Annotated in this window: 48 protein-coding genes (2 of these 48 cut by a window edge); 14 read left to right on the top strand and 34 right to left on the bottom strand. The window is 71.2% G+C overall.

Annotated features, from left to right (window positions below):
• Together pruA and KVT44_RS23525 are read right to left on the bottom strand one after the other, a co-directional pair.
• Positions 1-160, bottom strand: the start of a protein-coding gene (gene pruA / locus KVT44_RS23530; RefSeq protein WP_054234565.1) for an L-glutamate gamma-semialdehyde dehydrogenase. It extends 1,481 nt beyond the left edge of the window; 160 of the gene's 1,641 nt are visible here — the first part of the coding sequence; its start codon is at positions 158-160; the stop codon falls past the left edge of the window.
• A 37-nt stretch (positions 161-197) separates the two neighbouring features.
• On the bottom strand, positions 198-1,124 hold the full coding sequence (locus KVT44_RS23525) for a proline dehydrogenase family protein (protein ID WP_054234566.1): 927 nt from the start codon (positions 1,122-1,124) through the stop codon (positions 198-200).
• Between the two features lie 268 nt (positions 1,125-1,392).
• Here KVT44_RS23525 and KVT44_RS23520 point away from each other — a divergent pair, with 268 nt between their 5' ends.
• Entirely contained in the window at positions 1,393-2,613 is a 1,221-nt protein-coding gene (locus KVT44_RS23520; protein ID WP_254649788.1) for a CdaR family transcriptional regulator, read from the top strand.
• A gap of 96 nt (positions 2,614-2,709) precedes the next feature.
• Complete coding sequence (locus KVT44_RS23515) at positions 2,710-3,954, top strand: winged helix-turn-helix domain-containing protein (RefSeq protein ID WP_217568390.1); 1,245 nt, start codon at positions 2,710-2,712, stop codon at positions 3,952-3,954.
• On the opposite strand, the gene KVT44_RS23510 is transcribed toward KVT44_RS23515, so the two are convergent.
• Entirely contained in the window at positions 3,951-5,363 is a 1,413-nt protein-coding gene (locus KVT44_RS23510) for a PLP-dependent aminotransferase family protein (RefSeq protein ID WP_217568389.1), read from the bottom strand. The two genes, KVT44_RS23515 and KVT44_RS23510, sit on opposite strands and share 4 nt — an antisense overlap.
• 47 nt (positions 5,364-5,410) lie before the next feature.
• On the opposite strand from KVT44_RS23510, the gene KVT44_RS23505 reads away from it, so the two are divergent.
• Positions 5,411-6,607, top strand: coding sequence for an MFS transporter (locus tag KVT44_RS23505; protein WP_217568388.1), 1,197 nt, complete (start codon positions 5,411-5,413; stop codon positions 6,605-6,607).
• 4 nt (positions 6,608-6,611) lie between these two features.
• Here KVT44_RS23505 and KVT44_RS23500 read toward each other — a convergent pair whose 3' ends face one another.
• Positions 6,612-7,199: a TetR/AcrR family transcriptional regulator gene (locus KVT44_RS23500; protein ID WP_217568387.1), complete on the bottom strand. Its 588-nt coding sequence runs from the start codon at positions 7,197-7,199 to the stop codon at positions 6,612-6,614.
• A 97-nt stretch (positions 7,200-7,296) separates the two neighbouring features.
• Here KVT44_RS23500 and KVT44_RS23495 point away from each other — a divergent pair, with 97 nt between their 5' ends.
• Positions 7,297-8,862 carry an MFS transporter gene (locus tag KVT44_RS23495; RefSeq protein ID WP_217568386.1) on the top strand — a complete coding sequence of 522 codons (1,566 nt, stop codon included), beginning with the start codon at positions 7,297-7,299 and terminating at the stop codon, positions 8,860-8,862.
• A 774-nt stretch (positions 8,863-9,636) separates the two neighbouring features.
• Positions 9,637-12,612, top strand: a complete 2,976-nt coding sequence (locus KVT44_RS23490; protein ID WP_217568385.1) for a helix-turn-helix transcriptional regulator — start codon at positions 9,637-9,639, stop codon at positions 12,610-12,612.
• A 65-nt stretch (positions 12,613-12,677) separates the two neighbouring features.
• Here the strand turns inward: KVT44_RS23490 and serA are convergent, their stop codons facing one another.
• The 6 genes from serA to KVT44_RS23460 all read right to left on the bottom strand — a co-directional run bounded on the left by serA (position 12,678) and on the right by KVT44_RS23460 (position 22,754).
• Positions 12,678-14,267 (bottom strand): phosphoglycerate dehydrogenase, encoded by a 1,590-nt coding sequence (gene serA, locus KVT44_RS23485; protein ID WP_217568384.1) that lies wholly within the window; start codon positions 14,265-14,267, stop codon positions 12,678-12,680.
• Positions 14,268-14,593: 326 nt separating this feature from the next.
• Positions 14,594-15,592, bottom strand: coding sequence for a ketol-acid reductoisomerase (ilvC, locus tag KVT44_RS23480; protein ID WP_054234574.1), 999 nt, complete (start codon positions 15,590-15,592; stop codon positions 14,594-14,596).
• A gap of 115 nt (positions 15,593-15,707) precedes the next feature.
• Positions 15,708-16,238 carry an acetolactate synthase small subunit gene (ilvN, locus tag KVT44_RS23475; RefSeq protein WP_054234575.1) on the bottom strand — a complete coding sequence of 177 codons (531 nt, stop codon included), beginning with the start codon at positions 16,236-16,238 and terminating at the stop codon, positions 15,708-15,710.
• A gap of 27 nt (positions 16,239-16,265) precedes the next feature.
• Positions 16,266-18,122 carry an acetolactate synthase large subunit gene (locus KVT44_RS23470; RefSeq protein ID WP_075031604.1) on the bottom strand — a complete coding sequence of 619 codons (1,857 nt, stop codon included), beginning with the start codon at positions 18,120-18,122 and terminating at the stop codon, positions 16,266-16,268.
• A gap of 226 nt (positions 18,123-18,348) precedes the next feature.
• Positions 18,349-21,432: a bifunctional diguanylate cyclase/phosphodiesterase gene (locus KVT44_RS23465; protein WP_217568383.1), complete on the bottom strand. Its 3,084-nt coding sequence runs from the start codon at positions 21,430-21,432 to the stop codon at positions 18,349-18,351.
• A 380-nt stretch (positions 21,433-21,812) separates the two neighbouring features.
• The gene (locus KVT44_RS23460) at positions 21,813-22,754 is read right to left on the bottom strand and encodes a 2-hydroxyacid dehydrogenase (RefSeq protein ID WP_217568382.1); all 942 of its coding nucleotides are present in this window, start codon (positions 22,752-22,754) and stop codon (positions 21,813-21,815) included.
• 302 nt (positions 22,755-23,056) lie between these two features.
• Between KVT44_RS23460 and KVT44_RS23455 the strand changes: the two genes are divergently transcribed.
• On the top strand, positions 23,057-24,064 hold the full coding sequence (locus KVT44_RS23455; RefSeq protein ID WP_099920525.1) for an aldo/keto reductase: 1,008 nt from the start codon (positions 23,057-23,059) through the stop codon (positions 24,062-24,064).
• Between the two features lie 117 nt (positions 24,065-24,181).
• Positions 24,182-25,333, top strand: a complete 1,152-nt coding sequence (locus KVT44_RS23450; protein ID WP_217568381.1) for a sorbosone dehydrogenase family protein — start codon at positions 24,182-24,184, stop codon at positions 25,331-25,333.
• A 10-nt stretch (positions 25,334-25,343) separates the two neighbouring features.
• Here the strand turns inward: KVT44_RS23450 and KVT44_RS23445 are convergent, their stop codons facing one another.
• The 15 genes from KVT44_RS23445 to KVT44_RS23375 form a co-directional block, all read right to left on the bottom strand.
• Complete coding sequence (locus KVT44_RS23445; protein WP_099920527.1) at positions 25,344-25,580, bottom strand: DUF6191 domain-containing protein; 237 nt, start codon at positions 25,578-25,580, stop codon at positions 25,344-25,346.
• 38 nt (positions 25,581-25,618) lie between these two features.
• A complete protein-coding gene (locus KVT44_RS23440; protein WP_217568380.1) occupies positions 25,619-28,702 on the bottom strand; it encodes a helix-turn-helix transcriptional regulator in 3,084 nt (1,027 codons plus the stop codon).
• A gap of 104 nt (positions 28,703-28,806) precedes the next feature.
• Positions 28,807-29,004 (bottom strand): hypothetical protein, encoded by a 198-nt coding sequence (locus tag KVT44_RS23435; protein ID WP_095852469.1) that lies wholly within the window; start codon positions 29,002-29,004, stop codon positions 28,807-28,809.
• A gap of 186 nt (positions 29,005-29,190) precedes the next feature.
• Complete coding sequence (locus KVT44_RS23430) at positions 29,191-29,796, bottom strand: hypothetical protein (RefSeq protein WP_217568379.1); 606 nt, start codon at positions 29,794-29,796, stop codon at positions 29,191-29,193.
• A 64-nt stretch (positions 29,797-29,860) separates the two neighbouring features.
• Positions 29,861-30,427, bottom strand: coding sequence for a GNAT family N-acetyltransferase (locus tag KVT44_RS23425; protein ID WP_054234584.1), 567 nt, complete (start codon positions 30,425-30,427; stop codon positions 29,861-29,863).
• Positions 30,405-32,660 (bottom strand): MMPL family transporter, encoded by a 2,256-nt coding sequence (locus KVT44_RS23420; protein WP_217568378.1) that lies wholly within the window; start codon positions 32,658-32,660, stop codon positions 30,405-30,407. Before KVT44_RS23420 ends, KVT44_RS23425 begins: the two co-directional genes overlap by 23 nt.
• A gap of 245 nt (positions 32,661-32,905) precedes the next feature.
• The gene (gene gatB / locus KVT44_RS23415; RefSeq protein WP_060901245.1) at positions 32,906-34,423 is read right to left on the bottom strand and encodes an Asp-tRNA(Asn)/Glu-tRNA(Gln) amidotransferase subunit GatB; all 1,518 of its coding nucleotides are present in this window, start codon (positions 34,421-34,423) and stop codon (positions 32,906-32,908) included.
• Between the two features lie 16 nt (positions 34,424-34,439).
• Positions 34,440-34,682 carry a hypothetical protein gene (locus tag KVT44_RS23410; RefSeq protein WP_054234587.1) on the bottom strand — a complete coding sequence of 81 codons (243 nt, stop codon included), beginning with the start codon at positions 34,680-34,682 and terminating at the stop codon, positions 34,440-34,442.
• Positions 34,679-36,184, bottom strand: a complete 1,506-nt coding sequence (gene gatA, locus KVT44_RS23405; protein WP_099920531.1) for an Asp-tRNA(Asn)/Glu-tRNA(Gln) amidotransferase subunit GatA — start codon at positions 36,182-36,184, stop codon at positions 34,679-34,681. Before gatA ends, KVT44_RS23410 begins: the two co-directional genes overlap by 4 nt.
• A gap of 5 nt (positions 36,185-36,189) precedes the next feature.
• On the bottom strand, positions 36,190-36,486 hold the full coding sequence (gene gatC, locus KVT44_RS23400) for an Asp-tRNA(Asn)/Glu-tRNA(Gln) amidotransferase subunit GatC (protein ID WP_010984178.1): 297 nt from the start codon (positions 36,484-36,486) through the stop codon (positions 36,190-36,192).
• Between the two features lie 193 nt (positions 36,487-36,679).
• Positions 36,680-38,926, bottom strand: coding sequence for a bifunctional diguanylate cyclase/phosphodiesterase (locus KVT44_RS23395; protein WP_190173247.1), 2,247 nt, complete (start codon positions 38,924-38,926; stop codon positions 36,680-36,682).
• Positions 38,927-39,186: 260 nt separating this feature from the next.
• Positions 39,187-41,382: an NAD-dependent DNA ligase LigA gene (gene ligA, locus KVT44_RS23390; protein ID WP_217568377.1), complete on the bottom strand. Its 2,196-nt coding sequence runs from the start codon at positions 41,380-41,382 to the stop codon at positions 39,187-39,189.
• 15 nt (positions 41,383-41,397) lie between these two features.
• A complete protein-coding gene (locus KVT44_RS23385) occupies positions 41,398-42,393 on the bottom strand; it encodes a methionine synthase (RefSeq protein ID WP_217568376.1) in 996 nt (331 codons plus the stop codon).
• A complete protein-coding gene (locus tag KVT44_RS23380; protein WP_075031589.1) occupies positions 42,390-43,088 on the bottom strand; it encodes an SDR family oxidoreductase in 699 nt (232 codons plus the stop codon). The genes KVT44_RS23385 and KVT44_RS23380 overlap by 4 nt, the downstream gene beginning before the upstream one ends.
• Before the next feature lie 7 nt (positions 43,089-43,095).
• Positions 43,096-43,635, bottom strand: a complete 540-nt coding sequence (locus KVT44_RS23375; protein WP_217568375.1) for a TIGR00730 family Rossman fold protein — start codon at positions 43,633-43,635, stop codon at positions 43,096-43,098.
• 50 nt (positions 43,636-43,685) lie between these two features.
• Between KVT44_RS23375 and KVT44_RS23370 the strand changes: the two genes are divergently transcribed.
• The gene (locus KVT44_RS23370; RefSeq protein WP_060901251.1) at positions 43,686-44,009 is read left to right on the top strand and encodes a DUF427 domain-containing protein; all 324 of its coding nucleotides are present in this window, start codon (positions 43,686-43,688) and stop codon (positions 44,007-44,009) included.
• Between the two features lie 89 nt (positions 44,010-44,098).
• On the opposite strand, the gene mnmA is transcribed toward KVT44_RS23370, so the two are convergent.
• The gene (mnmA, locus tag KVT44_RS23365) at positions 44,099-45,226 is read right to left on the bottom strand and encodes a tRNA 2-thiouridine(34) synthase MnmA (protein WP_099920537.1); all 1,128 of its coding nucleotides are present in this window, start codon (positions 45,224-45,226) and stop codon (positions 44,099-44,101) included.
• 111 nt (positions 45,227-45,337) lie between these two features.
• Here mnmA and KVT44_RS23360 point away from each other — a divergent pair, with 111 nt between their 5' ends.
• Together KVT44_RS23360 and KVT44_RS23355 are read left to right on the top strand one after the other, a co-directional pair.
• Positions 45,338-46,126, top strand: a complete 789-nt coding sequence (locus KVT44_RS23360) for an N-acetylmuramoyl-L-alanine amidase (protein WP_254649763.1) — start codon at positions 45,338-45,340, stop codon at positions 46,124-46,126.
• Positions 46,127-46,387: 261 nt separating this feature from the next.
• The gene (locus KVT44_RS23355; RefSeq protein ID WP_229889421.1) at positions 46,388-47,881 is read left to right on the top strand and encodes a multicopper oxidase family protein; all 1,494 of its coding nucleotides are present in this window, start codon (positions 46,388-46,390) and stop codon (positions 47,879-47,881) included.
• 37 nt (positions 47,882-47,918) lie between these two features.
• Here the strand turns inward: KVT44_RS23355 and KVT44_RS23350 are convergent, their stop codons facing one another.
• From KVT44_RS23350 to KVT44_RS23340, 3 genes are all read right to left on the bottom strand, one after another.
• Positions 47,919-49,088: a cysteine desulfurase family protein gene (locus tag KVT44_RS23350; protein WP_217568374.1), complete on the bottom strand. Its 1,170-nt coding sequence runs from the start codon at positions 49,086-49,088 to the stop codon at positions 47,919-47,921.
• Between the two features lie 109 nt (positions 49,089-49,197).
• Positions 49,198-49,527: a DUF4190 domain-containing protein gene (locus tag KVT44_RS58205; protein ID WP_254649762.1), complete on the bottom strand. Its 330-nt coding sequence runs from the start codon at positions 49,525-49,527 to the stop codon at positions 49,198-49,200.
• A gap of 22 nt (positions 49,528-49,549) precedes the next feature.
• Positions 49,550-49,717, bottom strand: coding sequence for a hypothetical protein (locus KVT44_RS23340; protein WP_097286339.1), 168 nt, complete (start codon positions 49,715-49,717; stop codon positions 49,550-49,552).
• A gap of 144 nt (positions 49,718-49,861) precedes the next feature.
• On the opposite strand from KVT44_RS23340, the gene KVT44_RS23335 reads away from it, so the two are divergent.
• Entirely contained in the window at positions 49,862-50,488 is a 627-nt protein-coding gene (locus KVT44_RS23335; protein WP_054234597.1) for a TetR family transcriptional regulator, read from the top strand.
• 103 nt (positions 50,489-50,591) lie between these two features.
• Here KVT44_RS23335 and KVT44_RS60075 read toward each other — a convergent pair whose 3' ends face one another.
• Both KVT44_RS60075 and KVT44_RS23325 read right to left on the bottom strand, forming a co-directional pair.
• Positions 50,592-50,966, bottom strand: a complete 375-nt coding sequence (locus KVT44_RS60075; RefSeq protein ID WP_217568373.1) for a hypothetical protein — start codon at positions 50,964-50,966, stop codon at positions 50,592-50,594.
• Positions 50,967-51,091: 125 nt separating this feature from the next.
• Positions 51,092-52,075 carry a YafY family protein gene (locus KVT44_RS23325; protein ID WP_190173240.1) on the bottom strand — a complete coding sequence of 328 codons (984 nt, stop codon included), beginning with the start codon at positions 52,073-52,075 and terminating at the stop codon, positions 51,092-51,094.
• Positions 52,076-52,278: 203 nt separating this feature from the next.
• On the opposite strand from KVT44_RS23325, the gene KVT44_RS23320 reads away from it, so the two are divergent.
• Positions 52,279-52,860 carry a TIGR03086 family metal-binding protein gene (locus tag KVT44_RS23320; protein WP_190173239.1) on the top strand — a complete coding sequence of 194 codons (582 nt, stop codon included), beginning with the start codon at positions 52,279-52,281 and terminating at the stop codon, positions 52,858-52,860.
• Here KVT44_RS23320 and KVT44_RS23315 read toward each other — a convergent pair.
• The gene (locus KVT44_RS23315) at positions 52,853-53,713 is read right to left on the bottom strand and encodes a thioesterase family protein (RefSeq protein WP_054234599.1); all 861 of its coding nucleotides are present in this window, start codon (positions 53,711-53,713) and stop codon (positions 52,853-52,855) included. The genes KVT44_RS23320 and KVT44_RS23315 overlap by 8 nt on opposite strands.
• A gap of 215 nt (positions 53,714-53,928) precedes the next feature.
• Here KVT44_RS23315 and KVT44_RS23310 point away from each other — a divergent pair, with 215 nt between their 5' ends.
• Positions 53,929-55,158: an esterase family protein gene (locus KVT44_RS23310; RefSeq protein ID WP_099920542.1), complete on the top strand. Its 1,230-nt coding sequence runs from the start codon at positions 53,929-53,931 to the stop codon at positions 55,156-55,158.
• Here the strand turns inward: KVT44_RS23310 and KVT44_RS23305 are convergent.
• Together KVT44_RS23305 and KVT44_RS23300 are read right to left on the bottom strand one after the other, a co-directional pair.
• Positions 55,058-55,723, bottom strand: coding sequence for a trimeric intracellular cation channel family protein (locus KVT44_RS23305; RefSeq protein WP_082417539.1), 666 nt, complete (start codon positions 55,721-55,723; stop codon positions 55,058-55,060). The two genes, KVT44_RS23310 and KVT44_RS23305, sit on opposite strands and share 101 nt — an antisense overlap.
• A 47-nt stretch (positions 55,724-55,770) precedes the next feature.
• The gene (locus tag KVT44_RS23300) at positions 55,771-57,162 is read right to left on the bottom strand and encodes a M1 family metallopeptidase (protein ID WP_217568372.1); all 1,392 of its coding nucleotides are present in this window, start codon (positions 57,160-57,162) and stop codon (positions 55,771-55,773) included.
• 347 nt (positions 57,163-57,509) lie between these two features.
• On the opposite strand from KVT44_RS23300, the gene KVT44_RS23295 reads away from it, so the two are divergent.
• On the top strand, positions 57,510-57,671 hold the start of the coding sequence (locus tag KVT44_RS23295) for a hypothetical protein (protein ID WP_217568371.1). It continues 360 nt past the right edge of the window; only the first 162 of its 522 coding nucleotides appear in the window; it begins with the start codon at positions 57,510-57,512; its stop codon lies off the right edge, out of view.

The raw sequence follows: 57,671 nt of genomic DNA, 5'->3' as shown, positions 1-57,671 counted from the left end.
CGCCGAGCCGCTTCTCGCCGCCGATGGTCATCGGCAGCTCGATCGGGTTCTCCGCCAGCTCCTTGAGCTTGGCCTCCAGGCGGGCGCGCTCGGGCGAACCGGGGGCGTAGCCGTGCACCGGCTCGTTGACGGGGGTGGGGACCTGGGTCACAGCGTCCATGGGTTCCGTAACTCCTTAGTGAGCGGGTGGTTCGGGCTCAGCCCTTGGTGAGGATCGAGCGTGCGAAGAAGAGGAGGTTGGCCGGCTTCTCGGCCAGGCGGCGCATGAAGTAGCCGTACCAGTCGGTGCCGTACGCGGTGTACACCCGCATGCGGTGGCCCTCGGCGGCGAGCCGCAGGTGCTCCTCGCTCCGGATGCCGTACAGCATCTGGAACTCGTACTCGTCCAGCTTGCGCCCGGCCTTGCGCGCCAGCTCCTGCGCGATGGAGATGAGGCGCGGGTCGTGGGACCCGATCATCGGGTACCCCTCGCCCTCCATCAGGACACGCAGGACGCGGACGTACGCCTTGTCGGTCTCGGCCTTGTCCTGGTAGGCGACCTCGGCGGGCTCCTTGTAGGCGCCCTTCACCAGGCGGACGCGGCTGCCGCTCGCGGCGAGGCGGCGGGCGTCGGCCTCGGTGCGGTACAGGTAGGCCTGGATGACGCAGCCGGTCCGGGGGAAGTCCTTCCGCAGCTCCTCGTGGATGGCGAACATCGAGTCGAGGGTGGTGTGGTCCTCGGCGTCCAGGGTCACGGTGGTGCCGATGGCGGCGGCGGCCTCGACGACGGGGCGCACGTTGGCGAGGGCCAGCTCGTGGCCGCCCTCCAGCGCCTGTCCGAACATCGACAGCTTGATCGACATCTCGGCCTTGGTGCCGAGGTCCAGCTCCTTCAGGTGCTCGATGAGCTCCAGGTACGCGTCCCGGGCGGCGAAGGCCTGCTCGCGGGTGGTGATGTCCTCGCCGACGACGTCGAGGGTGACTTCCAGGCCCTTGGCGACGGCGTCCTGGACGACCGGAACGACCTGGTCGACGCTCTCACCGGCGATGAAGCGGGCGACCACCTGCTTGGTGCCGGGGGCGGCCGACACGAAGCGGCGCATCCGGTCGCTGCGCGACGCGGCGAGAATCACGGGACCCAGCACGGGGCACCTCCACAACAAGGCGAGCAGAAGGCCGTATCCCGACCATTCGGGTACGGCACGGAGAACCACCGTGAAACCTAAGGATCCCTCCGATCCTGAGCCATCGACAGCTGTCACGCATCCGTGCCCTGGATCTCAGACAGATGTATGAAGGGCTGCGGAATTGCGGGAGAATGCCCGGGTGAGCGACGAACCCAGGGATCACAGAGAGCACCGGGATCACAGGGAGCACCGAGATCACCGTGGCGACCACGGCGGCTATCAGGAGCTGGTCGACGAGATCTCGGCGCTCCTCGGCGTGCCCGCCACGCTGGAGAACCGGGACTTCGAGCTGATCGCCTTCGGCGCCTACGACAGCGAGGGCGAGCTCGACCCGTCGGCCCTGGACCCCGTGCGGACCCGCTCGATCCTCACCCGTCGCTCCACGGCGGCGGTCCGTACCTGGTTCGAGGGCTTCGGCATCACACGCGCGACGGCCCCCGTGCACATCCCGCCCACCCCGGAGGCGGGCGTGTACCGGGGCCGGATCTGTCTGCCGGTACGCCATCGGGGTGTCGTCCTCGGCTATGTCTGGCTGCTGGAGGACGACCCCGGACCGTCCGAGGCACAGCTCTCCGCGGCGATGGAGGTCGCCGCCCGCATCGGCGACCTGCTCGCGGACGAGGCACAGGCGGGCGCGGACCTCACCCGCGAGCTGCGGGCGGTCCTCACCGCCGAGCGCGGCTGGCAGCGGGACATGGCGGTGGCCGAGCTGCGCACCGCCCTCGGCCCGCGCGGCGACGGCCTGCACGCGGTGGTGTGCGTCGCCCCCTGGCCCTCCGCCGACCCGGACGACGCCCCTTCGGTCCGTACGGTGCCGGGCGCGACCGCGCTGTGCACGGTGCCGTGGGGGACCACCGGCCAGAGCCTGGCCCTTCTCGTACGGCTGCGCTCGGCGGACGTACTGACTCCGGCACTCACGGCGGCGACACGCTTCGTACGGGAGGCGGACGGGGAGCGCGGGGGCGGGCAGGGAACGGCGGCGCCCCGGCCTTCATCGGCTTCCGGGACTTCCGGAACGGCGAAGGGTGCCGGGACGGCCGTGGCCGCCGGAGTCGCCGGTGCCCGGGTGGGCCTCGCCGAGCTGGGGGCGGCCTGGCAAGAGGCGTCCGCCGCCGCCCGCGCGGTCCTCGCGGAGCCCCGCCTCGGCCCGGTCGCCGAGTGGGCCTCCATCGGCCCGTTCCGCCTCCTCACGGCCCTCCCCCCGGAGGCGGCCCACGACCCCGCCGTCCGCACCCTCCTCTCCCCCGCGCACCGCGAACTCGCCCGCACCGCCGAGGTGTTCCTCGACTGCGCGGGCCAGGCGGGGCGTACGGCGGCGGAGTTGGGCATCCACCGGCAGACCCTCTACTACCGCCTGTCCCGCGTCGAGCAGCTGACCGGCCTCGACCTGGACGACGGCGAGGACCGCCTGCTGCTGCACATGGCGTTGAAGGGGGCGCGACTGTGATGCCCGCGCGCGACGATCAGCCGTAGGGTGTGCCGTCGAAACGCGCGCCGCGGGCTCGGGCGACGGTGCGCCGCGCAGGGAGTAGGGGGACCCGGAATGCCCACGTCTCAGCAGAAGTTGACCATCAGCCAGGTGGAGGCGCGTCGGCTCGCGCTGACGCGGCAGTGGCTCGGCGGGGTGCGTCCGCCGGGTGACGGGGAGGGGCTGCGGGCCGTTCTGCGGTCGTTGCGCTATCTGCAGTTGGACCCCATCAGCGTCGTGGCGCCGAGTCATGAGCTCGTGGTGTGGAGCCGCCTCGGGGCGGGGGCCGGTTCGCATCTCGGCGCGTTGTGGTGGGAGGAGCGGTGGCTGTTCGAGTACTGGGCCCACGCCGCGGCCCTGGTGCTCACCGAGGACTATCCGATCCACCGGGTGTCGATGGACGCCTATCCCCCGAAGAACCTGTCGTTGACCAAGGTCTGGATGGACGCCAACGAAGGGCTCCTGGAGCACATCCTCACCCGGCTCACCGAAGGCACCCCGCTGCCCACCGACGCCTTCGAGGACCGCTCGGTCATGGAGTGGCCCTCCAGCGGCTGGACCGCGGGCCGCAACGTCGAGCGGATGCTGACGTTCCTGTGGCTTCAGGGCCGGATCATGGTCGCGGGGCGCGAGGCGGGCCGGCGGTTGTGGGGCCTCCCGGACGCCTGTCTGCCGCCCGGCGCCGACCGGGTCGCGGTGTCGGCGCGCGAGATGGTGACCACGGCCGCGGAGCACACCCTGCGCGCCCTCGGCGTCGCCCGTCCCCTGGACATCAAGCAGTACTTCCTGCGGGGCAAGTACGACGGCCTGGCCGAGGTGCTGCGTACTCTCACGAAGGAGGGTCGCGTCATACCCGTACGGGTGGAGGGGGCGACCTCGGCCACCGAGACGTGGTACGTGCACGTCGACGCCATGGCCGAGCTGGAGGCGATCCGCGCCGGTGACTGGCACGGGCGCACCGCGCTGCTCTCCCCCTTCGACAACCTCGTGGGCGACCGGCGCCTGACCGAACGCCTGTGGGGCTTCGCCTTCCGCAACGAGATGTACGTGCCCAAGGCCAAACGGGAGTACGGCTACTACCTGCTGCCGATCCTGCACGAGGACCGCCTGGTCGGCCGTATCTCGCCCCGTCGCGACCGGAACCGGGGCACCCTGCTGGTCGAGGGCCTCTACCTGGAGCCCGACGTCAGACCGACGGTGGCCCTGCGCAAGGCCGTCACCGGGCAACTCGCCGACCTGGCGACCCTCGTGGGAGCCACCGACGTCGAGTACGGCGAGACGGTACCCGAACCCTGGCGCGCGGCCCTGCGCCGGTCCTAGCCCGCCACGAGCAGGTCGCCGATCGTCGCGATGCCCTCCGTGATCGCGCGTTCCCCCACGTCACCGAAGCCCAGGACGAGTTGGGGCGGCGCCGTCGCCCGGTTCGAGCGACAGGCGCTCATCCCGTACAGGCCGACGGACCGTGCGCGCGCCCCGTCGATGACGGCCCGTTCGGCGGCCGCGTCCGTGCCGGGCAGGTGCGCGACGGCGTGGAACCCGGCCGCCAGACCCGTCAGCCGGACCTCCGGAGCGTGTGCGGCGAGGGCCGTGACCAGGGCCGTACGCCGGGCCGCATAGGTCGTGCGCATGCGCCGCAGATGGCGGTCGTAGCGGCCGGACTCGACGAGGCGGGCGAGGGCGAGCTGGTCGAGGGTCGGGGAGCCGCGGTCGGTGCGCAGCTTGGTCGCCGTGATCGGGGCCGCGAGCGCGGGCGGGCAGAGCAGCCAGCCGATGCGCAGCGCCGGGGCGAGGGACTTGCTGACGGTGCCGATGGAGACGACCCGGTCGGCGGCCAGTCCGTGCAGGGCTCCGACGGGTTCACGGTCGTAGCGGAACTCCGCGTCGTAGTCGTCCTCGACGACGTACGCGTCCCGCCGCGTCGCCCACTCGATCAGCTTGAGCCGGCGTTCGGGCGCGAGGACGACACCGGTGGGCCACTGGTGGGCGGGGGTGACGACGACGGCCCGTGCCCCGGTCGCCTCCAGCGCCCGTACGTCGATGCCCTGCTCGTCGACCGGGACGGGCACCGCCATGAGACCCGCCGCGGCCGCGGCCGCCGTCACCGTGGCGGGAGCGCCCGGGTCCTCGTACGCCACGACACGCACCCCCGCCCCGGCCAGGCTCTCCAGCGTGAGGCCGAGGCCCTGCGCGTAGCCGGAGCAGACGACGATCCGTTCGGGGTCGGCCGCGGCGGCACGCACCCGGCGCAGATATCCGGCGACGACCTCGCGCAGCACGCAACTCCCGCGCGGATCCCCGTAGTCGAGGTCCGCGGTCGGCAGGGTGCGGCCCGCCTCGCGCAGCGCCCAGAGCCAGTCGGAGAGCGGGAAGCCGGTCAGGTCCGGCACGCCGTGCCGGAAGTCGGCGATCAGCCGCTCGGGCGCGCTCCGGTTCGGTGCGGGCGCGGGCGGTACGTGGGCGCACGCCGCGACCCGGGTGGCCGAGCCGACGCGTGTCACGAGGTAGCCCTCGGACTGGAGTTGGGCGTAGCAGTCCTGGACGAGGCCCCTGGACAGCCCCATCTCGCGGGCGAGTTCACGCGAGGAGGGCAGCCGCTCGCCGGCGCCGAGGCGGCCCGTGCGGATCGCGTCCCGCAGCTGCCGTTCGAGCTGGGTGCGCAGCTGCTCGCCGCTCTCCCGGTCGACGGACAGGAGCAGTTCGGGTGACAGACCGGCCCACTGCAACGGCATGGAATTGGAGCTTACCGGGGGGCCGGCAGCTGCCTAGCGTCGTTCCCATGACAACGACCGCGCCCCGCGTCCCGGCGGCAGCTTCGAGGCCCCCTCTCCTCACCCGCCCCCTGCTGCTCCGTTTCGTGAGCATGGTCGGCGCCTCGGCGAGCTTCTTCCTGCTCCTGTCGGTCGTGCCCCGCTACGCCACGGCGTCGGGCGCGGGCCTGGCCACCGGCGCCCTGATGCTCTCCACGGTCCTGGGCGAACTGGCCGCTCCCCGCCTGGTCGCCCGCTACGGCTACCGGGTCGCGCTGATCACCGGGCTCACCCTGCTCGGCGCTCCCGCGCTGGTCCTGACCGCCTCCGACGGCATGGCGTGGATCGTGACGGTCTGTCTCGTCCGCGGCCTCGGCTTCGCGCTCACGCTCGTCGCGGGCGGCGCGCTCACCGCGACGCTCATTCCGGCCGAGCGGCGCGGGGAGGGCCTCGCGCTGGTGGGCGTGGTCTCAGGAGTGCCGTCGCTGATCGCGCTGCCGCTCGGCGTGTGGCTCGCCGCGCACGCCGGGTACGGGCCGGTCGCCGTGGCCGCGGGTGTGGCGGCGCTGGCCGCGATCGTCGCCGTACCGGGCCTGCCGGACCGGGAGCCGACGTCCGGGAAACCGGTGGGGGTGCTGGCCGGGCTGCGCACCGGTGGTCTGATGCGGCCCGGGGCCGTCTTCGCGACCACCGCCCTCGCCGCCGGGATCGTCGTCACGTTCCTGCCGCTGGCGGTCCCGGCCGCGTACGGCACGGTCGTCGCCGTGGCCCTCTTCGTGCAGCCGGCCGCGTCGACCGCGGCCCGTTGGGCGGCGGGGCGGTACGGCGACCGGCACGGGCCCGCGCGACTCCTGGTGCCCGGCCTGGTCCTCTCGGCCGGGGGCCTGTCGATCACGGCGGTGACCGGCAGTCCCGTCGCGGTCCTCGTCGGGGTCGCGGTCTTCGGCACCGGCTTCGGCATCGCCCAGAACGCCACGCTGACCCTGATGTACGCGCGCGTCCCGGCCTCCGGATACGGCACCGTCACCGCGCTGTGGAACATCGCGTACGACGGTGGCATGGGCGTCGGCGCGGCGGGTTTCGGCGTGCTGGCCGGGGTGACGGGGTATCCGTCGGCCTTCGCCGTCACCGCCGTAATGATGCTGGTGGCGCTGATCCCGGCGTACCGCGATGCGCGAGCCGATCGCGGGTCCGGCGCCACGCCGACCGGAGTCGTGGCCGGGTGACGCCTCAGTTCCGCGGCTCGGTCGCCCCCTCGATCACCCGTCGCAGCCCCTCCGTGAGGTCGTCCGCCGTGGAGGCGCTCGCCGGGTCGAAGAGCCACTGCACCATCAGACCGTTGAGCAGCGCCTGGTAGAAGCCGCCGAGGGACTGGACGGTGCGCTCGTCGAGCGTCTCCTCGTCCAGGCCCGTGAGCATCGCGACGAGCCCGGACCGTCCCTCGATCTGCGCCTTCGCCATCAGATTCCGCAGCTCCGGAACCCGCTCCCCCTGCGTCACGATCTCCATGCTGGCGGCCCAGACGGGCCGGAACTCCTCGAAGGACTCCAGCATCCGCGCCCACACGCTGTGGAACCGCTCCACGGAACCCCCGGGCGTGGCCTCGTGCTCCTGGTGAGGGGCGAACTTCTCGCCCCAGTCCTGCACCAGCTCCACGAAGGCCTGCGTCAGCAGCGCGTCCTTCGACCCGTAGTGGTAGCCGATGGACGCCAGGTTCGTCCCGGACTCCTTCACGATGTCGCGCGCCGTCGTGCGCACGAACCCCTTCTCCAGCAGGCAGCGCTTGGCGCCTTCGAGCAGATCCTCACGGTGTCCCATGCCGATCAGCGTACCCCCGATACAGACAACCGTCCCAGACGCTCGTTTTAAACAAGCGTACTAGACAAGCGTTTAAGACGTCCGTACAGTCCCTGTCATGACGCACTCGAAGCACTCGACGAGCACCACCCCCGCACCCGGCGGAGGCCTCGCCGGCCGCCGCGAATGGACCGCCCTCGGCGTCCTGATGCTTCCGCTGCTCCTGGTCTCGATGGACGTCTCGGTCCTCTACTTCGCGATCCCCGCGATCAGCGCGGACCTGGAGCCGAGCGGCACCCAGCAGCTGTGGATCTTCGACATCTACGCGTTCGTGCTCGCCGGACTGCTGATGACGATGGGCTCGCTCGGCGACCGCATAGGCCGCCGCAAGCTCCTCCTCCTCGGCGCCGCCGCCTTCGGCACCGCCTCGGTCATGGCCGCCTACGCCGACAGCGCCGAGATGCTGATCGCGGCCCGCGCGGTCCTCGGCATCGGTGGCGCCACCCTCATGCCGTCGACGATGGCGATCATCCGCACGATGTTCACCGACCCCGGGCAGCGCGCGAAGGCGATCGGTCTGTGGTCCGGCGTCATGACCGGCGGTATCGCGCTCGGTTCGGTGATGAGCGGTGTCCTCGTCGAGTACTTCTGGTGGGGCTCGGTCTTCCTCGTCAACCTGCCCGCGATGGTGCTGCTGCTGGTCCTCGGCCCGATCCTGCTCCCCGAGTCCAAGAACCCGGAACCGGGCCGTTTCGACCTGCTCAGCGTGCCGCTGTCGATGGCCGCCGTGCTGCCCGTCATCTACGGCGTGAAGGAAATCCCGTCCGAGGGCTGGAAGTTCGAGTACGGCGCCTCGATCGTCGTCGGTCTCGTCTTCGCCGCGCTCTTCGTCCAGCGGCAGCGCACCGCCAAGTCCCCGCTGATCTCACCCGAGTTGTTCCGGGGCCGGGGCTTCGCGCCCGCCGTCGTGCTCAACCTGGTCTCCGCGTTCGGGATGATGGGGTCGGCGTACTTCACCACGCAGTACCTGCAGTCGGTCCTCGGCAAGAGCTCCATGGAGGCCGCGCTGTGGTCACTGCTGCCGACGGTCCTGGTCGGGGTCGCCGCGCCGGTCGCCGCGCAGCTGGTGCAGAAGGGTGTCCACCGCGCCCACGTCGTCTCCGGCGGCTTCGTCCTCGCCGCGTGCGGCTACGGTCTGCTGGCCTTCACCGGGACCGACTCGATGTGGCTGGTCCTCGCCGGGGCCGGAGTCCTCGCCTCGGGGATCGTCACCGTGATGTCCCAGATGATGGATCTGGCGCTGGGTACCGCCCCCGTCGGCAACGCGGGCGCCGCGTCCTCGCTGCTGGAGACGGGTGCCGAGTTCGGCGGGGCGCTCGGTATGGCGGTCCTCGGGTCCATCGGTATGGCCGTCTACCGCCACGAGATTCCGTCCGGCGCCCCGGCGCCGGCCCGGGAGACCCTCGGCGGCGCGCTGGCGGTCGCCCACCGGTTGCCGGGCGGCGCGGGCGATGCGCTGGTGCGGGCCGCGCGGGAGGCGTTCACCAGTGGGATGCAGGCGGCGGCGATCGCGGGGGCGGTGTTGTTGCTCGGGGCGGCGGGGGTGGCGTCTGCGACGTTGCGGCGCGTACGGGTACGGGAGGTCAGGGCCGAGGCCCCCCACTCCGAACAGGCTCCCGCCTGACACCCCTTCACCAGGGCTACGCCCTTGGAACCCCGGCTGTGCGCTCCGACTACGGGGGGCGGGGTCCGATCGCGCAGTTCCCCGCGCCCCTCGGGCCGGGCTGCGCCCCGGACCCCCGCCCTCCCAAAGTGCTTTGCCTGCAGGCCGGTCGGGGCCGATCGCGCAGTTCCCCGCGCCCCTCGGGCGGGGCTACGCCCCGGACCCCCAGCCTCCCGAAGTGCCTTGCCTGCAGGCCGGTGGGGGCCGATCGCGCAGTTCCCCGCGCCCCTCAGGCCGGGGCTACGCCCCGGATCCCCTGCCTCCCTGAATGTTTCGTCTGCGGGCGGTGGGGGCCAGTCGCGCAGTTCCCCGCGCCCCTGAAAGCCCCGGCCCTGGCCCACGCCATCCAGCCGGTCCGGCGCTTGAGGACGAGGCCGAAGGCCGATACCCCACCCACCCCGCTCAACCCACCCACCCCGAGCCCACACCACCCAGCCCGTCCGGCGCCTGAGGACAAGGCCGAAGGCCGATACCCCACCCACCCCGCTCAACCCACCCACCCCGAGCCCACACCACCCAGCCCGTCCGGCGCCTGAGGACAAGGCCGAAGGCCGATACCCCACCCACCCCGCTCAACCCACCCACCCCGAGCCCACACCACCCAGCCCGTCCGGCGGTTGAGGACGAGGCCGTTCAGGGCGGTGAGGGGGCTGGGGGCGGAGCCCCGGGGATGGGACGGGTAGGGGCGGCGGGGGCGAGAACGGGAGCGGTGCGTTGTCGGTGGGGCGTGTCAGGATGGGCGGCGTGGCACAGACATCCGGTACGCCGTTCATCGGCCGGGACGACGAACTCGCCCGGCTCACCGGCGTGCTGGACCGCGCCCGCGCAGGCACCCCCCGCGCCGTCGTCCTCTCCGGAGACGCCGGCGTCGGCAAGACCCGCGTCCTGACGGAGGCCGCCGCACACGCCACGCGCACCGGCATGACGGTGCTCACCGGCCACTGCGTGGACCTAGGCGACGTGGGCCTGCCCTATCTGCCGTTCACGGAGATCCTCGGCGTGCTCGGCGGAGACGAGCGGTTCGCCGCCGCCCTCGCGGCACACCCGGCGGTCGACCGCCTGCTGGGCTCCGGCAGCGGGACGGACACGGACACCGTCAGCCGACTGCGGCTCTTCGAGGGCGTGGCCGGCCTGCTGGCGGACGCCGCCGACATCACCCCCCTCCTCCTCGTCCTCGAAGACCTCCACTGGGCGGACCAGTCATCGAGGGACCTCCTGCGCTTCCTCCTCAGCCGAGGCGTCCTGCAGAACCCGACCCCCGGCTCCCCCACCCACCACCTCGCCCTCTTCGCCTCGTACCGCTCGGACGACCTGCACCGCCGCCACCCCCTGCGCCCCCTGCTCGCCGAACTGGCCCGGCTCCCCTCCGTGGACCGGCTCGAACTGCGCCCCATGGCCGACGCCGAAGTGGCCCGCCTGGTGCGCGCCCTGCGGACGGACGCGCTCTCCGACACCACCGTCCGCCGCATCGTCGACCGCGCCGAGGGCAACGCCTTCTACGCGGAGGAGTTGCTCGCCGCGCTGCCTGGCGACCTCGACCCGGCGGCGCCCGCCATGCCGAGCGGCCTCGCCGACCTCCTCCTCATCCGGATCGAGCAACTCTCCGACACCGCCCAGCAGGTGCTGCGCACGGCCGCGGTCGCCGGGCGGCGCGTCGAGCACGACCTGCTGCGTGACGCCGTACAACTGCCCGAGGACAAGCTGGAGTCGGCGTTGCGGGAGGCCGTGGGACGGCAGCTGCTGGTCCCCGGCGACGACGCCACGTACTCCTTCCGGCACGCCCTCACCCGTGAGGCCGTCTACGCCGATCTGCTGCCCGGCGAGCGGGTCCGGCTGCACGGCGCGTTCGCCAAACTCCTCGCCGGTCCCGGTCACACGGCGGAGAGCGCGGCCGAGCGCGCCCATCACTCGCGGGAGAGCCACGATCTCGCGGACGCGCTGACCGCCTCGCTGGAAGCCGCCGACCACGCCCAGCGGGTCGGCGCGCCCGCCGAGGAGCTGCACCACGTGGAGGCCGCGCTCGAACTGTGGCCCGCCGTGGACCCCGGCGCCCGCCCCCGCAACGGCGACCCGGTCACGCTCACCCTGCGCGCCTCCGCCGCCGCCGCGCACGCCGGGGAGACCCACCGGGCGGTCTCCCTCACCCGCGCCGCACTCGCCAGGGCGGGGTCGGACGCGGACTCGGAGCTCGCCGCCCGCGTCCGCTACACCCTCGCGGGCAATCTGATGCGCGTCGACAGTCTGAAGGCCGCCTTCACCTACAGCAGCGAGGCACTGGCCATGATCCCGGCCGAGCCCCCGTCGCACACCTGGGTGTGGGCGGCGGCCACCCATGCCATGGCCGCGCGGTACATGGGCCACGACGAGGACGCCGAGCGCGTCGCCCGGCAGGCGCTGCGCACCGCCGAGGAGCTCCGACTCACCGACGCCCAGGCCGACTTGATCATCTCCCTGGTCGGTCTGGAGGACCACAACCGGCGTACGGCCGAGGGCCGGGAGCGGCTTCGGCAGGCCCGTGACCTGGCCCGGCGCGCCGGCAATGTATCCGTCGAGATGCGCGCGCTGTTCAACCTCGCCATCGGGGCCTACGAGTCCGGGGCCCTGGACGAGTGCCTGACCTGGCTCGCCGAGGGACTCGAGCGGGCGAACCGCTCCGGCCTCGTCTCCTCCCCGTACGCGCTGGAGCTGCGCTACCTCCAGTCCCTGATCCTCTACACCCTGGGCCGCTGGGACGAGTGCGCGCGGGCCGCCGCCGTCGATGCCGAACGGCTGCCACCGGCGGGCGGCTTCGCCGTCGGGCCCGCGTTGTACGTCGCCCTGGCGCGCGGCGAGGAAGGGGCCGCCGAGCGGGCCCGCGCGCTGCTCGCCGGACCGTTCGACTGGATGGCCACACTCGTCGCGGGCATCGTGCTGACCGACGCCGCCGCCCTGCGCGGCGACCCCGAGGGCGCCGTCGCCTCCGTACGTGCGACGCTCGCATCGCTCAGCGACGGCTCCGGCAGCGAGCGGCCCGACATCGGTGTGCGGCTCGCGGCGCTGGCTCTGTCGGCGGTCGCGGACGCCGCCGTCGAGCTGCGTCTGACCGGCGACGAGGCGGGCGCCCGGCGCTGGGCGGACCTAGCGACCGAGCTGGTGGAGGTGGCCCGGAGCACGGCCGCTAAGGGGGAGGACGGCTCGCGGCAGGGCCCGGAGGGGCTGGCCTGGCTCGCCCGCGCCGAGGCGGAGTGGCTGCGCGCGCGCTCGGGTCCCGAGGTGGCCGCCTGGGAGCAGGCGGTCGCCGCGTTCGACTACGGCGATCCCTATGAACTGGCCCGCTGCGAAAGACGGTTGGCCGAGGCGCTGCTCGTGGCGGACCGTCGGGAGGAGGCCGTCGAGCGGGCCCGCGCGGCGCGCGACACCGCCGTCCGGCTCGGCGCCGTACCGCTGCGCGAGGAGCTGGACACCCTGATCCGGCGCGGTCGGCTCGCCGACTCACCGTCCGCCGCGGACCGTGTCCCGGCGCTGACCGCCCGCGAGAGCGATGTCCTGAGGCTGCTGGCGCGCGGCCGTACCAACCGTCAGATCGGCGAGGAACTGTTCATCACGGGGAAGACGGCGAGCGTGCACGTCTCCAACATCCTCGCCAAGCTGGGCGCCTCGGGCCGCACCGAGGCCGTGGCCATCGCCTACCGGGAGGGGCTGGTCGAGCCGCCCCACGGCCCCCGCGCATGACCGGGGCCCGGTCACCTGAGGTGACCGGGCCCCGGCCCGCGTACTGCGCCCGCGTACTGCGAAGGTCAGACGAGGTTCACCGAGCGCGCCGAGGTGGCGCCGATCTCCTCGGCCACCTCGCTCAGTACGTTCTGCGGGACCGTGTCGTCGACGGTGAGGACCGCGAGGGCCTCGCCGCCCGCGGTGGAACGCGCGACCTGCATGCCGGCGATGTTGATGCCCGCCTCGCCGAGGATGCGGCCGACGGTGCCGACGACACCGGGACGGTCCTCGTAGCTCAGCACGACCATGTGCGCGGCGAGCGCGAGGTCCACGTCGTACTCACCGACGGCGACGATCTTCTGCAGGTGCTTGGGGCCGGCCAGCGTGCCGGAGACCGAGACCTCCTGGCCGTCGCCGAGCGTGCCGCGCACGGTGACCACGTTGCGGTGGTCGGGGGACTCCGAGCTCGTGGTCAGACGGACCTCGACGCCGCGCTCCTGCGCGAACAGCGGGGCGTTGACGTACGACACCGTCTCGTCGACGACGTCCTCGAACACGCCCTTGAGCGCGGAGAGTTCGAGCACCTTGACGTCGTGCTGGGTGATCTCGCCGTACACCTCGACGTCGAGGCGGACCGCGACCTCGCCCGCGAGGGCGGTGAAGATGCGGCCGAGCTTCTCGGCGAGCGGCAGACCGGGCTTGACGTCCTCGGCGATGACACCGCCCTGCACGTTCACCGCGTCCGGGACGAGCTCACCGGCGAGGGCGAGGCGCACCGAGCGGGCGACGGAGACACCGGCCTTCTCCTGCGCCTCGTCCGTGGAGGCTCCGAGGTGCGGGGTGCAGACGACCTGGTCGAGCTCGAAGAGCGGGGAGTCCGTGCAGGGCTCCTTCGCGTACACGTCGAGGCCGGCGCCGGCGACGCGGCCCTCCTTGAGCGCCGAGAACAGCGCCTCCTCGTCGACGATCCCGCCGCGCGCGGCGTTGACGATCCGCACCGACGGCTTGACCTTGTGCAGCGCCTCGTCGCCGATGAGACCGACCGTCTCGGGGGTCTTCGGCAGGTGCACGGTGATGAAGTCCGAGACCTCGAGCAGCTCGTCGAGGGAGAGGACCTTGACGCCCATCTGCGCGGCCCGGGCAGGCTGGACGTAGGGGTCGTAGGCGACGACCTTCATGCCGAACGCGGACATGCGCTGGGCGACCAGCGCGCCGATGCGGCCGAGGCCGACGACACCGAGGGTCTTCTCGGCGAGCTCGACGCCGGTGTACTTCGAGCGCTTCCACTCGCCGTTCTTCAGCGCCGAGTTGGCCTGCGGGATGTGGCGCGCGGTGGCGAGGAGGAGGCCGCAGGCCAGCTCGGCCGCGGTCACGATGTTCGAGGTGGGGGCGTTGACGACCATCACGCCGGCCTTGGTGGCGGCGGAGACGTCGACGTTGTCCAGGCCGACGCCGGCTCGTGCGACGACCTTGAGCTTCTTCGCGGCGGCGACGGCCTCCGCGTCGACCTTGGTGGCCGAACGGATCAGGATCGCGTCGACGTCGGCGATCGCGGGCAGCAGCTCGGCGCGGTCCGCGCCGTTGCAGTGCCGGATCTCGAAGTCCGGGCCCAGGGCGTCAACAGTCGCGGGCGACAGCTCTTCAGCGATGAGTACGACAGGTTTCGAGCTCACGTGAGTCCTCACAGGTCCAATGCGGACGGCCGTCCCGACGGCCGCAGGCGGTGGAGGGTTGTCGCGGCCTCGGGGAAGTTCCGGGCGGCGTGGGGCGTGCCTTCACTTCTTCGGGGTCGCTTGAGCCGCGTGGAAGACGCACGACGCTGTGGGCCTGACGCGTATGTTGTGCAGCAGTGTAGTGCCGCTACGGGGGCCTTCTTGCGCCTCCGTGGAAGGATCACCCGTCCGTGGCTGGACGGGGTGGACAACGTCGCGCTCACGGGCGTTACCCAGGGTTGGCCGAAGGGGCCGGAGCGGATGCTCCGGCCCCTCGGCCGTACGGCTTACGCCTCGTCGTTGACCCACGACATGAGCTTGCGGAGCTCCTTGCCGGTGGTCTCCAGGAGGCTGTTCTCGTCCTGCGTCTTGTACTCGTTGTACTTCTTCAGGCCGGAGTGGTACTCCTCCATCCAGTTCTTGGCGAAGGTGCCGTCCTGGATCTCCGCGAGGACCTTCTTCATCTCGGCCTTGGTGGCGTCCGTGATGATCCGCGGGCCGGTGACGTAGTCGCCCCACTCGGCGGTCTCGGAGACCGACCAGCGCATCTTCTCCAGGCCGCCCTCGTACATGAGGTCGACGATGAGCTTCAGCTCGTGGAGGCACTCGAAGTACGCGATCTCCGGCTGGTAGCCGGCCTCGGTCAGCGTCTCGAAGCCCGCCTTGACCAGCGCCGCGGTGCCACCGCAGAGAACGGCCTGCTCACCGAACAGGTCGGTCTCGGTCTCCTCCGTGAAGGTCGTCTTGATGACGCCCGCGCGGGTGCCGCCGATGCCCTTGGCATAGGACAGGGCGAGCGGGAAGGCGCTGCCCGTGGAGTCCTGCTCGACGGCCGCGATGCAGGGAACGCCGCGACCCTCCTCGTACTGGCGGCGCACCAGGTGGCCCGGGCCCTTGGGGGCGACCATGCACACGTCGATGCCGGCCGGGGGCTTGATGAAGCCGAAGCGGATGTTCAGACCGTGGCCGAAGAACAGCGCGTCGCCGTCCTTCAGGTTGTCCTTGATGGACTCCTCGTAGACCTGGGCCTGGATCGGGTCCGGCACCAGGATCATGATGACGTCGGCCTCGGCCGCGGCCTCCGACGGCGTCACCACGCGCAGGCCCTGCTCCTCGGCCTTGGCCTTGGACTTGGAGCCCTCGTGCAGACCGACGCGGACGTCGACACCCGAGTCGCGCAGCGACAGCGCGTGGGCGTGGCCCTGGCTGCCGTAGCCGATGACCGCGACCTTGCGGCCCTGGATGATGGACAGGTCGGCGTCGTCGTCGTAGAACAGCTCGGCCACTGGGGTTCTCCTTGGTGTGCGGTGTTGCGTCCCACCGTACGGCGGGCGGGGGAAGGGAAGTTTTCGGGTCTCGGTATACGGGCGGTCGGTGATCGCCGACCGCCCCTACCAAGGATCAGGCTGATCGGTCGAGCGCGCGAAGCGAGCGGTCCGTGATCGAACGCGCCCCGCGTCCGATCGCGATCGTGCCGGACTGGACGAGCTCCTTGATGCCGAACGGCTCCAGCATCTTGAGCATGGCCTCCAGCTTGTCGCTGCCGCCGGTGGCCTCGATGGTGACGGCCTCCGGTGAGACGTCCACGGTCTTGGCGCGGAACAGCTGGACGATCTCGACGATCTGGGAGCGCGTCTCGTTGTCGGCGCGCACCTTCACCAGAACGAGTTCGCGCTGCACCGCCGAGCCGGGTTCCAGTTCGACGATCTTCAGCACGTTGACGAGCTTGTTGAGCTGCTTGGTGACCTGTTCGAGCGGCAGCGCCTCGATCACGTTCACCACGATGGTGATGCGCGAGATGTCGGGATGCTCGGTGACACCGACGGCGAGCGAGTCGATGTTGAAGCCGCGGCGGGAGAACAGGGCGGTGATCCGGGCGAGGACACCCGGCTTGTTCTCGACGAGGACGGAGAGGGTGTGCTTGGTGCTCATGGTGGTGGACTCGGCTCTCTCTCGGTCTCAGTCGTCTTCGTTGTCGCCGAAGTCGGGGCGGACGTCCCGGGCGGCCATGATCTCGTCGTTCGAGGTGCCGGCGGCGACCATCGGCCACACCATGGCGTCCTCGTGCACGATGAAGTCGACCACGACGGGGCGGTCGTTGATCGAGTTCGCCTCCGCGATGACCTTGTCGAGGTCCTCGGGGGACTCGCAGCGGATCGCGTGGCAGCCCATGGCCTCCGACAGCTTCACGAAGTCGGGGACGCGGGTGCCGGCGCTCGGCTGCTTGCCGTCCGCGTCCGGGCCGGAGTGCAGCACGGTGTTGGAGTAGCGCTGGTTGTAGAAGAGGGTCTGCCACTGGCGGACCATCCCGAGGGCGCCGTTGTTGATGATGGCGACCTTGATCGGGATGTTGTTCAGGGCGCAGGTGGTGAGCTCCTGATTGGTCATCTGGAAGCAGCCGTCACCGTCGATCGCCCAGACCGTCCTGCCCGGCTGACCGGCCTTGGCGCCCATCGCGGCCGGGACCGCGTAGCCCATCGTTCCGGCGCCGCCGGAGTTCAGCCAGGTCGCGGGCTGCTCGTACTGGACGTAGTGCGCGGCCCACATCTGGTGCTGGCCGACGCCCGCCGCGAAGATGGTGCCCTCGGGGGCGAGCTGTCCGATGCGCTCGATGACCTGCTGCGGGGACAGGGAGCCGTTGTCCGGCTGCTCGTAGCCCAGCGGGTAGGTCTCGCGCCAGCGGTTGAGGTCCTTCCACCAGGCGGCGTAGTCGCCGGCGTGGCCCTCGCTGTGCTCCTTCTGCACGGCCTGGACCAGGTCGGCGATGACCTCGCGGGCGTCACCGACGATCGGCACGTCCGCGGCGCGGTTCTTGCCGATCTCGGCCGGGTCGATGTCGGCGTGGACGATCTTGGCGTACGGGGCGAAGCTGTCCAGCTTGCCGGTGACGCGGTCGTCGAAGCGGGCTCCGAGGGCGACGATCAGGTCGGCCTTCTGCAGCGCGGTGACGGCGGTGACCGCACCGTGCATGCCCGGCATTCCCACGTGCAGCGGGTGGCTGTCGGGGAATGCGCCGAGCGCCATCAGGGTGGTGGTGACGGGCGCTCCGGTGAGTTCTGCGAGGACCTTCAGCTCGGCGGTGGCCTTGGCCTTGAGGACGCCGCCGCCGACGTAGAGGACGGGCCGCTTGGCCTGGGTGATCAGCTTGGCGGCCTCGCGGATCTGCTTGGCGTGCGGCTTGGTCACCGGGCGGTAGCCGGGCAGGTCCTGGGTGGGCGGCCACTGGAAGGTGGTCTGCGCCTGGAGGGCGTCCTTGGCGATGTCGACGAGGACGGGGCCCGGGCGTCCGGTGGAGGCGATGTGGAAGGCCTCCGCGATCGTCCTCGGGATGTCCTCGGCCTTGGTCACCAGGAAGTTGTGCTTGGTGATCGGCATGGTGATGCCGACGATGTCCGCCTCCTGGAAGGCGTCCGTGCCGATCGCCTTGGACGCGACCTGCCCGGTGATCGCCACGAGCGGCACCGAGTCCATGTGCGCGTCCGCGATCGGCGTCACCAGGTTGGTGGCACCCGGGCCGCTGGTCGCCATGCAGACGCCGACCTTGCCGGTGGCCTGCGCGTAACCGGTGGCCGCGTGACCCGCGCCCTGCTCGTGCCGCACGAGCACGTGCCGCACACGCGTGGAGTCCATCAGCGGGTCGTACGCCGGAAGGATCGCGCCGCCGGGAATGCCGAATACCGTCTCGGCCCCGACCTCCTCAAGCGAGCGGATGAGGGACTGCGCTCCCGTGACGTGCTCGGGGGCGGACTGCTGTCCTCCGGAACGGGGCCGCGGCTGCGGGTGATGGGCCCCGGTGGCCTGCTCGGTCATCGGCATTCTCTTCTCGATGCTGAGGGTTTTTGCGAGTTTTGTGCGATGTACGACTGGTGCCTGTGCAACAAAAAACCCCTCGTGCCGTGAGGCAAGCGAGGGGAGCGCGCCGGGTGCGGTCGCTGGGTGTTCCGGGTCCGTCCGGTGGTCACCAGCTTCAGCCGACGCGCTTTCCAAGTACGAGAATTCGGGTGCGCATGGCATTGACCCTCCCCCCGGCACGCACTGACTGTCAAGTGGGTGGGACGGGAGTCTCATTATGTGAGCGGAGGGCCGTACCGCCCCCGAAGACTGCGGGCACACCACTCGTATACACCCCCGCGCCGCCGCCCGCGAACGCGGGCTCGGCCGGGCCGTGCGGCACCGGGTAGTGGCCGCAGGACAGCGCTCTGCGCAGCCGGTACTCGTCGAGCGGGCCGGAGAAGGCCATGCCCTGTCCGTGCGTGCAGCCCATCGCGCGCAGGGCGACGACCTGCTCGGGCAGGTCCACACCGTCGGCCACGGACTGCAGCCCGAGGTCGGTGGCGATCCTCAGCAGCCCGCTGGTGATCTTGTGCAGCCGGGCGGACTCGACGACACCCTCCACGAGGCCCCGGTCGAGCTTCAGTACGTCGACGGGCAGCCTTCTGAGCGTCGTGATGGCCGCGTAGCCACTGCCGAATCCGTCCAGGGCGATCCGGACGCCGAGCCGCCGCAGCGCGTTCAGTCGCCGCTCCAGCTCGTCCAGGGAGACCCTGGGGTCGGTGTCGGCCAGCTCGACGATCAGGGAGCCGGAGGCGAGCCCGTGCCGGGTCAGCAGGGCCTCCACGGAGCCGAGAGGCATCGAGCGGTCCAGCAGACGCCGGGCGCTCATCCGCACGGCGACGGGCACCGCGACACCCGCGACGGCCCGCTCGGCGGCCTGCTCGACCGCCTCCTCGAGCATCCATCGGCCCAGCTCGGCGGTCTTGTCGCTGTCCTCGGCGACGCGCAGGAACTCCGCCGGAGTGAAGAGCACCCCTTGGGAGGAACGCCAGCGGGCCTGGGCGGTGACCGTCACGATCCGGCCGTTCCCGAGGCAGACCACGGGCTGGTGGAGCAGTGCGAACTCGCCGTCCTGGAGTGCGGAGCGCAGCCGGGTGGCCAGCTCCGCTTTCCGTACGACGTCCTGCTGCATCTGGGGCGCGTACAGCTCGACGCGGCCCTTTCCGGCCGCCTTGGCCCGGTACATGGCGAGGTCGGCGTTGCGCAGCAACTCGCCCGCTCCCAGGCCCGGTTCGGCGAAGCCGACGCCGATGGACGCGGCGACGCGGACATCGTTGCCGCCGATGGCGTACGGCTGGGAGAGCTTGATCCGCAGCCGGTCGGCGAGCTCCAGGATCTGCTGTTCGCGCGCGCCCCGGTCGCGGCTGCCGTCGCCGACGATGAGCGCCGCGAACTCGTCGCCGCCGAGGCGGGCGGCGGTGTCGCCCTGCCGCACCGAGTCCTGGAGTCTGCGGGCGGCCTGGACGAGGAGCTCGTCGCCGGCCTGGTGCCCGATCGTGTCGTTGACGGCCTTGAAACCGTCGAGGTCGATGAAGAGGACGGCCGTGCCGCGCAGGGCGGCGCCGCGGTCGGTGGAGCGGCGGCCGGACAGGGCCTGCTGAACACGCCGGGTGAACAGCGCGCGGTTAGGCAGGTCGGTGAGCGGATCGTGTTCGGCGTTGTGCTGGAGCTGCGCCTGGAGCCGGACCCGCTCGGTCACGTCACGGCTGTTGAAGATGAGGCCGCCGTGGTGTCGGTTGACGGTGGACTCCACATTGAGCCAGCCGCCGTCGCCGGACTTGAAGCGGCACTCGATGCGGGTGGTGGGCTCCTCCAGGTGGCTGGCGGCCAGGAAGCGGCGCACCTCGTGCACCACGCAGCCGAGGTCCTCGGGGTGGATGAGGGAGGCGAGCTCGGAGCCGACGAGCTCCTCGGCGTTGCGGCCGTAGACCCCGGCGGCGGCCGGGCTGACGTACCGCAGGATGCCGTTCGGTGCGGCGATCATGATGACGTCGCTGGAGCCCTGCACCAGGGAGCGGAAGTGGTTCTCCTGCTGGGCCAGCTCCTGGGTGAGGGTGATGTTGTCGAGCAGCATGATGCCCTGGCGCACCACGAGGGCGAGTACGACGAGGCCGGCCGTGATGAGCACGACGCGGTCGACGCTGCGGCCGTTCAGGACGTTGTAGAGAATGCCCAGCGTGCACACGGCGGCGGCCAGGTAGGGCGTGAGTGCGGCCAGTGATCCGGCGATCGGACGGGTGGTCGGGTACCGGTTGTGGCCACCGTCCTGAGACCCCTGTGATCCCTGTGATCCCTGTGATCCCTGTGATCCCTGTGATCCCTGTGATCCCTGTGATCCCTGTGATCCCTGATGCCCTTGAGATCCCTGAGAATCCTGAGATCCCTGGGTGATCCCTGGTCCGCCCTGGCGGGGCCCCGGGATGTGCTCGTGCACCACGCGCGCGTGCCCGTCCCTACGGGGCTCCTCCGTGCCGTGACCGTCGGCGGCCGGCTGTCCGAGCCGGGGACCGACCCACGGCGCGTACGCGAGGAGCAGTGACCCGGCGAACCAGCCCGCGTCGAGGAGCTGCCCGGAGTGGTAGGTGTTGTGCAGGAGGGGCGAGGTGAACAGGGCGTCGCACATCACGGTCAGGGCGAGCGCGCCGATCGCGGTGTTCACCGCCGAGCGGTTCACCGACGAGCGCCTGAAGTGCAGCGCGAGCACCATGCTGACCAGGGCGATGTCCAGCAGCGGGTACGCCAGCGAGAGCGCGGTGTGCGCGACGCTCGGCCCGTCGAACTTCGCCGCCTGGGCGAGCGCGAGGCTCCAGGACAGCGTGAGCAGGGAACCGCCGATCAGCCAGGAGTCGAGCGCCAGGCAGACCCAACCCGCCTTGGTCACGGGCCTCTTGGCTAGCACGAGCAGTCCTACGATGGCGGGCGGAGCGAAACAGAGGAAGAAGAGATCGGCGTAGCTGGGACTCGGGACCTGGCGGTCGAGGACGACCTCGTACCACCCCCAGACTCCGTTGCCCAGCGAGGCCATGGTGGAGGAGAGCGCGAACAGCAGCCACGCGGGTCGAAAGCGGCTGCGGCGGCTGCGGGCGTAGAGGAAGCAGGAGACCGCGGCGGTGCCCGCGGCGGCGCTCAGCCCGAAGTCGCCCATGAACAGCGCGAGGCTCGCGGAGCCCCAGCCGAGCGCGGAACCGAAGGCGTAGCCCGCGCACACCAGGGCCAGCACGAGTTGCGGAATCAGGCCCGTCCCACCGCCGTACAACGGCCGCCGGGACAGCAGCGCCCCGGGGGAGCTCACCGGGCCCACCCGGTCCACGCGGGGTCCCGCTGGCCCGTGTGCGCTGGGTGCGCATGCCTTCTGCGGCCGCTGTGCCCGCGGTGGTGATGGCCACCGTGACCACCATGGCCGCCGTGGCCGCGTCTGCGCGTGGCCGCGCGCCAGGGTCGTCGGCGGTCCCGCCGCGTCGGATCGTTGGTCCATAGGCCGTGCATCGCCCGTCGCCCCCCTCGCAGTCCGAATGTCCATCCCCGGCGCCGAACGGTGCGCGGCGCAGCCCCTGTCGGGACGATACACCAGTCTCGTCACTCAGGGACATAGTGCCTCTACGCTCCGTGACGATCAGCGGCGGCGCGGACACCGCCCGCATTCGCCGGACTGCGGAGGGTGTCCGAAGCTGGCTACGCGCCCGTCGTAAGGACCACGTTGCCCAGGGGTTCCCGGTTCACGAAACGATTCAACTGCGCGGTCAGAAGCCGCTTGGCGCGCGGCAGGAACGCGGAGGTGGGGCCGCCGACATGGGGGCTGATGAGTACGCCGGGCGTCTGCCACAAGGGATGTCCCTGGGGCAGCGGCTCCGGATCGGTGACGTCGAGGGCCGCGGTGAGGCGCCCGCTGTCCAGCTCGGCGAGCAGCGCCTTGGTGTCGACGACGGGCCCGCGGGCGACGTTCACCAGCAGTGCGCCGTCCTTCATCCGGGCCAGGAACTCGGCGTTCACCAGGCCCCGTGTGCTGTCGGTGAGGGGCGTGGCGAGCACCACGATGTCGGCCTCGGGGAGCAGTGCGGGCAGTTCCGTGAGTGGGTGCACCGGACCGCGCGCCGAGGTGCGCTCGGAGCGCGCGACGCGCGCCACCCGCGCTACTTCGAAGGGTGTGAGCCGGTCTTCGATCGCGGATCCGATCGAGCCGTAGCCCACGATCAGTACGGACTTGTCGGCCAGCGCCGGGTGGAATCCGGAGTGCCACTCCCCCTTGTCCTGCGCCCGTACGAAGTCGGGGACGCCCCGCAGCGAGGCGAGGATCAGCGTGAGCGCGAGCTCGGCGGTGCTCGCCTCGTGCACTCCGCGTGCGTTGCACAACTGCACGCCCGGGGGCAGGGACTGCACGCCCTGCAAGACGTGGTCGACCCCGGCGGAGAGCGTCTGCACGACCCGCACGGAGGTCATTTCGGGCAGCGGCCGCTGCCCGACGCCGGGCGCCTTCATATAGGGGACGACGTAGAACTCGCAGTCCGCGGGATCCGCGGGAAACTCCTGGTCGCCGTCCCAGAAGCGGTAGCTCAGGCCCTCGGGGAGGCCCTCGATCTCGTCGGCGTGAAAGGGAAGCCACACATCGGAAGTCATGGTCAGGAGGCTATGCCAGGCGCCCGGTCGCGCAGAGGTTAGGGCCTGTCCGGCGGATCAGGCCGCAGGAAACGAGCGGTGCCTCATCGACGCTGGCGAGCGGGGCTTGGTGCGTGCAGCTGCAAGGCGGAGGAGGGCGTCGACGCGATGGGGGTCCCCCCTGCTCGAGCGAAGCCGAGAGCTTGGGGGAGTCGGCTGTCGACGACAACGCCGCAGATGTGCGTGCCAAGCCCCGCGTCTGCGGCATGATCCACCGGACAGGCCCTAGGTTGGGGTGCCGGAAGAAGGAGGGTCAGGGCCAGGTGGAGCGCAGGACGATCGGCGCGGCAACGCTCGATGTGGGGGCGATCGGGCTCGGGTGCATGCCGATGAGCTGGGCGTACACCTGTTCGCGACAGCGCGGTGAGGAGTCGCTGCGCGCGGTGCACGCGGCGCTCGACCGGGGGTCGACGCTGCTCGACACGGCCGACATGTACGGGCCCTTCACCAACGAGCTGTTGGTGGGGCGGGTGTTGAAGGAGCGGCGCTCCGAGGCCTTCGTGTCGACGAAGGTGGGGCTGCTGGTGGGCGAGCAGCACATCGTGGCCAATGGGCGCCCCGGCTATGTGCGGCGGGCGTGCGACGCTTCGCTGCGCCGCCTCCAGACCGATGTGATCGACCTGTACCAACTGCACCGCGCGGACCCGGAGGTTCCGGTCGAGGAGACGTGGGGCGCGATGGCCGACCTGGTGTCGGCCGGAAAGGTGCGCTCGCTCGGGCTGTGCGCGGTGGGCGCCAGGTCCGCCCGTCGTGCGGGGGCGCGGCTGCACGACGGAACGATTCGGCAACTGGAGCGGGTACAGCAGGTCTTCCCGGTGAGCGCGGTGGAGGCGGAGCTGTCGGTGTGGTCGACGGAGGCGCTGGACGCGCTGCTGCCGTGGTGCGCGGCGCGCGGGGTGGGCTTCCTGGCGGCGATGCCCCTGGGCAACGGCTTCCTGTCCGGCACGCTCACCCCCGGCGAGGGGTTCGAACCCGATGACCTGCGTGCCCGCCACCCCCGCTTCACGGCCGAGATGATGGCCGCGAACCAGCCCATCGTCGTCGGGCTGCGGCGCATCGCCCGGCGCCACGGCCTGCTCGGGAACACGGTCACGCCGGCCCAGGTGGCGCTGGCCTGGGTGCTGGCCCAGGGGCCGCACGTGGTCCCGGTACCGGGGGCCAAGCGGGAGCGGTGGGTCACGGAGAACGCCGGAGCGGCGGGGCTGCGGCTGACGGCGGAGGACCTGGCGGAGGTGGCGGCGCTGCCGGGGGCACGGGGATCCTGGGACTGAGGCCGCCCCGCCCCGGAGGGACCGGGTGTTCCGGTTCGGGAACCCCCGGGACTCGCGCGGTGTATGAACAGTAGGACCGCCGCGTCGAAGGGACCTCTGATCGTGCAACGTCGAGTGATGAAGGCCGTGTTGGCCGCGGCAGCGCTGGTGGTGACGGCCGGCTGTTCCTCCGGCGGTGGAGGAGGGGCGCCGATCGGCGGCCTGAGCCCGTCGTCGAGCGGTACGGGGACGGGGGCGTCGTCCGCCCCGCGGGCCACCGAGACGGCCGCGCCCGCCAAGGGCTCGGTGAACGTGGTGCGCACCGTCACCGAGGACCTCAAGTCGCCCTGGGGCCTGGCGCCGTTGCCGGAGGGTGGCCTGCTGGTGTCCTCGCGGGACGAGGGGACGATCACACGGGTCGACGAGAAGACCGGCAAGAAGACCGAACTGGGCCAGGTGCCCGGCGTGGCCCCCGCCGGCGAGGGCGGCCTCCTCGGCATCGCGCTCTCCCCCGCGTACGCCTCCGACCACATGATCTACGCGTACTTCACGACGGCCTCGGACAACCGCATCGTCCGCATGCTGTACGACGGGAAGAAGCCGTCCGGGGAGCAGCTCGGGGCGCCGGACACGATCTTCAAGGGCATCCCCAAGGGGATGATCCACAACGGTGGGCGGATCGCCTTCGGTCCCGACCGGATGCTGTACGCGGGGGCGGGCGAGACGGGTGACCGGGGGCAGGCCCAGGACACGAAGGCGCTCGGCGGCAAGATCCTGCGGATGACGCCGGACGGCGATCCGGCGCCCGGCAACCCCTTCGACAACTCGGTGGTCTACTCGTACGGCCATCGCAATGTGCAGGGCCTCGCCTGGGACGACAAGCAGCGGTTGTGGGCGTCCGAGTTCGGTCAGGACACCTGGGACGAGCTGAACCAGATCAAGCCGGGCGACAACTACGGCTGGCCGGTGGTCGAGGGCAGGAGCGACGACCCGAAGTACCACAACCCGGTCGCCCAGTGGCACACCGACCAGGCCTCCCCGAGCGGTATCGCCTACGCCGAGGGCTCCATCTGGATGGCGGGGCTGCGCGGCCAACGGCTGTGGCGCATCCCGTTGAAGGGCACGGAGGCCGCCGCCGCCCCGCAGGCCTTCTTGAAGGGCGAGTACGGCCGGCTGCGCACGGTGGTCGCGGCGGGCGGCGACAAGCTCTGGCTCGTGACGAGCGAGACGGACGGCCGCGGCAGCCCCGGCAAGGGCGACGACAGGATTCTGGAGCTGGAGGTGAAGTAGGCGTCCGGCCTCAGGACTCGTCCGGCTCCGACACGGAGTCCTCCCCCGTGTCGCCCTGCCCGCCCTCCCGCTCCTGGTCTCGCTCCCGCTTGGGCAGCCGTACGACCACCTTGCCGGAGGTCAGGTCTATGGGGCCGCGGCCCGGGTCACCGTCGTTCAGGTCCACGCGGCTCAGTTCGAGCCGCTTGCGTTCGTCGTCGGTGTGCTTGCGGCCTGGTGCGAAGAGCTCCTCGAACATGTTGAACACGGCGCCTCCCTCGGCCCGGGTCCCTGCCAGCGTATGCCTCAGCCCGCCGTCCGGGCAGTGGGGGCCTCCTGGGGGAACAACCGCAGTCGGTGCGCCAGCGCCGCCGCCTCCCCCCGGCCCGAGACGTCCAGCTTGGCCAGGATGTTCGAGACATGGACGCTGGCGGTCTTCGGGGAGATGAAGAGTTCCTCGGCGATCTGACGGTTGCTGCGTCCGGCGGCGACCAGGCGCAGGACGTCGCGCTCACGGCTGGTGAGGCCGAGGGCCTCGGCCGGGTCGGCGGGAGCCGGGGCCGACGGCTCGGGGGCGCGGCCCAGGGCGAGGCGGGCCCGCTGGGCGAGGAGCGCGACGGTGTCGGCGAGCGGGCGGGCGCCGAGGTGGCCGGCCGCCGCCCCGGCCAGCCGCAGAAGCTCCGTGGCGCGGGCTCGGTCGTCCTCGTCGGCGCCCGCGATCAGCAGGGACTCGGCGAGACGGTGCCGGACACGGGCGAGGTCGTAGGGGCGCTCCAGCGGTTCGAAGGCGGTGACCGCCTCGGACCACTCGTGCGGGTCGGCCGTGCCCTCGGCGCGGCGGAGCTCGGCGCGTACCCACTGTTCGTGGGCGAGCCAGACGGGTGCTCCGGTGGCCAGGGACTTGGCGGCCTTGCGCAGCCGCTCCAGGGTCCCGGCGCGGCCCGCCTCGGCGACGGGCAGTCCGCGGGCGTCGGCCTCCGCGGTGGCGGCGGCGAGCAGCAGCGGCCAGCCGTAGCGCTGGGTGCCGGGCGGGAAGCCCGCGTCGAGAGCGTCCTCCAGGGCGGCGCGGGCGTCGAGGAGGCGTCCCTCTCCGGCGGCGATGCCGATCGCGGTGCGGACCAGGGGCAGCGAGTGCTGCGGCATGGGGTCGTGGGTGCCGAAGTGGGCGCGGGCGGCGGTGAGTTGACGTGCCGCTTCGGCGAGGTCGCCGCGGGCGAGCGCGAGATCCGCGAGGCGCATGGCACCGCTGCCGGACGGTTTGCCGCTGAGCCCGACACCCAGCGCGTTGCGCGCGGCCTCGACGGCCTCGTCCCACTGGCCGAGCGCGTAGAGCGACTCCGAGAGGTTGCCCCACACCCAGGCCTCGGTGTCCAACAGACCGGATTTACGGGCGAGTTCGATGCCCTCGCGCAGGACCGTCACCGCTTCCCGGGACCGGCCCACGGACTCCAGGGCGGACGGCAGGTTGATGTGCACGCGCCCCGTGACCATGGACGTGGTGTGCCGGAGCACCCGCTCCTTGACCTCGCACATCTCCGCGATGCCCGTCTCCACGTCGCCCGCGTCGACCATGAGGCCGCCGAGCGTGAGCCGGGCGTTCAGCTCGATGTCCCGGGCGCCCACCATGCGCGCGTACTCCACGGCGCGCTCGGCGGCCGAGAGGGCGCCGGGACCCGGTTCGTGCAGCATGCACCAGGCGGCGACCATGGAGAGCACCTCGGCGTGCACCTCCGACGGCGGCAGGCCGCGCACCAGGTCCTGGGCGGTGGCGAGCTCCGTCCAGCCGTCCCCGCGGGCCTGTGCCTGCACCAGGCGGGAACGCTGGATCCAGAACCAGGCGGCACGGAGGGGGTCGTCCTCGTCCTCCAGGACGCGCAGCGCCCGCTTGGTGATCTTCAGGGCGCGCTCGCGCTCCCCGCACAGCCGGCCCGCGACGGCGGCCTCGGCCATCAGGTCGAGGTAGCGCAGGGGGGTGGTGGCCGGGTCGCAGCCACAGGGTGGGAAGACCTCCACGTAGTCGATGGGGCGCAGCTCGTCCCGTACGGCTTCGGGGGTGGCCTCCCACAGCTCCATCGCACGCTCCAGGAGCCTGAGTTGCTCGGAGTGGGCGTGCCGGCGGCGGGCCTCGACGGAGGCGTCGAGGACGGCGGGGAGGGCCTTGGCCGCGTCGTGCGCGTGGTACCAGTAACTGGCCAGGCGGGTGGCGCGCTCGTCGGCCGGGACGAGCGTGGGGTCGGCCTCCAGGGCTTCGGCGTAGCGGCGGTTGAAACGGGAGCGCTCACCGGGGAGCAGGTCGTCGCTGACGGCCTCGCGGACCAGGGAGTGGCGGAAGCGGTAGCCGTCGCCGCCGGGTGAGACGTGCAGGATGTTAGCGCCGACGGCGACGCGCAGCGCCTCGATGAGGTCGTCCTCGGCGAGCCGGGCGACGGCGGCGAGCAGCGGGTACTCGACGGTGGAGCCGCCCTCGGCGACGATCCGGGCGATGCGCTGGGCGCTCTCGGGGAGGCCTTCGACGCGGACGAGGAGCAGGTCGCGCAGGGAGTCGGTGAGCCCGGTGCGGCAGCCCTGGTGGGCGGCGACGGCGAGCTCCTCGACGAAGAACGCGTTGCCGTCGGAGCGTTCGAAGATGTCGTCGACCTGGGCGGGGTCGGGTTCGTGGGCGAGGATGCCGGCGATCTGACGGCCGACCTCGGCGCGGCTGAAGCGGCCGAGTTCGATACGGCGGACCGTGCGGAGGCGGTCGAGTTCGGCCAGGAGGGGGCGCAGGGGGTGGCGGCGGTGGATGTCGTCGGCGCGGTAGGTGGCGATGACGACGAGGCGGCCGCTGCGCAGGGTGCGGAAGAGGTAGGCCAGCAGGTGGCGGGTGGAGGCGTCGGCCCAGTGCAGGTCTTCGAGCGCGACGACGACGGTACGGTCGGCGGCGACGCGCTCCAGGAGGCGGGCGGTGAGCTCGAAGAGGCGGGCCATGCCCTCCTCGTCGGGCCGGCCGCCGCGGCCGGCCTCGCCCAGCTCGGGCAGCAGCCGGGCCAGCTCGTCCTCCTGTCCGGCGGCCGCGGCGGCGAGCTCGTCGGGGAGCAGTCGGCGCAGGGCGCGCAGGGCGGTGGAGAACGGGGCGAAGGGCAGTCCGTCGGCGCCGATCTCCACACAGCCGCCGCTCACGAAGACGGCGCCCTCGCGGACGGCCGCGGTGGCGAACTCCTCGAGCAGGCGGGTCTTTCCGACCCCGGCCTCACCGCCGAGCAGCAACGCCTGCGGCTCTCCCCCAGTGCTCAACGCCTGGGAGGTACCCCCAGTGACAGTACGGGCGAGCGCGTCGTGCAGGACGCCGAGTTCGTCGGTGCGACCGACGAACACCGGGCTGACGGACCGGGTTTCCACAGGCCCGAGCATCGCACAGGGGTCTGACAGTGCGGCACTGATTATCGAGCGGGCGACCGCCGCCCCGCTCGCTGGGAGGCGGCCGACCCCCGTACGGCCGCCCCCCGCCCCCGCGCTCATGCGGCGCGGGCGAACCGGTGCCGGCGGGGACGCGGGCTATGCGCCTGCCCCTCCGGGTCGTTCTGCCCGGACTCGCGCGCGGCGGCGCGGCGGGCTGCGCGACGGCCACGGAGGGCTTCCTGCGCCTGGCGGTGGTTCTGTGCCTCGCGGATCAGCTCGTTGGATCGCATCTGCTGGAGCTCGTACTCGAACATGTCGTGTCCCTCGTGAGGAGTCGGTTTCGTCATCGCTTTCCGCGATGCCTCAACCTTCGTCTCCCAGGGGGGTGCGTCACATCGGGAGAGTTCCGCATCTTGGGCACGCGAAGGGCCTTAGGGCGGCCGTAAGTGACTTACGGCGGCCCTAAGGCCCCTCAGAGGTACGGAGATCCAGCCGTGGTTTCAGCTGGTGGACGGCAGTCCGAGAATGATGTCGGAGTACTTGGCGACGGCGAGGACCAGGCCGATCACGCCGAGCGAGACGCCCGCCCAGGCGACCGACTTGATCCAGGCGGCCTGCGGCTTGCCGGGGGCCCCGAAGGCGGGCCGGACCAGGACCACGACGCCGACGATCAACGCGGCCAGCGCGAAGAGGCCGCCGACCAGCGCGGTGGTCGCCCACGCGTCGCCGTAGACCTCCTTGACCTGCTTGGCGACACTCGCGGTCGAGGAGGTCCCCAGCTGACCGACGAGGGTCTCGCGGGCGGCGGCCACGGTGGCGACCCAGCTGCCGGTGAGGGACACGACGCCAAGGCCGGCGGAGACGACGGCGGCGGCGCCCTGGCCGACGCCGGGGGTGCCCTTCTCGGCGTCGGGGGTGTCCTCCCCCTCCAGGGCCTCGGCGTCGAGGTCGTCCTGGTCCTCGGCGTCCTCGGCCTCGGTGTCGCCGGTCTCCTCGACCTCGGCGTCCGGCGCCTCGTCGGTCTTGGTGGCGTTCACGGTCTCCTCGTCGCTCTTTGCCTCGGTGCCGTTCGCGTCCACGGCTTCGTCAACTGTCTTGGTTCCCATGACCCGCACCGTACGGACGGAGTCTGAGAAGTTTCTTAATGATCGTTGTGAGCGGCGGCCAAGATCATCGTTGCTCACGCGCGCGTGCCGCCCGCCATTCGGGCGCGAGTACCGACCAGACCTCCATGTCGAGGCGCACACCCCGGTGGGGGTAGCTCTCCCGCAGCACCGCGTCCCGGGTCATCCCGAGCCGCCGGGCGCCGTTCACACTCGGCACGTTCGCGGAGGCGGCGATCCACTCCACACGATGGATCCCGCGCTCCTCGACCGCCCAGTCGATGAGGATCCGCATCGCCCGGGTGACCAGACCGCGTCCGGTGCCGGCCGGTTCCAGCCAGCAGCCGACCTCGCAGTTGCCGTGCTCGGCGTCGAAGTTCAGGAAGAGCACCCCGCCGACGAGCTTTCCCTCCAGCCACAGGCCGTGCAGGGATCCGGTGTCGGCGGCGCGCATGTCGGCGTACCGCTGGAGTGTCTCCCGCGCGGAGGGCACGTCCGTGGCCTTGGACCCGAAGGGGATGTACTGCCCGATGAACTCCCTCCCCCGGTCCAGGTGCGCGAGGAACTCCTCCGCGTGCCAGGGCTCCAGGGGCCGCAGTTCCGCGCCGTCGTCACCCAGGGATATCGCGTACATCCCGTTGCCGCTCCTTCTCCAGCTCGTCCTCCAGTACGTCCGCCACCTCGGCGTCCGTCGCAGCGGCCAGCCTCTCATGGGCGGCGCGGCACTCGGGCGGTTCGACGCTGATGCGCGGCAGCCACCGGTCGAGCCGGCGGGGCAGCCACCAGTTGGCGCCGCCGAGCAGATGCATGAGGGCGGGGACCAGGAGGGTGCGCAGGACGAAGGCGTCCAGAGCGACGGCGGAGGCGAGGGCGATGCCGAACATCGCGATCACGCGGTCGCCGCTGAGCACGAAGGCGAGGAAGACCGAGATCATGATGACGGCGGCGGAGTTGATCACCCTGCTGGTCTCGGCGAGCCCGACCCGGACGGCACGCCGGTTGTCCCCGGTTTCCAGCCACTCCTCGTACATCCGGCTGACCAGGAAGACCTGGTAGTCCATGGAAAGCCCGAAGAGGACCGACACCATGATCACGGGAAGGAAGGGCTCGATCGGACCCGCCCGGCCGAGGCCCAGCAGCTCGCTCCCCCAGCCCCACTGGAAGATCGCGACGACCACCCCGAACGCGGCGGCCACGGCGGCGATGTTCATCACGGCGGCCTTCAGCGGGATGCCGAGCGAACGGAAGGCGAGCAGGAGCAGGGCACAGCCGAGACCGATCACGACGCCCACGAAGAGGGGCAGTCTGCCGACGATGACGGCGGCGAAGTCGTCGTAGCTCGCCGTCACCCCGCCGACGCGCACGTCGAGCCCGCTGCCCGTCTCGACGCGTGGCAGCACCTCGGTGCGCAGCCGGTCCACGAGGTCGCTGGTCTTCTGGGACTGCGGCGCGGAGTCCGGGACGACGGTGAGGTACGCGGTGTCGCCCCCGGTGTCGTACGTCACCGGGGTCACCGAGGCGATCCCGGCGGTCGCCCGGAGCGTGCTGTCCAGGCTGTCGAGGGCGAGCCTGTCCTCGGCGCCGCCGACGTGGGTGACCAGGGTCAGCGGCCCGTTCACGCCCGGCCCGAAGCCCTTGGCGAGGAGGTCGTACGCCTGCCGGGTGGTCGCCGACCTCGGGTTGTTGCCCTGGTCGGAGGTGCCGAGGTGGAGGGAGAGCGTGGGCAGCGCGAGCAGCGCCATGACGACCACGGCGACCGCGCCGAGCAGCTTGGGGTGGCGCTCCACGAACACCGACCAGCGGGCGGCGAGTCCGGTGGGGAGCTCCGGCTGGGGCCCGTGCTCGTACAGCCTGCGCCGCTCGCGTCGGCTGAGGGCGCGCGGGCCGATGAAGGACAGGAGGGCGGGCAGCAGGGTCACGGAGGCCGCGACGGTGAGGACCACGGTCAAGGAGGCCGCGATCGCGACACCGTTCAGGAAGCTGAGCCGCAGGATGAGCATGCCGAGCAGGGCGATACAGACGGTGGCGCCCGCGAAGACGACCGCGCGGCCGGTGGTGGCGACGGCGTTGCGGGCCGCCTCGGCCACGGCAAGCCCGCGTTTCAGCCCGCGCCGGTGCCGGGTCACGATGAACAGCGCGTAGTCGATGCCGACGCCGAGGCCGATCAGCATGCCCAGCATGGGCGCGAAGTCGGCGACCGTCATCGCGTGCCCCAGGAGCACGATCGAGGCGTACGCCGTCCCGACACCGACCAGGGCGGTGGCGATGGGCAGCAGGGAGGCGGCGAGCGAGCCGAAGGCGAGGAAGAGCACCACGGCGGCCACGACCACGCCGACGACCTCGGCGAGGTGCCCGCCGGAGGACTCCGTGAGTCCGATGGCGCTGCCGCCCAACTCCACCTGGAGCCCGTCGGTCTCGGCGGCCTTGGCGGCGTCGACGACGGCCTGTGCCTCGCTCCTGGAGAGGTTGTCGGCCTGGTCGTCGAAGGTGACGGTGGCGTACGCCGTACGTCCGTCGCCGCTGATCCGGCCCGTGCCCTGCCCTTCGTAGGGGCTGACGACGGAGGCCACGCCGGGCAGCGCGGCGATCTCGTCGAGGGCGCGGGTCATGGTCTGTTCGACGGCGGCGGAGCGGACGGTGCCGGGGCCGGTGCGCCAGACGACGGTGTCGCTGTCGCCGCCGAGACCGGGGAAGCCCTGCTGCAGAAGCCGGTCGGCGCGGCCCGATTCGGTGCCGGGCGCCTCGTAGTTGTTCGAGTACGCGGAGCCCGCGACGGCCGCGGCGGCGCTCACCCCGCCGAGGGCGAGCAGCCACAGCAGAACGGTGACGAGGCGGTGCCGTACACACCAGCGGGCAAGGGCTGCCAACGGACAAGCTCCCTGAGTGATTTATGGATCTTTACCGGGAGTTGCCCGCAAAGAACGCATGACGAATACGTCATCACTCTTGCAGCCAGAAGCGACCGTTCATCTCATTCGTGGGTCTGCTCACGAGAGTGCGAGTTAGTTCACACGACAATCCGATGAACTCTGTCGCGCCAAGGGGCCCCGGGCACGCCTGGGGGGATGCATCGAAGCCGATGCATCCCCCCAGGTGGGTACTTGACGGGTACTCAGCCCTCGCTGACGCCCAGCTTCTCCAGGATGAGTTCCTTGACGCGGGCCGCGTCGGCCTGGCCACGGGTGGCCTTCATGACCGCGCCGACCAGGGCGCCGACCGCGGCCACCTTGCCGCCGCGGATCTTGTCCGCGACGCCCGGGTTGCCGGCGATGGCCTCGTCGACGGCGGCGGTCAGCGCACCCTCGTCCGAGACGACCTTCAGACCGCGCTTGTCGACGACCTCGTCCGGGGTTCCCTCGCCCGCGAGCACGCCCTCGATGACCTGGCGGGCGAGCTTGTCGTTCAGATCTCCGGAGGCGACGAGCTGCGCCACCCGGGCGACCTGCGCCGCAGTGATGGGCAGGTCCTCCAGGGCCTTGCCCGACTCGTTGGCGCTGCGCGCCAGTTCACCCATCCACCACTTACGGGCGGACGCGGCGTCCGCACCGGCCTCGATCGTGGCGACGATCGGATCGATGGCACCCGCGTTCAGGATCGACTGCATGTCGTGCGCCGAGACACCCCACTCCTCACGGAGGCGGTTGCGACGCGCGAGCGGCTGCTCGGGCAGCCCCGCGCGCAGCTCCTCGACCCACTCGCGGGAGGGGGCGACGGGGACGAGGTCGGGCTCCGGGAAGTACCGGTAGTCCTCGGCCTCCTCCTTCACGCGGCCCGAGGTCGTGGACCCGGTGTCCTCGTGGAAGTGGCGGGTCTCCTGGATGATCGTGCCGCCGCTGTTGAGAACCGCGGCGTGCCGCTGGATCTCGAAGCGGGCCGCACGCTCCACGGAGCGCAGCGAGTTGACGTTCTTCGTCTCGGAGCGCGTGCCGAACTTCTCGCGGCCGTGCGGGCGCAGCGACAGGTTCACGTCGCAGCGCATCTGGCCCTGCTCCATGCGGGCCTCGGAGACGCCGAGCGCCTTGATGAGCTCGCGCAGCTCGGCGACGTACGCCTTGGCGACCTCGGGAGCGCGCTCGCCCGCACCCTCGATCGGCTTGGTGACGATCTCGATGAGGGGGATGCCCGCGCGGTTGTAGTCGAGCAGGGAGTGCGAGGCGCCGTGGATTCGGCCGGTGGCGCCGCCGACGTGCAGCGACTTGCCGGTGTCCTCCTCCATGTGGGCGCGCTCGATCTCCACGCGGAAGACCTCGCCGTCCTCCAGCTGTACGTCGAGGTATCCGTTGAAGGCGATCGGCTCGTCGTACTGGGAGGTCTGGAAGTTCTTCGGCATGTCCGGATAGAAGTAGTTCTTCCGGGCGAAGCGGCACCACTCGGCGATCTCGCAGTGCAGCGCGAGGCCGATCTTGATGGCGGACTCGACGCCGGTCGCGTTGACGACGGGCAGCGAGCCGGGCATGCCGAGGCAGGTCGGGCAGGTCTGCGAGTTGGGCGCGGCGCCCAGCTCGGTGGAACACCCGCAGAACATCTTGGTCTTGGTGCCGAGCTCGACATGGACTTCGAGGCCCATGACGGGGTCGTACGTCGCGAGAGCGTCCTCGTACGACACCAGCTCGTCGGTCGTGGTGGTCACGGTGAAAACTTCCCTCTCAGCCCAGCAGGACGTCGTCGTCGCCCAGGCGCCTGAGCTCCCGGTAGAGGATGGCGAGGCCGGTGACGATGGCGGCGGCGGACACGGCCGCGTCGATGAGGCGCAGCGTGTCGTGCTCCGTACGGGCCTTCTTGGCCTGCTTGGCGACGCCGATCGCACCGAACGCGGTGCTCGCGATGGACAGGTACGTGCCGGACTTGGACTTCTTGAAGCCCTTGGCCTTGGTCAGAGCCTTACTCACAACGACGGAGCCTCCTCGAGCAGCGGGTGGCCCCACTTTTCCACGAAGGCTGCCTCGACGGCGGCGCCGACCTTGTACAGCCGGTCGTCCTTCATCGCGGGGGCGATGATCTGCAGACCGACCGGGAGGTTGTCCTCCGGGGCGAGACCGCAGGGCAGCGACATGGCGGCGTTGCCCGCCAGGTTGGTCGGGATGGTGCACAGGTCCGCGAGGTACATCGCCATCGGGTCGTCGGCGCGCTCGCCGATCGGGAAGGCGGTGGTGGGCGTCGTCGGGGAGACGATGACGTCGACCTTCTCGAACGACTTCTCGAAGTCGCGCGTGATGAGCGTACGGACCTTCTGGGCGCTGCCGTAGTACGCGTCGTAGTAGCCGGAGCTGAGCGCGTACGTGCCGAGCATGATGCGGCGCTTGACCTCGGGGCCGAAGCCCGCCTCACGGGTGAGAGAGGTGACCTCCTCGGCCGACTTCGTGCCGTCGTCGCCGACCCTGAGGCCGTAGCGCATGGCGTCGAAGCGGGCGAGGTTCGACGAGCACTCGGACGGGGCGATGAGGTAGTACGCCGCCAGCGCCAGGTCGAAGGACGGGCAGTCCAGCTCGACGATCTCGGCGCCGAGCTCCTTGAGCAGGACGACGGCCTCGTCGAAGCGCTGCACGACACCGGCCTGGTAGCCCTCGCCGCGGAACTGCTTGACGACACCGACGCGCATGCCGGCGACGGAGCCGTTGCGGGCCGCCTCGACGACCGGCGGGACCGGGGCGTCGATGGAGGTGGAGTCGAGCGGGTCGTGGCCCGCGATGACCTCGTGCAGCAGCGCGGCGTCCAGGACCGTACGGGCGCAGGGGCCGCCCTGGTCGAGGGAGGAGGAGAACGCGACCATGCCGTACCGCGACACCCCGCCGTACGTCGGCTTGACACCGACCGTGCCGGTGACGGCGGCGGGCTGGCGGATGGAGCCGCCCGTGTCCGTGCCGATGGCGAGGGGCGCCTCGAACGAGGCGAGCGCGGCGCTCGACCCGCCGCCGGAGCCGCCGGGGATACGGGTGAGGTCCCAGGGGTTGCCGGTGGGGCCGTACGCGCTGTTCTCGGTGGAGGACCCCATGGCGAACTCGTCCATGTTGGTCTTGCCGAGGATGACGACGTCGGCGGCCTTCAGCTTCTTGGTGAGGGTCGCGTCGTACGGCGGGATCCAGCCCTCGAGGATCTTCGAACCGACGGTCGTCGGGATGCCCTCGGTGGTGAAGATGTCCTTGAGCGCGAGCGGCACACCGGCCAGGGGGCCGAGCTTCTCGCCCCGCTCCCGCTTGGCGTCGACGGCGCGGGCCTGCGCGAGGGCGCCCTCGCGGTCGACGTGCAGGAAGGCGTGCACCTTCTCGTCGACGGCCTCGATCCGGGCGAGGTGCGCCTCGGTGACCGCGACGGCCGTGAGCTCGCCCGCGGCGATCTTCGCGGCGATCTCGGCCGCCGTCAGCTTGATGATGTTGACGTTGGTGTCCGTCATGGTGATTAGTCCTCCCCCAGGATCTGCGGCACCTTGAAACGCTGCTGCTCCTGGGCCGGGGCGCCGGAGAGCGCCTGCTCGGGGGTGAGCGACGGACGGACCTCGTCCGCGCGCATGACGTTCGTCAGCGGCAGCGGGTGAGAGGTCGGCGGTACGTCTTGGTCGGCGACCTCGCTGACGCGGGCGACCGCGCCGATGATGTCGTCGAGCTGGCCGGCGAAGTGGTCGAGTTCTTCGGCCTTCAGCTCCAGACGCGCCAGCCGTGCGAGGTGGGCGACCTCCTCGCGCGTGATGCCAGGCATGCAGCGATCCTCTGGGTGAGAGTGTGTGGTTTGGCCCAATCCTATGGGTCCGGGGCCGATGCCCGCGCCCGGGTTTGCCTCTGCCCCTGGCGGACGGGACCGCAGCGCCCCGTCCGGGGCGCGGGGAACTGCCCGACCAGCCACAACGGACAAACAGACGCCGACGGCGATGAAGCCCCACGAACCGCCGGAACTACTCGGCGGCCGGCAGCGCGGCACGCGGCCGCTGCCAGCCGCGCGACCCCCGCGCCAGCAGCCACGCCGTCGCCTCCTCCGGAGGCATCGCCGCCGCGACCAGCCACCCCTGCACCGCGTCACACCCGAGATCCCGCAGCCGCTCCCACGTCTCGTCGTCCTCGACACCCTCCGCCACGACGAGCAGCCCCAGCGAATGCGCGAGATCGACGGTGCAGCGCACGATCTCCGCGTCCTCGTTGTCCACGGCGAGCCGCGCGACGAAGGACCGGTCGATCTTCAGCTCGCTCACCGGCAGCCGCCGCAGATGCACCAGCGAGGAGTACCCCGTACCGAAGTCGTCCAGCGACATCTTCACGCCGTGCCCGGTCAGCCCGGCCAGCGTGTCCGCGGCCCGCTGCGGGTCCTCGAGGAGCACATGCTCCGTTATCTCCAGCTGCAACGACCCCGCCGGGACCCCGTGCCGGGCGAGCCGCGCGGCGACCGAACCCGCGAAACCGGGGGTGTGGACGTCCCGCGGGGACACGTTCACCGCGACCGGTACGTGCAGTCCCTGCGCCCGCCACCGCGCGACCTGCGCGAGCGCCGTCTCCAGCACGTACTCGGTGAGGTGCGGCATCAGTCCGGACGACTCGGCGATCGCGATGAACTCGTCCGGCGGCACCTTCCCCCGCTCGGGATGCACCCAGCGGACCAGCGCCTCGAGCCCGGCCACCTGTCCGTCGAAGCGGACCTTGGGCTGGTAGTGCAGTTCGACGTCACCGGCGTCCAGCGCCCGGCGCAGATCCCCCAGCAGACCGAGCCGGTCCGGTGTGTTCGAGTCCCGCTTGGACTCGTAGACCTCCACCCCCGTACGGTCCCGCTTGGCCTGGTACATCGCCACGTCCGCCCGCCGCAGCAGCCCCTCCGCGTCCAGCGCGTGGTCGGGGAAGACGGCGAGCCCGGCGCTGGCCTCCAGGACGAGGGTGAGTCCGTCGAGGTCGAGCGGCGAGCCGAGGGCGGCGACGAGATTGCGGGCGACCCGCGTGGCCGACGTGGTGGAGTCGGCGACGGGGAGTAACACGGCGAACTCGTCCCCGCCGAGCCGCGCGGCCTCCGCCCCGCGCGGCAGCGCCAGCCGCAGCCGGTCGGCTATCTGAAGGAGCAGCCGGTCACCGGCGAGGTGCCCCAACGTGTCATTCACGGAACGGAAGCGGTCGAGGTCGATCAACATCAGGGCGGAACGCGCGCCGATGCGCTCGGCATCGTCCAGAGCCGTCCAGGTCCGTTCGAGCAGCCACTGGCGGTTGGGCAGCCCGGTCAGCGGGTCGCGCAGTTGCTCCTCGGCCCGGACGCGGGCGATCCACAAGGTGGAGTCGAGTGCGATGAGAGGGATCGAGAACAGTGGCAGCAGCATCGGCTGGGCGATCGCGACCACGCAGATCAGCGGCGCGATACCGAGCAGCGCGACGGCGACCAGGCCCTGCCTGACCAGCGCCGTGCGGGTGGCGGTCGGCAGTCCGCCGGTGCCCGGCGCGTGCAGGTACCAGAGCAGGACGCGGGTGACCGCGAGATAGGCGGTCGCGACCAGCACCACCTCGGGTGCGGCGTAGAAGTTCCAGCTCTCCGGGTTCCAGGGCGCCTCCACGGACGGCACCCGCCCGAACATGGCGAGGACCAGCGCTCCGGCGCCGATGCCGAGGATGTCGACCGCGCCGTGCAACACCCCCTGGCGCCAGCGGCCTCGGCGCGCGCCGCCGACCAGCACGACGACGGTCAGACTGACCATCCCGGCGGCCACCCAGCCGTACAGCAGCAGGACCGCGAGGGTGAGCGCGGCGCCGGAGCCCGTGCCCCCCCACCAGCGGGCGCGGCCGAGGGCGACCAGATGGCCGACGATGATGCCGGTCAGTACCGCCAGCGACCAGCCGACCGCGCCGGACGGGAAGAGGGCGTGGTGGCCGCCGAACGCCCGGTAGAAGCCGCCGCCGAGGACGAACGCGGCCACCCCGACGACCGCGGCGGGCAGCGTGGGCCAGGAGATGTGCCGTTCGGGTTCGTGACCGGACAGTCCTCCGCCACGCCCTGCGGCGAGCCTGCCGGCACCCGGGGCGGGGGCGGCTACGGTGAGGGGTGGTGCGGAGCCCTGCCCGCCCGTGCCGGGGCGCTCCGACGAACGCCCCGTCCGGAGGCCGGCCATCCACGCGCCGGTCATCCGGCGCAGGCGCAGCCGTGAGTCCGGGGCGGCGCTCTCGGTCGGTTCCATTCCCGTCCCTCTCACAGCCGGCGGTGCCCACGCCACGCGGTCCGTTGCCGGCGACAACCGCCAACGGCACCGCGTCTGAAAACCCTTCCCCAGACTCTTGCGGAGCAGGGGATGCCCCAACCGCAGCTGGGCACGGCAGGCGCACACCTCAACAGTAGGCCGCAGAAGGCTTCTACGGGCAGCGGTCGACGACGGTTGCCCGAATGCGACCCGGCCACCCGTATGCATCTGATATGCACCGAACGGGTGGCCTTCAACCGCTACTCCTCGGTCGGGAGGGCCACTTCCGCGGCGGCCTCCGGTCCCTGTTCGAGCAGAACGGCGAAGCCGTCCTCGTTCAGAACCGGCACCTTCAGCTGCATCGCCTTGTCGTACTTGGATCCTGGATTGTCGCCCACCACCACGAAAGACGTCTTCTTCGAGACCGAACCGGTCACCTTCGCTCCCCGGCTCTGAAGGGCCTCCTTAGCGCCGTCCCGCGTGTGGTGTTCGAGCGTGCCGGTGACGACGACGGTGAGTCCTTCGAGCGGCCGCGGGCCCTCGTCCTCGCCGGAACCCTCGTCCTCCATACGGACGCCCGCCGCCCGCCACTTGCGGAGGATCTCGCGGTGCCAGTCCTCCGCGAACCACTCCTTGAGCGAGGCGGCGATGATCGGGCCGACTCCCTCGGTGGTGGCGAGCTCCTCCTCGGTGGCCTGCTCGATGCGGTCGATGGAGCGGAACTCCCGCGCCAGCGCCTCCGCCGCGACCGGCCCGACATGACGGATCGACAGGCCGGTCAGGATCCGGGAGAGCGGGCGCTCCTTGGCCGCCGCGATGTTGTCCAGCATCGCGATCGCGTTCTTCTTGGGCTCGCCCTGCTGGTTGGCGAAGACCGTGGCGATCTTCTCCTCGCCGGTCTTCGGGTCACGCTTGGGCAGGCCGCTGTCCTGGTCGAGGACGTACGCCTTGATGGGCAGCAGCCGCTCGATGGTGAGGTCGAAGAGGTCGCCCTCGTCGGCCAGCGGCGGCTCCGCCGGCTCCAGCGGCTTGGTGAGGGCCGCCGCCGCCACGTACCCGAACTGCTCGATGTCGAGTGCCTTGCGGCCCGCGAGGTAGAAGAGCCGCTCACGCAACTGGGCCGGGCACGAGCGTGCGTTCGGGCAGCGCAGGTCGACGTCGGCCTCCTTCATCGGCCGCAGCGCCGTACCGCACTCGGGGCACTCGGCGGGCATCACGAACTCGCGCTCAGTGCCGTCCCGCAGGTCGACGACCGGGCCGAGGATCTCGGGGATGACGTCACCGGCTTTGCGCAGCACCACGGTGTCCCCGATGAGGACGCCCTTGGCCTTCACCACGTCCTGGTTGTGCAGGGTGGCGAACTCGACCTCCGAGCCGGCCACCGTGACCGGCTCGACCTGCGCGTACGGCGTGACGCGGCCCGTGCGGCCGACGCCGACCCGGATGTTGACGAGCTTGGTGTTGACCTCCTCGGGCGCGTACTTCCAGGCGATGGCCCAGCGCGGCGCGCGCGAGGTGGAGCCGAGGCGGCCCTGCAACGGGATCTCGTCGAGCTTGACGACGACTCCGTCGATCTCGTGCTCCACGGAGTGCCGGTTCTCGCCGTAGTACGCGATGAACTCCCGTACGCCGTCGAGGTCGTCGACCACCTTCGCGTACCGCGTGGTCGGCAGACCCCAGGAGTGCAGCAGCGCGTACGCCTCGGAGAGGCGGGTGAGGCCCTCGAAGCCCTCCAGGGCGCCGATTCCGTGGACCACCATGTGCAGCGGGCGGCTCGCGGTGACACGGGGGTCCTTCTGACGCAGCGAACCCGCCGCCGCGTTGCGCGGGTTGGCGAAGGGCTTGTCGCCGGCCTCCACCAGGCGGGCGTTGAGCTCCTCGAACTTCTCCATCGGGAAGTAGACCTCGCCGCGGATCTCCACCAGGTCCGGGACGTGGTCGCCCTTGAGGCGGTCCGGGACCTCCGCGATGGTGCGCACATTGGGCGTGATGTCCTCGCCCGTGCGGCCGTCGCCGCGGGTCGCGGCGCGGGTGAGGCGGCCGTGCTCGTAGGTCAGGTTGACCGCGAGGCCGTCGACCTTCAGCTCGCACAGGAAGTGGTGGTCCGAGGTGCCCACGTCCTTGGCGACGCGCTCGGCCCAGGCCGCCAGCTCCAGGTCGCTGAAGGCGTTGTCCAGCGAGAGCATGCGCGAACGGTGCTGGACGGAGGTGAACTCGGTCGCGTACGCGCCCGCGACCTTCTGGGTCGGGGAGTCGGGGGTGCGCAGCTCGGGGTACCGCTCCTCCAGGGCCTCCAGCGAGCGCAGCAACTGGTCGAACTCCGCGTCGCTGACGACCGGCTGGTCCTTCACGTAGTACCGGAAGCGGTGCTCCTCGATCTGCTCAGCGAGCTGCGCGTGCTGCTCCCGTGCCTCGGCGGGCAGGGAATTGGGCTGTGCGTCCTTGTCGCCGGCCACCGTGTTGTCCTCCCGTTACTCTGGGTTGTCCGCGAGGGATCTCGCCGCCCGGGCGCAGTGGGCGAGTGCCCGGCGCGCGTACTCCGGGGAAGCGCCCGCGAGTCCGCACGACGGGGTGACCGTGACCGCCTCCGCGAGAAGACCCGGATGCAGCCCCAGCCTGCGCCACAGCGTCCTGACACCCATGACGCTACCGGCAGGGTCTGACAATGGTCCGTCCGTGCCCGGCACGACACCGGCGAACAGCCGGGTGCCACCCTCCACCGCCTCGCCGATGGCATCGTCGTCACGCTCGGTGAGCAACGAGAAGTCGAACGAGATGGCCGCGGCCCCCGCCCTGCGCAGCAGCGCGAACGGTACGTCGGGTGCGCACGAGTGCACCACGACCGGGCCGTCGGTGTGCACCCCGACGACGTCCCGCAGCGTCGCCTCCACCCGTTGCCGGTCGACGGCGCGGTGGGTGCGGTAGCCGCTGGCGGACTTCACGTGGCCGCGCAGCACCGCGATGAGCGAGGGCTCGTCGAGCTGCAGCACGATCTGGGCGCCGGGCACCCGCCGCCGGACCTCGTCGAGGTGCGTGCGCAGCCCCTCGGCGAGCGATCCGGCGAGGTCCCGGCAGGCGCCGAGGTCGGAGAGCGCAGCCTCGCCGCCCCGCAGCTCCAGTGCGGCGGCCAGCGTCCAGGGGCCCACGGCCTGCACCTTGAGCGGCCCCTCGTAGCCCTGGGTGAACTCCTCCAGCGCGTCGAGGTCCTCGCCGAGCCAGGACCTGGCCCGCTTGGTGTCGCGCCCCGGCCGGTCCCCGATCCGCCAGCCGCTGGGCTCCACGCGCGCGTAGAGCTCGACCAGCATCCCGGCGGTCCGTCCGATCATGTCCGCGCCGGGCCCCCGCGCGGGCAGTTCGGGCAGGAACGGGAAGTCATCGAAGGACCCGGTCACGGTCTTGGCGGCCTCGCGGGCGTCGTCGCCGGGCATGGATCCGACCCCGGTGGCGGGGCCCCAGGTGAAGCTCATCGTCCCGGCCGCACGGTCAGGTCGTTGACCTCCGCGTCGCGCGGCAGGTCGACGGCCATCAGGATCGTCGCCGCGACGGACTCCGGGTCGATCCACTTCGAGGCGTCGTACTCCTTGCCCTCCTGCCGGTGGACCTTCGCCTGCATGGGGCTCGCCGTCCGGCCGGGGTAGACGGAGGTCACCCGGACGCCGTTCGCGTGCTCCTCGTGGCGCAGGGAGTCCGCGAGGGCCTTCAGGCCGTGCTTGGAGGCGGCGTACGCGGACCAGTCCGCGTGCGCGGCGAGGCCGGCGCCGGAGTTCACGAACACGACGTGGCCCTGGGCGACGCGGAGTTGCGGCAGGAAGTGGCGGGTCAGCTCGGCGGGGGCGATCAGGTTGACGTTGAGCTGGTGACGCCAGGACTTGGGGGTCAGCTCCCCGACGGGGCCGAGGTCGACCACGCCCGCGATATGCAGGAGCGAGTCGACGCGCTCGGGCAGGGACTGGTGCGAGAACGCCCAGGAGAGCTTGTCCGGGTCCGCCAGGTCGCCGACCAGGGTCCGGGCCCCGGGGAACTCGGCCGCCAGTTCCTTCGCGCGGCCCGCGTCGCGCGCGTGGAGCACGAGGTCGTCCCCGCGCGCGTGCAGACGGCGGGCGACGGCCGCGCCGATGCCGGAGCCCGCCCCGGTGATCACATGTGTAGCCATGGACGCCATGCTCGCATCACCGGGTGCCCACGCTCTCCTCCAGGTAGGCCAGCGCGCCCACCGGCTCCTCGGCGAAGAACACCAGGTCGGTGAGCGGGCACGGCAGGAAGCCCTCGGCGTCCATGCGGCGGAACTGCTCCTTCAGGCCGTCGTAGAAGCCCGCCGTGTTGAGCAGGACGACCGGCTTCTCGGTCTTCCCGTGCTTCTTCAGCTCCAGGATCTCGGTCGCCTCGTCGAGGGTCCCGGTGCCGCCCACCATGATCACGACGGCGTCGGCCTTGGCCAGGAGCAGCGCCTTACGCTCGGCGAGGTCCCGGGCGATCACCATCTCGTCGGCCCCCGCCCGCGCCGTGGCCGCCAGGAAGTCCACGGAGACGCCCAGCAGCCGTCCGCCCGCCTCCTGCACCCCGTCGGCGACCACCTTCATCAGCCCGACGTCGGAGCCGCCCCACACCAGCGAGTGGCCGCCCTTGCCGAGGAGTTCGGCGAACTCCCGGGCGGGACGGGTGTAGCGGTCGTCGAGGTCGGCGGCGGAGAGGAAGACGCAGATATTCATGCGCCTACGGTACGAGGGAAGAACCCGGGTCCCACGCGCGCTGTACAGGTATGGCCAATGGACACACGATCACCATCGAACAGGGCACGGAGCGGGTACGCGTCGTGCACGGCGACCAGGTGCTGGCGGAGAGCGACCGGCCCCTGGTGCTGCGCGAGACCGGCTGTCCCGTGCGCTACTACCTACCGGCCGAGGACGTCCGCCTCGACCTGCTGACGACCTCCGACACCCACACGCACTGCCCCTTCAAGGGCGACGCGTCCTACTGGTCCCTGCCCGACGCCCCCGACCTCGTCTGGTCCTACCCCGACCCCAAGCCGGACGTCGCCCGGATCAAGGACCACTTCTGCTTCTACGAAGTCGAAGTGGCGTAACCGCACCGGCGCCACGCCGACGGCCCGGGTGTTCCCGGGCCGCTTCGGTGGTCAGCGGGGTCGGCGTCCACGAAGGGCCCGGAGAGGCCCTAGACGCTCGCTGTCGCGCGCGTGGTCGTCGCGATCGTCGCCGAGCCCACCACGCGCGTGCCGTCGTACAGGACGATCGCCTGGCCGGGGGCGACGCCGCGGACCGGCTCGGTGAACGTGACCTCGAGTCCGCCGTCGACCAGCTCGGCCGCGACCTCCGTCTCGCCGCCGTGGGCGCGGAGTTGGGCGGTGTAGGTGCCAGGGCCGGTGGGGGCGGCGCCGCACCAGCGGGGCTTGATCGCGGTCAGCCCGCTGACATCGAGGGATGCCGCCGGACCCACCGTCACCGTGTTGTTCACCGGCGAGATGTCCAGGACGTAGCGCGGCTTGCCGTCCGCGGCCGGGGTGCCGATGCGCAGCCCCTTGCGCTGCCCGATCGTGAAGCCGAACGCGCCCTCGTGGGAGCCGATGACCGACCCGGACTCGTCGACGATGTCGCCCTCCGCCTTGCCCAGGCGGTTCGCCAGGAAGCCCTGGGTGTCGCCGTCGGCGATGAAGCAGATGTCGTGCGAGTCGGGCTTCTTGGCGACGGCCAGGCCTCGGCGCTCCGCCTCCGCGCGGATCTCGTCCTTCGTCGTCACCGTGTCACCCAGCGGGAACAGCGCGTGGGCGAGCTGGCGGTCGTCGAGGACACCGAGGACGTACGACTGGTCCTTGGCCATGTCCGAGGCTCGGTGCAGCTCGCGCGTGCCGTCCTCGTTCACGATCACCTGGGCGTAGTGGCCCGTGCACACCGCGTCGAAGCCGAGGGCGAGCGCCTTGTCGAGCAGGGCGGCGAACTTGATCTTCTCGTTGCAGCGCAGGCACGGGTTGGGGGTGCGCCCGGCCTCGTACTCGGCGATGAAGTCCTCGACCACGTCCTCGCGGAAGCGCTCGGCGAGGTCCCACACGTAGAACGGGATGCCGATGACGTCCGCGGCGCGGCGGGCGTCGCGCGAGTCCTCGATGGTGCAACAGCCTCGCGCGCCCGTGCGGAACGATTGGGGGTTGGCGGAGAGCGCGAGGTGCACGCCTGTGACGTCGTGACCGGCTTCCGCCGCGCGGGCGGCGGCGACGGCGGAGTCCACGCCGCCGGACATGGCGGCGAGGACGCGGAGGGGGCGGGGGCGCTGCGAGGTCTCAGTCATAGCCCCTCCAGAGTACGGGGCCGCGGGAACCGAAGCCCGCGGGTATCCGTTGATGATCGCAACGGGGACCGCTGACGGACGGGCGGGTACGGAGGACGGGGGGCGGACGCGATGGGTGAGGGTGCGGAGAACACGGGAACCACCGGAGCCACGGGGACCGCGAGGACCACGGGAGCGCCACAAGCCCCTGGGGGCGCCGGGCACGCGGACGGCGCCGAGGAGGAGCGCGTCGGCCGGGACCGTGACCGGCGGATCGGACGGCGGACGCTGCTGATCGGTGGCGCCGCGGCCGCCGTGGGCACGGCGGTGCTCGCACGCGGTGAGCTCGGCCACCTGTGGTGGCGGCTGCCCGGCGTCGAAAAGCCCCGGGTGGCGGGAGCCGTCGACTTCCGGGGTGCGCAGTGGGTGGCCGCCTCGTCGGCGAACTGGCGGCGGGCGGACCGGCCCGACGACTACGGGATAGACCGGGTCGTCATCCACGTCACCCAGGGCAGCTATCGAAGCGCGGTGAAGGTCTTCCAGGACCCGGCACACGGCGCCGCCGCGCACTACATCGTGCGCAAGGACGGACACATCACGCAGATGATCCGCGAGCTGGACGTGGCCTTCCACGCGGGCAACCGGGGGTACAACGAGCGGAGCGTCGGCATTGAGCACGAGGGCTTCGTGGAGCGCGCCTCGTCGTTCACGGACGCCATGTACGCGGCCTCGGCGCGGCTGACGGCCGCGGTCTGCGGGCGGTACGGCATTCCCGTCGACCGTGCGCACATCATCGGACACGTCGAGGTGCCGGGCACGGACCACACGGACCCCGGGCGGTACTGGGACTGGGACCGGTACATACGGCTGGTACGGCAGGCCCGCACCGCGGCGGAGCCGACGCGCACAGCCGGGGCGTAGCCGCCGGAGAGCGCTTTCGATGCGCGCTCACAGACAGCGGCGCACAGGGCTCCAGTCACCTAATCGTGATGCTGTGAGGCACCGGCGGGACGGGGCTGTCCATTGCGTCCCGTGCTGCCGATGTGACCAGCGACACGTCAACTCTCGCTGTTTCCAGGGGAGTTGATCCTGACTTTAAGTCATCGGATTTCACAGCGACGACGGCGTTCTCCTAACTCCGGCCCAGTCTTTACATAGCCCTTAGGCCGAGAGTCCACCGCTATGACTCACACCACGGGCAAGACCCCGGGCAAGACCACGGGCAAGGGCATGCACCGCCGCAAGTTCCTCGGCGGGATGGCCGGAGCGGGCATCGCGGCGGTGACCGCCGGCGGCACGGCCATCGCCTTACTGACGAACGCGACGCAGAACAAGGCGCACGCCGCGGGCACCACGCTGACCATCCCCGACCTCCTGGAGGGGACCACCACGGACGGCACCACGACGTACACCCTGGAGGCGAAGACCGGCACCAGCGAGGTGCTCAGCGGAGTGACCAGCACGACCGCGGGCTACAACCAGTCGTTCCTCGGCCCCACCATGAAGTGGACCTCGGGCGACACCGTCCTGCTGAACATCACCAACAGCCTCACCGAGGACACCACCGTCCACTTCCACGGCGCGCACGTCCCGCCCAGCATGGACGGCGGCCCGCAGAACGCCTTCGCCGCGGGGAAGACCTGGTCGCCCACCTTCACGGTCAAGGACGAGGCGAAGACGCTCTGGTACCACCCGCACGCCCTGGGGACCACGGCGGAGCAGGCCACCCACGGCCTCGCGGGCATGATCATCGTCGAGGACGACTCGGACGCGTCCGCGGCCCTGCCCAGCACCTACGGCACCGACGACATCCCGATCATCCTGCAGTGTCTGGCCACGGACAGCGCGGGAGACATCAAGTACAACCTGAGCGGCTACCTCAGCAACGGTCTCAGCTTCCCGCTGCTGTGCAACGGCACGAACGTCGACGACACCACGCTCTCCTTCACCGCCACCAAGAAGCGCACCCGCTTCCGGCTGCTCAACGCCTCGCCGTCCGACATCATCACCATCCAGCGCAGCGACGGCGCGACACTCACCCAGATCGCCACCGACCAGGGCTATCTGACCGAGGCCACGGAGGTGGCATCGATCCGGCTGGTGGCGGGCGCGCGGGCCGAGTTCGTCATGGAGCTCAGCGACGCGGTGACGTTGGAGGCCGTGGTGACGACGGGCTGGGTGCGCGGCGGCAGCGGGACGTACGAGTTCCTGACCGTCACCCCCGACGCCTCGGACACTCCGGAGACCCTGCCGACCCTCAACACCATCACCCGCTACGACACCAGCGACTTCACCGCCCGGACGATCACGCTCGGCCAGAGCGGCACAACGATGACGATCAACGGCTCCGCCGGGACGAGCATGTCCTCGATGGCGATGATCAGCACCACCCTGGGTGCCGAGGAGGTGTGGACGGTCAAGAACAGCACGCAGCTTGAACACTCGTTCCATCTGCATGATGTGCCGTTCCAGCTGATCTCCATCAACGGGGAGGATCCGACGGGCGTCCAGCTGGGCTGGTACGACACGTTCGAGGTGGTCGGCGGCGGCTCCATCGAGATCGCGATGAAGTTCACCGACTTCTCGGACGACACCTATATGTACATGCTCCACTGCCATCTGCTGCAACACGAGGACGAGGGCATGATGGCCTCCCTCATGGTGACGGACAGCTAGGACGACGGCCGGTACGAGGTGAGCGAGCGCGGTGGTGTCAGGTCAGGCCTGCCGTCCGTGCCCGCTCCACCGCCGGGCCGATCGCCTTGGCCACCGCCTCGACGTCCGCCTCCGTGGAGGTGTGGCCGAGGGAGAAGCGCAGAGTGCCGCGGGCCAGGTCGGGGTCGGCGCCGGTGGCCAGCAGGACATGGCTGGGCTGGGCGACGCCCGCCGTGCACGCGGAGCCCGTGGAGCACTCGATGCCCTGGGCGTCCAGCAGAAGCAGCAGGGAGTCGCCCTCGCAGCCCGGGAACGTGAAGTGCGCGTTGGCGGGCAGCCGGCCCCCGGTCGCGGGGTCACCGCCGAGGATCGCGTCGGGCACGGCAGCGCGTACGGCGTCGACCAGGTCGTCGCGCAGGGCGCCGATCTCGCGGGCGAACCACTCGCGCTGCTCGGCGGCGAGCCGCCCGGCGACCGCGAACGAGGCGATGGCGGGTACGTCGAGGGTGCCGGAGCGCACATGCCGCTCCTGGCCACCGCCGTGCAGCACGGGTACGGGCGTGTACTCGCGACCCAGCAACAGGGCGCCGATGCCGTACGGGCCGCCGATCTTGTGGCCGGAGACGGTCATCGCGGCGAGGCCGGAGGCGGTGAAGTCGACGGGCACCTGGCCGAAGGCCTGGACCGCGTCGGCGTGCAACGGGATCCCGAACTCGGCCGTGACGTCGGCCAGTTCGCGGACCGCCATCACCGTGCCGATCTCGTTGTTGGCCCACATGACGGTGACGAGGGCGACGTCGTCGGGGTTTCGGGCGATGGCCCCGCGCAGGACGTCCGGGTGGACGCGGCCGTAGGAGTCGACGGGCAGGTACTCGACCGTGGCGCCCTCGTGTTCGCCGAGCCAGTGGACGGCGTCGAGGACGGCGTGGTGTTCGACCGGGCTCGCGAGGACCCGGGTGCGGGCCGGGTCGGCGTCGCGGCGGGCCCAGTACAGGCCCTTCACGGCGAGGTTGTCGGCCTCGGTGCCGCCGGAGGTGAAGACGACCTCGCTGGGGCGGGCGCCGAGGGCCTCCGCCAGGGTTTCCCGGGCTTCCTCGACCGTCCGCCGGGCGCGGCGGCCGGCGGCGTGGAGGGAGGAGGCGTTGCCCGTGATGCTCAGCTGGGCGGTCAGCGCCTCTACCGCCTCGGGGAGCATCGGTGTGGTCGCGGCGTGGTCGAGGTAAGCCATGATGGGCCCGATTCTACGGGCCGTCCGTCCGCGGCCTCGGCCCCCGTCCGGGTAGCCGCCCGTCCGCCCCTCGTTCCGCCGTGGATCGAACGCCTCACTCGGCGGCGGCTCAGAAGTTCCAGGACACCGTGCTGTCGAACTGCATGAACGCCACCAGCACCAGCAGATCGGCGATGCCGAGGCCCAGGCCGAGGAAGGCGCGGCCACGGCGGGCGGTGCCGCGCCAGAGGGCGACGGAGGCCAGGGCGATGGCGATCGGGCCCAGGAAGACGTTCAGGACCAGCAGGCCGAGGAGGCCGAGGATGAAGGAGGCGACGGCCATGCCGTCGGCGTCCTTGGTGCCGGTCGCGCGGGTGGGCGCGCCGGGCGCGGTCGCGGTGGGCTGGGTAGCGGCGGGCTTGGTCGCGGTGGCGAGGTGGGTTCGCTCGGTGAGTTCCATGACGTGAGTCAGCTCCCAACGATCAGTTGGTGGAGGTGTGGCGCCGGCGGGCGTTGCGCTCGCGGACCGCGAAGACGGCCAGCCAGACGCCGATGACGACCGCGGCGACGAGGGTGACGGGCAGCGGGGCGTGGGCTATGGAGCCCATCACGACACCCAGCAGCAGGAGGGCGGCGACGAGGAACAGCATGAGGTGCCTCTCGACAGTGAACCCCGATTGTTTCGGGGACTTGACGACTCAGTGAACGGTTGTAGTAACACTTGTTCACTGACTCCAGAGTCTATCGCGTCGCCCGGCTTTTCAATTACAGAGAACAGTTGTTAACTGCATGGTATGAGTCACACTCTCGGCATCCGGCAGGCCCAGAAGCAGAAGACCCGTCAGGCGCTCCTGGACGCGGCGTTGGAACTGCTGGAGGAGCAGAGCCTGAGCAGCCTGGGTCTGCGCGAGGTCACCCGCGCCGTCGGAGTCGCGCCGACCGCCTTCTACCGGCACTTCCGCTCGACGGAGGACCTCGGCGTGGCGCTGGTCGAGGAGGCGCTCGGCAGTCTGCACCCGATGATCGGGGACACGGTGTCCGCGGCCGGTGACAGCGCCGGACGCATCGAGCGCGCGGTCGACCTGATCGCCCACCATGTCGAATCCCATCCCGCGCACGTCCGTTTCATCGCGCGCGAGCGGCACGGCGGCGTCCAGCGGGTGCGTCGGGCGATCAGGGAGCAACTGGAGCGGTTCGCCGAGGAGGTGAAGGTCGAGCTGGCCAAGCACCCCGAGTCGGAGGGGTGGAGCGACGACGACCTGCTGATGCTCGCGGGGCTGTACGTCGACCAGATGCTGATGACGGCCTCGCTCTATCTGGAGGCACTGGAGGCGTCCGAGGAGGAGCGCGAGCGGGTGGCCCGTGTCGCGACCCGCCAGATGCGGCTGATCGCCATCGGCCGCCGCAACTGGCTGGGATGACGCGCCCGTTCCCGAAGGGCGGGGTGACGGCACCCGTTCGCCAAAGGGCGAGGTGACGCACCCGAGTTTCGAGTACGCCACCCCTGAGAGAACCGGGACGGGCTCAGCCCTGCGCCGCCTGCCCGCTGGGCTGCCCGCTCGGCTGCCCCCCGCCGCCCGGGCCGCCGCCGCAGCCGCCCTGACCGCCGCCCTGGCCACCACCCGGACCGCCGGACGGCATGCCCGAGGGACCGCCGGAGGGCATCTTGCCGGTGGGCATGTTCGACGGCGTCCCGGAGGGCGAGCCCGTGGGCATCCCGGAGCGCCCGCCGCTCGGCATGCCCGACGGGCCTCCGCTCGGCATTCCGGAGGGCCGCTGACAGTTCTGGCTCGAGTTGCCGCTGTTCGAGGACGACGAGTCGCCCGAGCCGCAGGCCGCAAGCAACGGCGAGAGCGCCAGCAGGGCGACGGCGGGGACGAGTCGGGCACGACGGTTCATGAGGTAACTCCCAGTCAAGTCACGTGGACCGGTTTATGAAGGCCGGATGAGTGCGGGATGAGCGGTGGCCAGAGGACCAGATCCACGTAGGGCCGCGCTGTGCCGAACCTGTGGTTACCTGTGGGTCAACTTCCCTCGTGCGGGGCGCGATCCCCGCCGTACACCGCGCCGATCGCGGCCGCCGCCCCGGCCAGTTCCGCCCGCGCCTCCGGCGGCGACAGCACCTCCACCGTGTCCACGAAGGCCAGCAGCGTGCGGGCCTCGCGGACGACGGCGTACGACAGGTGCGCGAGGACCCACTCGCTCTCGCCGTCGTCCTCCGGAAGCGCCGTGAGGGAGGCCGCGTTGAGCCTGAGGAACATGTCGAGGCGGGAACGCCGTACCCGAACTGTGACATCGAGACCGCCCGGCCGCTCCTCGACCTGGCGCCGCAACACCTCCCAGACGTCACCGAGTTCGACGCCCGGGCGCCGCTTCACGGGATCGCCCAGGAGTGTCGCCGAGCGCACCCGGTCGGCCCGGAACAGCCGTGGCCGGCCGCGCCGGTCGGCCACGAGGTACCAGACGCCCGCCTTGGACACGAGCCCGTACGGGTCGACGGTGTAGGTGCTGGGCTCGGTGTGCCCGCCGTGCCGGTAGCTGAGCCGCAGCCTGCGGTCGGCGAAGACCGCGTCCTGGAGCACCTCCAGGTCCACGGCCCGCTGGGGGCCGCCCTTCCAGCGCGTCGCGTCGACGAGGATCCGGCGGCTGGTCACCTCGGCGGCCGGACGGTGCGGCGCCGGCAGCGCGGCCATCACCTTGCGCAGCGCGGAACCGAGCGCCGCGTCCAGGCCGAGCGCGGCGTGCGCGCCCTGCGCGGCCAGGATGAACAGCGCGCGGGACTCGTCGGCGGTCAGTCCCGTGACGTCCGTACGGAATCCGGCGAGCAGTTCGATGCCGCCGTGCCGCCCGCGCTCGGCGTACACCGGGACGCCGGAGGCCGAAAGGGCCTCGATGTCGCGGTAGATGGTGCGCACCGACACCTCGAGCCGGTCGGCGAGTTCGTGTGCCGGGACGCGGCCGCGGGTCTGCAGCAGCAGAAGGATCGAGAGCAGGCGGTCGGACTTCACACGCACCAGGATCGCGCACCGCGGATCACGTCCGCCGATGCCCGCGGACGCTCGTCCGAAGCTCGTCGTGGAGCCCGTCGTAAATGCTGACGGAAACTGTCAGGTTATCCGGCGAACCTGAGGCGCAACGGCACGCCAACGCAACGCCGACACGCGCTACCTGATGCGCGCCACCGCCACACCTACGCCGACAGAGGTCCGCCATGAACATCGACCCCCGCCCCCTCTACACCCGCGCCACCGAGCAGATCGCCGCTCTGGTCGCGACGGTTCGCCCGGAGCAGCTCGCCGGTCCCACCCCGTGCGCCGAGTTCGACGTACGGACCCTGCTGTCGCACATCGCGGGCGGTACCCGCCGGATCGCCGTGGTCGGCGCGGGCGGCGACGGAATGGCCGTACGACCGTTCCTCGACGGCGTCGAGGACGACCGCTGGAGCGCGGCGTACGACGAGGTCAGGACGGAGGTCCAGAAGTCCTGGGCGGACGACGCGCGCCTGGACGCCCTCGTCACCGTGCCGTGGGGCGAGGCGCCCGGACGTATCGCCCTGTCGGGCTATGTGATGGAGGCCGTCACCCACACGTGGGACCTCTCCGAGTCCCTCGGCCGACCGCTCGCACTCGATCCGGAGCTGGCCGAGTTCGCGCTCGGGATCGCCCGGCGCGTGCTGCCGGACGAGCGGCGCGACGACGAGGAACTGCCGTTCGACTCAGCGGTGCCGGCCCCCGAAGGGGCCGACGCCCATGGACGGCTCGCGGCCTACCTCGGCCGGCGACCGCTCAGCTGAGCCGGACCCGGGCGAGCTGTCGGGACTGCGCGACCAGCCGGTCCGCGCTGTCCCACACCTCGGCGTCCTCCTCCAGGAAGCCGCCGGCGAGGTTGCGGGTGGTGATCGACACCCGCAGCGGGCCCGGCGCCGGACGGCAGCGCACATGGACCGTCAGTTCGACCGTCGGTACCCAGCCGGAGATGCCGAGCTCGAAGGCGGTGGGCGGCAACGCGTCCACCGCGAGGAGCAGCGAGAGGGGGTCGGGGTCACGGCCGTCGGCGAGCCCGAACCAGGAGCGCATCTCGCCCTTCCCGGACGGCGCCCCCAGGGCCCAGCCGAGGGTCGCGGGGTCGAGCTTGAGCATCAGCCGCTCGGTGATGGCGGAGCTGCCGTCGACGGGCGCCGGTCCGTCCTCCGGCCCGAAGCAGTGCTCCATGGGCGGGATCGCGGGAGGTGTCGCCGTGGTGCGGACGTCGTCGGGCAGGGCGTCGAGATCGCCGTACGAGGCGAGTACGCGAATCCGTTCGACCTCGCGGCCCTCGTCGTCGTACTGGAAGAGCGAGGCCTGACCGGTCGACAGGGTCCGCCCCGTCCGGACGACGTCCGTTCGAACCACCGCCGGGCCGGGTTGCGACGCGGTCAGATAGTGGGCGGAGACGGTGAACGGGTCGCTGTGCGGCAGGGCGTCGGAGAGGGCGCGGCCCAGGACGGCGAGCAGATAGCCGCCGTTGACGGCGCTGATGATGGTCCATCCGGCGGACAGGTCGATGTCGTAGACGCCGGGTTCGCGCAGGGTGACCGCGGTGTCGCGGTCGAACTCGCTGTCACCGATCGCGGCGCGCGCGGCCTGTGCGGTAGCTGCTTCTGACATGCCTGAACGGTACAACAGGTGATTACTAAGCGGTAGCTTTTACTGTTTCGGGCATGTGAACCCCGTCACCCGGGAGTGAGGTTTCGGCAATTTCTTAGTAAGTGTCCGAACTCTTCCGTGAACCAACGGCATCGGATCCCCCTCTCCAAGGACATAGAACCCGATGCAGCTGCAGACCGTTGATCCAGCCCGTCACAGGAAGAGCCGCACACACCGTGAGCCTCACCGGAACGCCGTTCCTCCTCACCGCCATCGTCCTGGTCGCGGTCGCCCTGATCCTTCCCCTTGTGCTGTGGTCGCGCATTCCCGGCCCCAAGGTGCTGCGCAGCGTGGCCCGGATGGTGATGCTGCTGTTCGCCCAGGGCACCGCGATCACCCTCGTCTTCGTGCTCGTGAACAACGCCAACAGCCTGTACGACAACTGGTCCGACCTGCTCGGCACGGGCAACCACGTGCGGGCGGCCGCCAACCTCGGCCGTGACGGCACCGGCGGTATCTCGCTGCACAGCCTCCCCAAGGTCCGCCAGACGTTCTCGGCGGCCGACGGCCCCGGTATGTCCCAGGCGGGCGGGGTGAAGGTCACCCAGCTGCACGGCCAGGTGTCGGGGGTGGACGCGGAGGTCTACGTCTGGCTGCCGCCGCAGTACAACGAGCCCGCCTACCGCAACCGGAAGTTCCCCGTGGTGGAGCTGCTGCCCGGCTATCCGGGCTCGGCGAAGGCGTGGTTCGGTTCGCTGAAGGTGCATGAGCAGTTGCTGCCGCTGATGCGCGACGGGCAGGTCGCGCCGTTCATCCTGGTGGCGCCGCGCACGAATCTGCTGGCCAAGACCGACACCGGTTGCGCGAACGTGCCCGGCAAGGTGAACGCCGACACCTGGCTCAGCATCGACGTGCCGAAGATGGTGGTGGACAACTTCCGGGCGAAGTCCGCGCCGGACGGCTGGGGCGTGGCCGGCTACTCGGCCGGGGCGCACTGCGCGGCCAAGCTCGCCGTCGCCCACCCCGACCGCTACCGGGCCGCGGTGAGCATGTCCGGGTACAACGACCCGATCGGCGAACGCAACTCGCTCGCGGCGCGGAGCCTGACGCTGCGCCGTGAGAACAACCCCTACCTGCTGCTCAAGTCCTACCGCACGCCGCCCCGCGTCTCCCTCTACATCTCCGGCGAGGCGCACGACGGCTACGAGGCCGGCGCGGCGCTCCAGTCGATCGCGAAGGCACCGACGAGCGTGCAGCTGGTGCTGCTGCCCCGGAGCGCGGGCGGCCACAACATGGCCCTGTGGCGGCCGCAGATCCCGGAGACCTTCCGTTGGCTGACCCTGCAGATCGGGCCGGGGGCGCACGCTAAGGAGTCTCCGACTCCGTCGCCGTCGACCGGCGGTGCCAAGCACGCGGCGCTCGCCAGTGGTACCGCATCGCAAGCAACCGCAGGACGAAAGCGGTGACGGCCGCGAGCCCGCTGGTGAACGGGGACAGCGCGTCGTAGCGGATGCACAGGACCACCATCGTGGCGCCGACGATCGCCGGGACCGCGTACAGATCGCGGTCCCAGCGCAGCAGTGAGGGCACCTCGTTGGCGAGGACGTCGCGCAGCACACCGCCGCCGACCGCGGTGGCCAGGCCCAGGGCGGCGGACGGGGTCAGGCCGAGGCCGTACTCGTACGCCTTCGTGGTGCCCGCGACGCAGAACAGGCCGAGTCCGGCCGCGTCGAAGACGTTGACCGCGACCTGGATGCGCTCCACCTCCGGGTGGAGGAAGAACACCAGCAGGGCGGCGAGCAGCGGGGTGCTGAAGTAGCCGAGGTCGGTGAACGCGGCCGGGGGTACGGCCCCGATGACCATGTCGCGGAACAGCCCTCCGCCCAGTGCGGTGACCTCGGCGAGGACGGCGATGCCGAAGACGTCGAAGTTCTTGCGGACGGCCAGCAGGGCGCCGGAGATCGCGAAGACGAAGATCCCCACGAGGTCGAGCACATGCTGGACGGAGGGGGTGAACAGTTCCTGAAGCACCCGAACATTCTCACCTGTCGCGGGGCTCACACCTTACAAAGAAAGGCCTACAGGGTTGGTTTCCCTGTGGTGAACAGCCAGGTCTGGAAAAGGTCGTCGAGCTGTTGTCCGGAGACCTTCTCGGCGAGGCGGATGAAGTCGGCCGTGTTGGCGTTGCCGTACCGGTGGAGCTTCGTCCAGGCGGGCAGCAGTTTGAAGAACGCGGTGTCGCCGATGCGTTCGCGCAGCATCTGGAGGGTCATCGCGCCGCGCTGGTAGACCGCCGAGGCGAACATGGTGTCGCGCTGCGGGTCGGCGACGACGGTCCCCCAGAAGGTGGAGTCCGCGGGCCGCGCGTTGTACCCGGCGAGGAAGGAGTCGTGCGCCGAGCGGATCCCCTTGTGCTCGGACCACAGCCACTGGGCGTAGGTCGCGAAGCCCTCGTTCAGCCAGATGTCCTTCCAGCGTTCCACCGACACGGAGTCGCCGAACCACTGGTGGGCCAGCTCGTGCACGATGGTCGACTCCGAGCGCACGGCGGAGTACGCGGGCTTCGACTGCACCTCCAGCGAGAACCCCGCCTGCGGCATGTCGTCGACGATCGCGCCGGTCTCCTCGAAGGGGTAAGGGCCGAAGACCTGCGACCAGTAGTCGGTGGCCTCGGCCGTCACGGCGTACACGTCGACGCTGTTGCTGCCCGCGAGCACCGGGTCGATGGCCACGTAGATCGGCGTCCCGGCCGGCGTCGTCCCCGTCTTCACGTCGAACTTCCCGATGGTCGCGGTCGCGAGGTAGGTCGCCATCGGCCTGTTCTCGCGCCAGTGCGCGACCGTGCTGTCGCCCTTGTCGTACGTCGATATCAGCCGCCCGTTGGAGACGCCCGTCAGGCCCTTGGGTGCCTTGATCCGGATGTCGTAGGTGGCCTTGTCGGAGGGGTGGTCGCTGGAGGGGAACCACGTGGAGGCTGCGTTGGGCTCACAGGCGACGAAGACGCCGTCGGCGGTCTTCATCCACCCGTAGTCGGAGCCGAAGACGATGGGACCGTTGAGGGCTTCGGGGACGCCGCCGTAGGTGACGGTGACGGTGAAGGTCCTGCCCTTGCCGATCGCCCCGTGCGGGGTGATGTGGATCTCGTCGCCGTCGCGGGTGAAGTCGGCGCGTCTGCCGTTCACTTCGACGCGCGTGACCTCCAGTCTCTGGAGATCGAGGTCGAAGGAGGAGAGGGACTGGGTGGCGCGGGCCGTGAGCGTCGTACGGCCGTCCAGGCGGTCGGTGTCCGGGTTGTACGCCACGTTCAGGTCGTAGTGGCGGGCGTCGAAGCCGCCGTTGCCGAGCTGGGGGAAGTAGGAGTCGCCGATGCCGTCGGCGCCCGAGGTCGGGGCGGAGGAGGCGGCGATGACGAGGAAGGAGGCCGCCGCGGTCGCGAGGGCCCCTAAACGTGCCGAACGGGAGAGTGCCATGAGCGTCCCTTTCGTACGTGTTCCGATCGTTCCCGATCAGTTGGACACGCGAGACTCTGCACTCTTCCATTCGGGCATGCTCATGACTTTGCCCAATCGTCATGGCCTACCCGTCAGTTGACTCCTGACGATCGACTTCCGGTCTCCCCGAACGGACGGAACCAGTCCGCCATTTGACCGCACGAAGACCCCGGCATTTCCGAGTCTTTACCGCCCGAAGCGGCAGGCTCAATTGTTGCTCAACTCCACAGAATGTGATTGACCGGTCTCGGTCAACTTCATAGGCTCATTCCAGCTTGACGGGCTCCGCCGAAACGGAGGCCGGACCACTTGCATGGGGGAAATTCATGCGTACGAGAACCAAGCTGGCCACACTCGTCGTCGCCGGAGTAATGCCGCTCGTCGCGGGCGCGGCGCCGGCCTCGGCGGTCGTCACTCCGAAAAGGTCGTGCCCGGTCGATTACGGGGTCCTGATCACCTCGCACTCGGCCTATCGGATTCCCGCCTCG

This window comes from Streptomyces sp. GbtcB7, from assembly GCF_019091445.1.
In the GTDB taxonomy this organism is placed as follows: Bacteria; Actinomycetota; Actinomycetes; order Streptomycetales; family Streptomycetaceae; genus Streptomyces; species Streptomyces mirabilis.
This window is presented reverse-complemented; position numbering and strand designations above follow the sequence as displayed.

Excerpts from the sequence above, each read along its gene's own strand:
- KVT44_RS23350 (WP_217568374.1), bottom strand. The coding sequence starts at position 49,088 with ATGGCTTACCTCGACCACGCCGCGACCACACCGATGCTCCCCGAGGCG.
- KVT44_RS23500 (WP_217568387.1), bottom strand. The coding sequence starts at position 7,199 with ATGGGACACCGTGAGGATCTGCTCGAAGGCGCCAAGCGCTGCCTGCTG.
- gatC (WP_010984178.1), bottom strand. The coding sequence starts at position 36,486 with ATGCCTGGCATCACGCGCGAGGAGGTCGCCCACCTCGCACGGCTGGCG.
- KVT44_RS23510 (WP_217568389.1), bottom strand. The coding sequence starts at position 5,363 with ATGCCGTTGCAGTGGGCCGGTCTGTCACCCGAACTGCTCCTGTCCGTC.
- KVT44_RS23370 (WP_060901251.1), top strand. The coding sequence starts at position 43,686 with ATGGCCAATGGACACACGATCACCATCGAACAGGGCACGGAGCGGGTA.
- KVT44_RS58205 (WP_254649762.1), bottom strand. The coding sequence starts at position 49,527 with ATGGAACTCACCGAGCGAACCCACCTCGCCACCGCGACCAAGCCCGCC.
- KVT44_RS23425 (WP_054234584.1), bottom strand. The coding sequence starts at position 30,427 with ATGTACGCGATATCCCTGGGTGACGACGGCGCGGAACTGCGGCCCCTG.
- KVT44_RS23375 (WP_217568375.1), bottom strand. The coding sequence starts at position 43,635 with ATGAATATCTGCGTCTTCCTCTCCGCCGCCGACCTCGACGACCGCTAC.
- KVT44_RS23440 (WP_217568380.1), bottom strand. The coding sequence starts at position 28,702 with ATGCTCGGGCCTGTGGAAACCCGGTCCGTCAGCCCGGTGTTCGTCGGT.
- KVT44_RS23380 (WP_075031589.1), bottom strand. The coding sequence starts at position 43,088 with ATGGCGTCCATGGCTACACATGTGATCACCGGGGCGGGCTCCGGCATC.
- KVT44_RS23300 (WP_217568372.1), bottom strand. The coding sequence starts at position 57,162 with ATGGCACTCTCCCGTTCGGCACGTTTAGGGGCCCTCGCGACCGCGGCG.
- KVT44_RS23360 (WP_254649763.1), top strand. The coding sequence starts at position 45,338 with ATGGGTGAGGGTGCGGAGAACACGGGAACCACCGGAGCCACGGGGACC.
- KVT44_RS23430 (WP_217568379.1), bottom strand. The coding sequence starts at position 29,796 with ATGGGAACCAAGACAGTTGACGAAGCCGTGGACGCGAACGGCACCGAG.
- KVT44_RS23460 (WP_217568382.1), bottom strand. The coding sequence starts at position 22,754 with ATGACTTCCGATGTGTGGCTTCCCTTTCACGCCGACGAGATCGAGGGC.
- KVT44_RS23335 (WP_054234597.1), top strand. The coding sequence starts at position 49,862 with ATGAGTCACACTCTCGGCATCCGGCAGGCCCAGAAGCAGAAGACCCGT.
- KVT44_RS23395 (WP_190173247.1), bottom strand. The coding sequence starts at position 38,926 with ATGGAACCGACCGAGAGCGCCGCCCCGGACTCACGGCTGCGCCTGCGC.
- KVT44_RS23505 (WP_217568388.1), top strand. The coding sequence starts at position 5,411 with ATGACAACGACCGCGCCCCGCGTCCCGGCGGCAGCTTCGAGGCCCCCT.
- mnmA (WP_099920537.1), bottom strand. The coding sequence starts at position 45,226 with ATGACTGAGACCTCGCAGCGCCCCCGCCCCCTCCGCGTCCTCGCCGCC.
- KVT44_RS23490 (WP_217568385.1), top strand. The coding sequence starts at position 9,637 with ATGGGCGGCGTGGCACAGACATCCGGTACGCCGTTCATCGGCCGGGAC.
- KVT44_RS60075 (WP_217568373.1), bottom strand. The coding sequence starts at position 50,966 with ATGAACCGTCGTGCCCGACTCGTCCCCGCCGTCGCCCTGCTGGCGCTC.
- KVT44_RS23470 (WP_075031604.1), bottom strand. The coding sequence starts at position 18,122 with ATGCCGATGACCGAGCAGGCCACCGGGGCCCATCACCCGCAGCCGCGG.
- KVT44_RS23320 (WP_190173239.1), top strand. The coding sequence starts at position 52,279 with ATGAACATCGACCCCCGCCCCCTCTACACCCGCGCCACCGAGCAGATC.
- KVT44_RS23435 (WP_095852469.1), bottom strand. The coding sequence starts at position 29,004 with ATGTTCGAGTACGAGCTCCAGCAGATGCGATCCAACGAGCTGATCCGC.
- KVT44_RS23515 (WP_217568390.1), top strand. The coding sequence starts at position 2,710 with ATGCCCACGTCTCAGCAGAAGTTGACCATCAGCCAGGTGGAGGCGCGT.
- KVT44_RS23315 (WP_054234599.1), bottom strand. The coding sequence starts at position 53,713 with ATGTCAGAAGCAGCTACCGCACAGGCCGCGCGCGCCGCGATCGGTGAC.
- KVT44_RS23385 (WP_217568376.1), bottom strand. The coding sequence starts at position 42,393 with ATGAGCTTCACCTGGGGCCCCGCCACCGGGGTCGGATCCATGCCCGGC.
- gatA (WP_099920531.1), bottom strand. The coding sequence starts at position 36,184 with ATGACGGACACCAACGTCAACATCATCAAGCTGACGGCGGCCGAGATC.
- ilvN (WP_054234575.1), bottom strand. The coding sequence starts at position 16,238 with ATGAGCACCAAGCACACCCTCTCCGTCCTCGTCGAGAACAAGCCGGGT.
- KVT44_RS23450 (WP_217568381.1), top strand. The coding sequence starts at position 24,182 with ATGAAGGCCGTGTTGGCCGCGGCAGCGCTGGTGGTGACGGCCGGCTGT.
- KVT44_RS23495 (WP_217568386.1), top strand. The coding sequence starts at position 7,297 with ATGACGCACTCGAAGCACTCGACGAGCACCACCCCCGCACCCGGCGGA.
- KVT44_RS23340 (WP_097286339.1), bottom strand. The coding sequence starts at position 49,717 with ATGCTGTTCCTCGTCGCCGCCCTCCTGCTGCTGGGTGTCGTGATGGGC.
- KVT44_RS23355 (WP_229889421.1), top strand. The coding sequence starts at position 46,388 with ATGACTCACACCACGGGCAAGACCCCGGGCAAGACCACGGGCAAGGGC.